Raw genomic sequence first — 57671 nt, forward strand, 5'->3', positions numbered from 1 at the left:
CGAGGATTTCTGGGGAGGTCAGCGGATTCCGTTTCTGGTGATTGACAGCCCGGATGTATTAAAGAAAAGAGAGATGTTTTCTGCCAGGGGTGCCGGGATTTTGGGATTTTCCATTTTTTCATCCAGAATATGTTATGCACTGGACCGTGAGATGCGGCTGGACATAGATGGGGTGGAGGCATTTCTGGAACAGTATAAGGGAAAGAAGATTCTTGTTTTTGGTTTTACTTACATGATATGGAAGTATTTGTATGAGGTTCTGGCCTCCCAGGGGAAAAAACTGGATCTTACTAATGGGATTCTTGTTCATGGAGGAGGATGGAAAAAACTGGAGAACAAGTCTGTCTCCTCAGAGGAGTTTAAAGACAGGATCAGTCAGGTAACAGGTATCAGCCGGATCCATAATTATTATGGAATGGCTGAACAGACCGGATGTATCTATATGGAATGCTCCTGCGGCAATCTTCATGCCAGTGTCTACTCGGACATCATAACAAGAAGGCCGGATGATTTCAGTCCCTGCAGCTATGGAGAAAAAGGTATCATCCAGGTTCTGTCCCCATTGGCACGTTCATATCCCGGACATTCAATTTTGACTGAGGATGAGGGAATCCTGCTGGGGGAAGATGATTGTCCATGCGGGCGCCTGGGAAAATATTTTAGGGTGACAGGGAGAATCCGTCAGGCACAGGTCAGGGGGTGCAGTGATACATATGAAGGATGAAGTGATCGTTCTGGCCGGTACAGGGCAGCCCGAGGCAAAACCATGGGAGCCCTTTGCCGAACCGGTCATGGAGTTTCTTGGGCAGCTGTCCTGTGAGATACGCCGCAGCAGGCAGCAGTATGAGGAGATGGCGGCTTTTGGATTCTGGTGCCGCAGATACCATATGGAGGAGTTCAGGAAACGGTATAAGGACGGCCGGGTCCGTTTGGGCCGGGGAGTTATTTTACATATCCCTGCCTCCAATGTCCCGCTGCTGTTTGCCTATAGTATGGTAATGGGGCTGCTGGCAGGCAACAGCTGTGCGGTCCGCATTTCTTCCAGAAGTCATGAGCAGGACCGGATTATGTGCATCATCATGGAAGGACTGTTAAAACATCCTGATCATACGGAATTGAGAAAACGGATATCTGTTTTTACCTGTGCTCGCGATTCCTCTGCGATCGCCGGGCTGCTTGCGCAGTGCGCGGGCTGTGTTGTATGGGGAGGAGACCGGACTATAAAGGAGATCAGGGCCCTGCCCATGAGACCTGACGCGGTTCAGATGGGGTTCCCCGACCGGTATTCCATCTGTATACTGGATACGGCTCATGTGTGCAGTCTGACGGATGATGAGCTGAAACACCTGGTCCACCGATTTTACAATGACACATATGTACTGGACCAGAATGCATGTTCAAGTCCGGTGGCTGTCATATGGAATCAGAAGTCCGGCTCAGAGACAGCGGAGCACATACGGACACGATGGTGGAACATGGTAGCGGAGGAGGCCGGGGATTATCACATGACGGCCCATAAGGCAACGGTCAAATATGAGCAATTGTGCAGATACGCTATGGAATCCCAGGAGACAGTGAAAGTCACGCGCTATGGCAACCGGCTTTATACCATCAGGCTGTCATGTGTTCCTGAGCATCCGGATCAGCTTAAGGGAAGCTTTGGACTGTTTTTTGAGTACACAGGGGATTGGAGGGAGGCGGTGGGACGCATGGCCACAAGCCGGCTTCAGACCATTACATACCATGGAATAAAAGCACAGGAAATAGAGGAGCATGTGGTAGCGAATCACCTTTTTGGAGTTCACCGCATCGTCCCGGTGGGGCAGGCTGCGGATATGGATCTCATATGGGATGGGCAGGATTTTATCACTGTGCTGTCCAGGCAGATTGGCAGGGGGGTGCAAGATGGGTCTATTTGATAATGAACTACGGTATGGGGAACGGCCATTGGCTATTGATGATCAGGGCAGGACCGCGTCCAGTCAGGAGCTGGATGCTTTTTCAGGTGAATTATATGAGAAAACAGGGGGTAAAAAGCTGATCTTTATTCTCTGTGAGAACACGCTGGAGTCGTTGTTTGGTTATCTGGGCAGCTTAAAGACGGGCATTGTCCCGCTGATGCTGGAGAGCCATATTCATCCGGAACTGCTTGAAGGGCTTATAAAGGAGTACCACCCGTCTTTCTTATATGTACCTGATACATGGGCGGACAGGATAAAAGACTGTGAGGTTGTATGGAAGTACGGCGGATACTGCCTTTGCAGCAGGAATGAAAAGCAGCCTCCATCCCTTTACAGTGAATTGGCATTACTCCTGACAACGTCAGGAAGTACGGGCAGCCCCAAGCTGGTCAGGCAGAGTAAGGCGAATATTGTATCCAATGCTGGATCGATTGCCTGCTATCTGGAGATTGACCGGGATGAACGGCCGGTAACAACGTTACCCATGAATTATACATACGGTCTGTCAATTATCAACAGTCATGTATTAAAGGGTGCCACGCTTCTGCTTACATCCTATGGAGTAATAGAACGTCCCTTTTGGGATTTTGCAAAGGAGATGAGAGCCACCTCCATTGCCGGAGTCCCCTATACATATCAGATCTTAAAACGGATCGGCATGATGGATATGGAATTGCCGGATCTTAAAACCATGACACAGGCGGGCGGCAAACTGCCCTTAAATTTGCACAGAGAATTTGCATTATATGCAGAACAGACAGGAAAGAAATTTGTTGTCATGTATGGACAGACGGAAGCCACGGCCCGTATGGGATATCTTCCGGCGTCCAGGTCATTGGAAAAATGCGGAAGTATGGGGATTGCCATACCGGGCGGAAGTTTTTGGCTGGAGGATGACCAGGGAAATAGGATCATGGAGCCGGATACCCAGGGAGAACTGGTTTACCAGGGAGAAAATGTTGCTTTGGGTTATGCCTGCGGCAGGGATGACCTTATAAAGGAGGACGAATGGAAGGGAGTCCTGCATACCGGTGACATGGCCAGGAGGGACAGTGATGGGTATTACTATATTACGGGAAGAAAAAAGCGATTTATTAAAATCTTCGGCAACCGAATCAATCTGGATGAAGTGGAGCGGCTTTTAAAGGAACGGTATGAGGGAACTGATTTTGCATGTGTGGGGATAGATGATTGTCTTAGGATCTTTACGGATTTCAGACAGCCGGATGCAGGGGAACAGGTTTTAGATTACCTGTATCAGGTAACCGGAATTGGCGCCAGGGCAGTGCGGGTACGTTGCCTGGATCAGATACCCAAGAATGAATCAGGAAAAACCCTTTATAAAGAATTGGAAGCCAAAGCAGAGGACGGGTCATACACAGGTGAAAAGGGCAGTTTATGTGGGGAATTTTGACCCTGTAACATTAGGTCATGTGGATATCATACAGCGGTCTGTGCGCATAGCAGATCAGTTGGTGATAGGGGTCAAAAGCCAAAGGCCGGGCGGATTCATGTTCAGCCTGGAACAAAGAATGGGATATCTAAGGATGGCGCTGCATAATTTACAGCATGTGATAATACGGGAATGCGGACAGGATATTGTGAATTTTGCCAGAACCAACGGCGCCGAAGTTATTATCCGGGGAGTGCGCAATATTGCAGATTTTGAACATGAGCTGCACCAGTCCCAGATAAACCAGAAAATGAATCCGGGAATCAACACTGTTTTATTTATGGCTGACACCCAATATTCATTTTTAAGCTCAGGGATTGTCAGGGAGCTTCTTAGCTTTGATAAGGATATTTCCTGTTTTGTTCCTAAGAGGGCCGCGGATTTGGTGAAAGCAGATAAATAAGGGCATGTGTGCCTGATTGTTAAAGGAGGATAAGTAATGGCTAAAAAGATTGTACTGGCAGGAGCCTGCCGTACCGCAATCGGAACCATGGGAGGAGCGCTCAGCACAACTTCATCCCAGGAATTGGGGGCTGCTGTCATAAGAGACGCCCTGAGAAGGACCGGCATAAAACCGGAACAGGTTGACTTTGTATACATGGGATGTGTCCTACAGGCCGGTCTGGGCCAGAATGTAGCGAGGCAGGCTTCCTTAAAAGCCGGACTTCCGGTTGAAACACCGGCTGTTACCATCAATGTGGTATGCGGTTCCGGCCTGGACAGTGTGAACCTGGCGGCGCAGATGATCCAATGTGGGGATGCGGACATTGTGGTGGCCGGAGGAACAGAGAATATGTCCATGGCACCGTATCTGTTAAAAAATGCTAGATATGGTTACCGGATGAATAATGGGCAGCTCATTGACAGCATGGTGAATGACGCCCTGTGGGATGCCTTTTATGATTACCATATGGGTATCACTGCTGAGAATGTGGCGGAAAGATGGGGGCTGACCAGGGAAGAGCTGGACCGGTTTGCGGCTGACAGCCAGCAAAAAGCCTGCGCAGCCATGGAATCAGGACGCTTTAAGAATGAGATCGTCCCGGTGGAGATTAAGAAAAAGAAGGAAACCATTGTCTTTGATGTGGATGAGGGTCCCCGTCCCGGAACAACGGCTGAAGGAATTGCAAGACTTCGCCCTGCTTTTAAGCCGGACGGTATGGTAACAGCGGCCAATGCTTCCAGTATTAATGACGGTGCGGCAGCGGTTATTGTGATGAGTGAGGAAAAGGCGAAGGAGCTGGGGGTAAAGCCTATGGCAGTCTGGGTGGCAGGAGCCCTGGCCGGTGTCGCACCGGAGATCATGGGGGTTGGCCCTGTGGCCGCAACTAAAAAGGTGATGGAAAAAACAGGTCTGTCTATGGATTCCTTTGATCTAATTGAAGCAAATGAAGCCTTTGCAGCCCAGTCCCTGGCCGTGGCCCGTGAGCTTAGCTTTGACATGACAAAGGTAAATGTAAATGGAGGCGCCATTGCACTGGGGCATCCGGTGGGAGCTTCCGGATGCCGTATCCTTGTAACCCTGCTTCATGAGATGGAAAAGAGAGGGGTAAAGAGGGGGCTAGCAACCTTATGTATTGGCGGCGGCATGGGCTGCGCAACGGTTGTGGAGAGGGAATAAAATTCTGAAATTGGAGAAAAAGCGAAATCGAGGTGGTATGGTATGGAGTTTGTTATATATGAAGCGGAAGGGCAGATCGGAATTATTACAATTAACCGTCCCAAGGCTTTAAATGCACTCAACAGCCAGGTGTTAAGAGAACTTGATAAAGTCCTCGGCCAGGTGGACACGGATACGGTCCGGGTATTGATCCTTACAGGTGCAGGGGATAGGGCCTTTGTAGCAGGGGCTGATATTTCTGAGATGAGCACCTTTACAAAGGAGGAAGGAGAAGCCTTTGGAAGAGAGGGTAATAATATATTCAGACGCCTTGAGACATTTCCCATTCCGGTTATAGCAGCGGTGAATGGTTTTGCTTTGGGGGGAGGCTGTGAACTGGCTCTAAGCTGTGATATACGTATCTGCTCGGAACAGGCTGTTTTTGGACAGCCGGAAGCCGGCCTTGGCATCACTCCCGGATTTGGCGGTACCCAGAGGCTGGCAAGGACTGTCGGCACGGGAATGGCAAAGCAAATGATCTATATGGCCAAAAATATAAAGGCGGAGGAAGCATACAGGATTGGACTGGTGAATGCCGTATATCCCCAGGAGGAACTGATGGGAGCTGCCAGAAAAATGGCGGAGGGCATTGCCGGAAATGCTCCCATTGCGGTGAGAAACTGTAAAAAGGCAATCAACGAAGGCTTGCAGGTGGATATGGATCAAGCCCTTGTGATCGAGGAGCATCTGTTTGGAACCTGTTTTGAAACCCATGACCAGAAGGAGGGAATGGGGGCATTTCTTGAGAAAAGGAAAGAGAAGCATTTCATTAACAGATGACATCAAAGTGATCGATCTGATTTATTTATAATATAAGGAGGCGTGCACGATGAAAGTTGGAATTATTGGCGCAGGAACCATGGGTTCAGGGATTGCCCAGGCATTTGCCCAGGCTGCAGGATATGAGATATGCCTGTGCGACATCAATGAAGAGTTCGCTGCAAACGGGAAGAAAAGGATCGCAAAAGGGTTTGAAAAAAGGATTGCCAAGGGTAAGATGACGCAGGAATCCGCAGATGAGATTCTGTCTCATATTACCACAGGCGTCAAGGATATCTGCACGGACTGTGATCTGGTTGTGGAGGCAGCTGTGGAAAACATGGAGATAAAGAAGCAGACCTTTCGGGAACTTCAGGATATTTGTAAAAAAGAATGCCTCTTTGCAACGAATACATCTTCGCTGTCAATCACGGAAATCGGAGCAGGACTTGTCCGTCCGGTAGCGGGAATGCATTTCTTTAATCCTGCACCGGTCATGAAGCTGGTGGAAGTGATCGCCGGACTGAATACACCGGCAGAGATGATCGCTACGATTAAAAAGATTGCGGAAGATATAGGTAAGGTTCCGGTACAGGTGGAGGAAGCTGCGGGATTTGTTGTAAACAGGATCCTGATCCCCATGGTAAACGAAGGGATCGGAATATATGCAGAGGGAGTTGCCAGCGCAGAGGGGATTGACAATGCAATGAAGCTGGGAGCAAATCATCCCATGGGGCCTCTGGCTTTAGGTGATCTGATCGGACTGGATGTGGTTCTGGCCATAATGGAAGTGCTTCAGGCGGAGACAGGAGATCCGAAATACCGTCCCCATCCTCTGTTAAGGAAGATGGTGCGCGGCGGCAAGCTGGGACAGAAGACGGGCATTGGTTTTTATGATTACAGGAAATAAGTGACAGAAAATAAAAAGACAAAGAAAAGTTGGAGGAGCAGGACATGGATTTTAGTTTATCAAAAAAACATCTTCTCGCGCAGTCTCTGTACAGGAGTTTTGCTGAAAATGAGGTAAAACCATTGGCGCAGGAAGTTGATGAGAGGGAAGAATTCCCCAGGGAAACAGTTAAAAAAATGGCAAAGTACGGCTTTATGGGCATACCGGTTCCAAAGGAATACGGAGGACAGGGCTGTGATCCATTATCATATGTGATGTGTGTGGAGGAATTGGCAAAGGTATGCGCAACCACTTCCGTAATTTTGTCGGCCCATACATCTCTCTGCATTGACCCGATCCTTACCTATGGTACGGAAGCGCAAAAACAGAAGTACGTTCCTGATCTGGCAGGCGGCCGGAAACTGGGAGCGTTTGGCCTGACAGAGCCGGGAGCAGGAACAGACGCACAGGGGCAGCAGACAAAAGCGGTCCTGGATGGAGAAGAGTGGGTACTTAACGGTTCCAAATGTTTCATAACAAATGGCAGGGAAGCGGATGTATTTATCATTATTGCAGTGACGGGATTCGTTGAGAAGAGGGGAAGAAAGTCAAAGGAGATATCTGCATTTATTGTGGAAAAGGGGACACCGGGATTCAGCTTTGGCACTAAGGAAAAGAAAATGGGAATCCGCGGCTCTGCTACCTATGAACTGATCTTCGATGACTGCCGCATCCCCAAGGAAAACCTGCTGGGATTAAAGGGAAAAGGCTTTGGCATCGCCATGCATACACTGGACGGCGGACGTATCGGGATTGCTGCACAGGCTCTTGGAATCGCAGAGGGAGCCTTTGATGCAACGGTAAAGTATGTCAAAGAGAGGAAACAGTTTGGCCGCACCATAGGCCAGTTCCAGAATACACAATTCCAGCTGTCTGATATGGCAACCAAAATTGAAGCTGCAAAAATGCTTGTATATAAGGCCGCTATGGCAAAAGCAACCCAGAATTCCTACAGTGTGGAGGCAGCCATGGCGAAACTGTATGCAGCAAGAACCGCCATGGAAGTAACTGAGAAAGCAGTCCAGCTTCACGGCGGTTATGGATATATACGCGAATATGATGTGGAGAGGATGATGCGCGATGCCAAGATTACCGAAATATATGAGGGTACATCAGAGGTGCAGCTGATGGTGATTTCCGGAAATATTTTAAAATAAGGAGGATTTGCAGTGAAGATTGTAGTTTGTATAAAACAGGTGCCTGATACAAAAGGCGGTGTGAAATTTAATCCGGATGGTACGCTGGATCGGAGCGCGATGATGGCTATCATGAATCCGGATGATAAGGCCGGATTGGAGGCGGCTCTTCGGTTAAAGGACCAGTATGGGGCAGATGTAACTGTTATTACCATGGGGCTTCCAAAGGCAGATGAGGTTTTGCGCGAGGCGCTGGCAATGGGGGCGGACCATGCCGTGCTGGTTACAGACAGGGTGCTGGGCGGCGCTGATACGTGGGCTACTTCATCAACTCTGGCAGGGGCTCTGCGCTTGCTGGAGTATGATCTGATTATCACAGGACGCCAGGCCATTGACGGAGATACGGCTCAGGTAGGACCGCAGATTTCAGAGCATCTGGATATACCGGTTGTGTCCTATGTTCAGAATATGAAGATAGAAGGGGAATATGTGATCGCGGAGCGTCAGTTTGAGGACAGATACCACGTGCTCAAGGTAAAGATGCCATGCCTTATTACAGCGCTGTCTGAATTGAATCCGCCCCGCTATATGACTCCGGGAGGTATATTTGACGCATATGATGCAGAGGTTACCGTATGGGGAAGAGCGGATTTAAAAGATGTGGATGACTGCAATATCGGACTGAAGGGTTCACCTACCCAGATTGCCAAGGCCTCTGATAAGGTGAGAAAAGGCGAGGGAGAGGTTGTGAACCTGGATGCTTCAGAAGCGGTTGATTATATCATGGATCATTTATCAGAAAAACATATTATTTAATATAGGGAAAAGTGGTGAAAAAAATGTGTTTAGAAGAATATAAGGGTGTATATGTTTTTGCCCAGCAGGTGGATCATCAGCTTGGCAGGATTTCATTTGAATTATTGGGAAAAGCAAGGGAACTGGCCAGTGACCTGGGAACGGATGTAACCGCGGTCCTGATCGGTTCCGGTGTCAGACAGATGGCGGATGAATTGGCTGAATATGGGGCGGACCGGGTGATCGTAGTTGATAATCCGGTACTGAAAGAGTATATGACAGAGCCATATGCCCATGCCCTTTCCAGCGTGATTAACAAATATAAACCGGAGATCGTTTTGGTAGGAGCAACTGCCATTGGACGTGATCTTGGACCGAGAGTATCCGCAAGGGTTGCAACCGGTCTTACGGCAGACTGTACAAAGCTGGAAATTGGAGATTTTCCGTTAAAGGCTGTGGAAGGCAAGGAACAGAAACATAATCAGCTGTTGATGACACGTCCGGCCTTTGGCGGCAATACCATTGCCACCATCGCATGCCCTAACCACCGTCCGCAGATGGCTACGGTCCGACCCGGTGTTATGCAGGCAATTGAACGTAAGCCGGGGGCCAGGGCTGTGGTAGAGGAATATGATCCTGGTTTTACACCAAACCACAAATATGTTGAAATACTGGATATCGTCAAGTCCGTGGCAGAAAGTGCAGATATTATGGATGCCAGGATCCTGGTATCAGGAGGCCGGGGGATTGGCTGTCCGGAGAATTTTACCATGCTGGAGGAACTGGCTCACGCACTGGGCGGGCAGGTCAGCTGCTCACGGGCAGTGGTGGATGCAGGCTGGAAACCAAAGGATATGCAGGTGGGACAGACCGGTAAGACGGTCCGGCCAACTGTATATTTTGCCATCGGTATCTCCGGTGCGATCCAGCACGTGGCCGGAATGGAGGAGTCAGATATCATAATAGCTATCAATAAGGATGAAAGCGCTCCTATTTTTGAAGTTGCGGATTATGGCATTGTGGGTGATTGGAAGAAGATCGTGCCTGATCTGACAAAGAAGATATTGAACGCGAAGAAGGGGTGCCGCACTCCGGGCATCTGAGCGGATCACCCCAAACCCCTCATGAGTGAGGTGGCAGAGTATCAGCGGAGAGCAGTCGCTTGACTGTCTTTCCGCTGTTGTTTTTTGGAAGGTTTTCATGGAATATAATATCCCTGGGAATTTCCCAGGATTCCAGATAATCATTCAGCGCCCTCTTTATGATGCGGCGCAGGGCAGCTGCATCCTGGCCTGAAGGATTTGGCACCGAGAGGACAACGTGGGCCCGCAGAGCATTGTTTTGAAAGATGACAGCGGCCTCCTGTACCTTGGGTAGGGAGTTCAGGGCATTTTCTATTTTTACGGCTGAGACTTTTCGTCCGTGAATATTGTATACATTGTCTTTGCGGCCATTAAAGTACAGATAACCGTCCCGGTCCATATAGCCCGTATCGCCAACGCTGTAAGGCCCTGTGATTCCTATGGCGCAATAGGGAGTATCAACATAGATTTCACCGTTACAAAGGGTTACGTCTACGCCTGGAAAGGGTTTGCCGATACAGGCCGGATTATCATTCATTTCCTGGTCCGTCAGCCAGGTGACATAGCTCAATTCACTGGCCCCATAATAGAGGAAACAGCAGCTGTCAGGATAGGCTGCTTTCAGAAGAACCATATCCCCGCGGCCAAGGCTTTGGGAACCAGCCAGGATGGTCTTGATTTTAGAGCAGGGATGGGAGGTGTATTTTGCCAGGAGCCGGAGCTTGGAGGGGATGAGATAGAGGGCATCCGCATCGTGAAGCTCTATTTCCCTGCACCAGACAGAAGGATTTACAGGGGAGGCAGTGATGATGGATGCCCCTAGTGACAGAAGGGACAGATACAGATTCAGATTGCCGGTGAATGCCAGGCTGCCCTGAGCAAAGAGCCGTGTTTTGGCAGTCATTCCAAAGATTGTATTCTGGATAGGAAAGAAGGAGGCCCAGCTATCCAGGGTACGGAACCATAGTTTGGGCTGGCCTGTTGAACCGGAGGTAAGCACTCCCATACAGGCCCCGGCAGGAATTTCCTCTGTTATAAGGGATTCAGGAACAGATTTCATGTCGGCAGGCACAATAACGGGAACACGGGATGTACCGCTTAATGCCAGAAACTGTACCAGCTGATCGTGCACAGAGGCATCCCTGATCCATACCACGGAAGGCGCCTCTGGTTCCGGGGCCAGGGAACGGATACGGCAGGCCTCCCTGGTAAGCGTGCCGTATGTATAAAACTGGCCGTCCTCAATCAGGGCTGTCCTGTGAGCCTGAATTGACTGAATCATAGAGAGATAATCCATAGAATGTTTCATGGGAGACTCCTTTTGGCGTATGACATTTGGGGAGATGATGCTGTTGACTGTTCCAGAAGAATGGCGCTTCCAATTCCGCCTGCGGCAGCTGCGCAGCAGATGCCCCGTTTGCTTTCTGACAGTTCCATGGATCTCATCAGATGGAGAAGGATAATGGCGCCGGAAGCTCCATAGGGATGTCCATAGGCCAGGGCGCCGCCCAGCTGATTGTAACGGGAAGCCTTATCCGGATAAGCCCGGTTGATGAGAACATCAATGGCAGCAAATGCCTCGTTGCATTCAATGGCTCCTATGTCATCCATGGAGAGTCCGCTGCGTTCCAAAAGACTCCTGACAGCAGGAAGCACTGAGGCAGGACTCATAAGCGGGTCAGCCCCAACCGTACAGGCATTTGCAAGGTGGAAACGGGGGGAGAATTTGTGCTTTTTCAGATACTGTTCCGAACAGAGAAGAAGAAAGGCAGCCCCGTCATTCATGGTGCAGGCATTGGCTGCGTTGAGATACCGGCCATCCTTCAGGACACAGGGCAGCCGGTCCAGCAGGCGCTGGCTCAGGCGGGGCCGGATTCCCTCATCATGGTCAAGGCCGTATACAGGGACAGTTATGCCGTCAAGAAGGCCTTCCCGGACCGCTCTATATGCCCGTCTGTGGCTTTCCAGCACCCAGTCATCCATTTCGCCGGGGCTTATATGGTAATGGCATATAGTCTTTTCCGCACCCTGCAGCATCACGTCCTCACGGTGTGGGCCGGGGATGAATTTGGCAGTGCTGTAGGTCAGGGAAAGGTCCGTCCTGCGGGCATCGTAATTGGCAGCAGGATTGCCGTCATGAATGTCAGCAGGATTGGCAGAAAGATTATCAGCATGGGAGGCGGCAGCATATGGATGGTTAGGGTTATAGCTGCGCAGGGGCTGGGTAGAACTGCTTTCAAAACCTCCGGCAATTACCAGCTCAGCCAGACCGCTCTGTATCCTGGCTGCGGCTGTTATGACGGCCTCCAGGGAGGAAGCGCACTGAAGGTCCACTGTAAAGGAAGGAATGGATTCTGAAAGTCCTGCTTCCAGCGCCATGAGACGGGTAATGTTGCCGCCCCCTCCGACGCAGTTGCCGCAGATAATCATATCAATCTTTGATGGCTGATACCGGGCGGTCAGTTCCTTTAACACGGCGGCACCCAGATGCTCGGCGGGAACATGGCGGTATGCGCTGTTTCTTACGCCGATATAGCTGCGCAGTCCGCCCAGTATGAATACCTTGTCCATAGGGCCTCCTAGCGTGCCCGCTGGGTGTTTGACAGACTTATCTGCACCGGCTTTGCAATCAGGGCGGCAGCAAAGCATTTAAAAATGTCAAGGGGAATGAAGGGGATTACGGCCGCTGTGAAGGTTGCTGCCCAGTCCATTCCGGTTATGAATTTCATATAGACACTTCCCCCCAGATAAATCACAGGCATTCCGACCAGAATAGTCACCAGACAATACCGTTTAAAGCTGTAATGTTCTCCCTTTAACCGTGACATGAGGATGACAGCTGGAATCCATGACATGATATAGCCCCCTGTTGGGCCGAACAGCTTTCCGGGACCGCCCATGGCGCCGGAGAATACAGGCAGACCAGTCAAGCCCAAAAGGATATATGCGACCATGGTAAATGCCGCCTGCCTGGGAGTGAGGAGCAGTGCAATGAGGTTGACAACCAGGGTTTGGGCCGTAAGGCTGGCCGGTGTGAAGGGAAGAGGGATGGCAATGTAAGCGGAAACGCATATCAATGCTGTCAGCAGTGCCATTTTGGTGAGTTCCACGGTGTTAAATTTCTGATTCATGATTACCTCCGTTTTTGGGTTTGGTCTGGTGTGTAATGGTCATGGCAAAACAGGTAATACTGCCCATGGCTCCTGTTACCAAGTTGTTTTTATGTATCAGGCGGACAGAACTGCCTGCATGTACGGGACGCAGGAACCTTATGGATAAGGTTTGGCCAGGGCTGTGGGAGCCGTACAATTCCTCCAGCCGGCTGAGTATCCACAGGCCGGGAATGACTGCATTTGGCCCGAAGTGAATCGGGTTGGTATCCCCGCAGGCAGACAGGAAACGCTCAAGGCATTCCGGGGGGAAGGTCATTGTCAGTTGGCCTGGCATACACCCAGGTGCGGGAGTGGCAGCAGCCTGATTGTCAGGAAAAATGGGGGCTTTGGAACACCCGGAATCCTTAGCGTCCACCAGGCAGATTTCAAGGGATTGGCAGGGCAGGCGGCCTGCATCATATGCAGTAGTTTCCAACAGGACATATCCAGGAGTAGTCTTTCTTGGGATGGATTCATATGATACGGGTTCCGACCGGCTGTGGAGACAGTACCGGGCCTTTCCAATCACCCACCCGCCAAAATCCTTCTGTCCCCATTGGCAGGCAGCTCGTATGAGTTTTATCATATTGGGTACCTCTCTGAAATTTGCCATTATATTTTACTTATTATAGATAGTCGGCGGCTAATTGTCAACATAAAATTAAAATATGGTTAACAATTAAAGGGCTCAACTGGAAGGTATAGGTTCTCCGCCAGTTGCATGAGGGGAGCAATAGAGCGAAGGAAACAGTTACAGGATTGGTAATACTGGGAATCAATGACATTGAAAGCCCCTTTCCATATCCTTTCCGATATGATAAGATAGGTAAGTAAATTGAGATTGTATAGTGACAGGATGAAGAGATGAATTACATTGTTTTTGATTTGGAATGGAACCAGAGTCCCAATGGAAAGGAAGATTCGGTGGAGCATCTTCCTTTTGAGATCATAGAAATCGGAGCAGTGAAGCTGAACGGGAATTTTGAAGAGACAGGAACGTTTCACAAGCTGATCCGGCCCATGGTTTATAAAAGGATGCATTTTAAGATATCGGAAGTGACACACATGGATATGGCGGAGCTGCGTCAGGAGGGAGAGCCGTTTGATGTGGTTATGAACCGTTTCCTTGCATGGTGCGGTCAGGAGGAGTACTGCTTCTGCACCTGGGGTTCCATGGATTTGACTGAGCTTCAGAGGAATATGGCATATCATAAGCTTCCAAACCCATTTCCCAGGCCGCTTCTTTATCTGGATATCCAGAAGCTTTACTGCCTTCAGTACGGGGATGGAAAAAACAAGGTATCTCTTGATATGGCGGTACAGCTTCAGGGAATGGGGGAGGAGAGGCCCTTTCACCGGGCGCTGGATGATGCCTATTATACCGGCCGCATCCTTTCCGCGCTGGACATGGAGACCTTTGGAACCTATGTGTCGGTGGATTATTACGGACTTCCCGGGAATAAGGCTGAGGAATACCGGCTGTATTTTCCTGAATACTCCAAGTATGTGTCCAGAGAATTTGACTCCAGGGAAGATATCCTTAAAGATAAGGATATAACAGATATGAAATGCGTGAAATGCAGCAGGATGCTGCGCAAGAAGCTCAGATGGTTTCCCTATGGACAGAAATTTTATTTCTGCCTGGCCGTATGCCCGGAGCATGGGTTTGTGAAAGGGAAAATCAGGGTAAAAAAGTCAGAGGATGACCGCTTTTATGCTGTGAAGACGGCAAAGATGGCGGATGCCCAGGATGTGGAGCTTCTGGTCCAGAAGAAGGAAGACGGCCGGAAAAAGCGCAGTGCCAAGGCCCATCACAAGGCTGCCTCCAAGCCCCTGAAGGGGAGAAGCAAACAGAAACAATCGGATAAGGTAAAACGCTCATGAAGGCGGGAATGAAAATGGCCGGTCTGGTTCCGTCCACCATGGGGACTCTGATGTCCAGCGGAATCATGGAAGGCGCAAAGGCCATTGGCAAAAAGGAGAGATGGGGCCCGGGGAGCTGGCGGATTTCCCCGCTGGTTTTGCCAGGGGGATTGCACACCGCGGAAAATGCCGGCTGGGGGACCGTACCATCCTGGACGCGGTGGATGCCGGGGCAAAGAAGGCCCAGGAAGCCTGTGCAGAGGGCGCTGATATGGGGGCCATGCTCCGCCGGGCCGCAGAGGGCGCGAAGGAAGGCGTTAAAGCAACCGAGGATATGCTTCCGAAGTATGGAAAGGCAGCTGTGTTTTCAGCCAAAGCCAAGGGCGTTCCGGATCAGGGCGCCGTGGCAAGACAGTATTTTTTGGAAGGACTGGGAAGATATTTTCTATAAAAACAGGACCGCTCTGTCCGGGCGGTCCTGTTTTTATCGTCTTTTTATTCTATTCCTCGCGCATCCGGTAGCCGACGCCGATTTCCGTAAATATGTACTGGGGCTCAGCCGGATTTTCCTCCAGCTTCCTTCTGATATGGGCCATGTTTACCCGCAGAATCTGGTTGTCGCTGTCTGCGAAGGGACCCCATATTTTGGAAATGATGCTTTCATAGGTCATGACCTTGCCGGCGTTCTGGGCCAGCAGGGAAACCAGCTTATATTCAATCTGGGTCAAATGGACATCCTGACCCTTTACCTTTACCAGACGGCGTTCAAAGTCAATGAGAAGATCCCCTACTTCATATTTAAGGCTCTGTGTGCCGGCCGCTCTCTGGCTGTGGCGCAGCGCTGTGCGGATGCGGGCCAGCAGCTCAGCCGTGCCAAAGGGTTTGGTGAGGTAGTCATCTGCTCCCAGGTCCAGGGCAGCCACCTTGCTGCGCTCCAGGGTCCTGGCGGAAATCACGATGATGGGCAGGGTACTGGTGGACCTGACCTCCTGTATGAGTTCCAGACCGTCCATGTCCGGCAGCCCCAGATCCAGGAGTACCACATCGGGCTTAAGGGACTCGATGAGCTTCAGTCCGTCTGTTCCGGTATGGGCGCTGGTGACCTGGTAGCCCTGGGGGGACAGGACGGTCTCTATGAAGTTGCAGATGTTCTTCTCGTCTTCAATGATGATGATGTTGGCTTTGGTATTCATGATTTAGTATTCCCTCCAATCTGGTAAGGTAAATGTAAACTGGGCGCCCCGCAGGTGATTGCCGGCGTGGATTTCGCCGCCATGGGCATTGATGATGGTTTTGCAGATGCTCAGACCGATTCCCATTCCTTTGTGTCCGTCTCCGGTATGGTTTTCCGATGCGCCTCCGCCATCAAAAATCGTATCCAGCAGCTCAGGGTCAATACCCTTGCCGTAATCTTTGATGGAGACAGAGAGTCCGCTTTTTTCTGCGGCGGCTACCAGGTCAATGGGCCCATTGGTGCCGGAATGGAACAGGGCGTTTTCCAGAAGGTTATTGATTACCTGTTCTATCAGGGTCGCATCCATGGGTATTATGATGACGGAGTCGGGAATGCTGACCCGCACCTGGACATCCGGGAACCGTTTTCTGAACCGCTGGACGGATTCTGATATGACTTCTTCCAGGGATTCGTCTGCCTTGGCCACTGAGGCTACGCCCTTTTCGTCCTGGATTCTGGTGACTGAAAGCAGGTTCTCCACCATGTTGAGAAGCCACTGGGCATCTTCTTCTATGTTCCTGACCAGCTTCCGTTTTTCCTCAGGGGACATATATTCCTCCTGGCTCAGGTACGTGGAGCTGGAACCGATGATGCTGGTCAGGGGAGTGCGCAGGTCGTGGGACATGGCCCGCATCAGGTTGGCCCTCATAGTTTCCTTTTCCGCATTGAGCAGCATGCGGTCTTTTTCCTGAAGCTGGACATTCTGCTTGGTAATCATGATGCAGATGCTGCTGGACAGGCTGGATATGAGGGCCATGCCCAGGAATGTGATGGGATAACCGGACATGGTGAAATTCAGTGTCAGGTAAGGGTATGTAAAGGCAAAATTCACCCAGAACACGCCAAAAAGAGAGGCCAGGATGCCGGCGCCGTAGCAGCTGGTAGCACGGGCAATCATGATGATGGCCAGGGTGTATATGATGGATATATTTGTCACATTGTTGCTGAAGTGAAAAAATATGGTGGATACTAAAGTGGCTGCAGCCATATATTCAATGGTAATGGGCAGATTCCTTACCAGATTTATGGCAGCAGCCTTAAGGTCGGTTTTATTTATATGGAATGATTTCATTACATATTCCCCTGTTGGCATTGGTTGCATTCCGGCTGCATAGATGAATTAACAATTTTCATTATAGCGTATGCCGGGGGGAAGTTCAACGGAAAAAGGATTTTTTGCGCCTCCGTGCTCTGCCTTTTTTTCCTTTTTCTCCCAGAGGAGAGGAGGAGACGCGGCGCTGGGCCACCAGCTTTTCAAAATCGGTGGAGGAAAATCCGATGTCTTCCAGGCGTTCCAGCCTTCGCTGGCGTCTGAGGTATAAGTCTTCTTCTTCCTTCCTGCGAACGTGAATCTTCACAGCCGCCACAATAGCAATGATGACAGCCAGGGAAAACGCAATCCCCAGGATGGCCAGGGTGTTGGCCGGAATCCGGATGCTGGCGGCGGTTCCTTCCTTTGAAATAATGTCCTGGCGGGGGGCAGGGCTTGGGGCAGGTGTCTGCCCGTGGGGAGTTTCTGCATGAGACGGTGCTTCCGGTGCATCCTGGAGTTCGGAGGAGTCCCCATGGCCTGAGGAATCCAAAGGGGCAGGAACATCTGTCTCTCCGTTCTGGTCCATGGAAGCGGCAGAGGCCGTGTCCTGGGACGTTGGGGAGACAGCGCTTCCCTCCAAACCCGGAGAACACAGGTACACGGAACCCACCGGCCTGTCATTGTACGTATAGCGGATACAGGCAATGGCTCCCTGGGGATGGCTGCCGTCCAAATCATAGGTAAGGGCGGACTGGGTGTCGGTGAAGTCGGCGTCCCTGGGTATCACCACGCGGCCGCCCCGGTCCAGCTCCAGGGATATGCTGTCGCCTGAGGTCATGCCGGCAATGGTCATGTCATTTTCCAGTGACTTGTACCTGGTTTCGTAATCAACAGTCCGCAGGGACTGAAAATTGCGGAAACCAAAATCGAAAAGAGCCTTGGTATCCGAATAATGGGACTGGTGGCCGTTGAGCACCACTGCAATCAGGGTCATGTCATTTTTCCTGGCACAGGTCACCAGGGTGTTTCCTGCCAGGGAGGTGTAGCCTGTCTTGCCTGCAAAGGCACCGGGATAGTATACGGATTCGTTTTTATTTAACATCTTGTGGTGGTTGGCCACATAGCCGCCTTCCGGAGTGCGTTTGGTGGGAGCCAGCTGGTAGCTGCGGGTGCCGTTGATGGTGAGAAATTCCGGGTTCTGGATGGCTGCCCTGGCAATCAGGGCCATGTCATGGGCCGTGGTGTAGTGGTTCTCGTCATTCAGACCGCTGGGGTTGTTAAAACGGCTTCCCGTACAGCCCAGGCTGCGCGCCTTCTCGTTCATCAGCTGGGCAAATGCCTCCCTGGAGCCGCTTACATGGCATGCCAGGGCATTGGCGCTCTCATTGGCAGAGGCCAGCAGCAGGGCGTAGAGGCAGTCCCGCACTGTCAGAACATCCCCTTCGTCAATGCCGGCGCTGCTGCTTCCGGCCTCCACATTGTATACATCGTCATGGGAAAATGTGACCATCTCATTCAGATCACACTGTTCCAGCACAATCAGGGCTGTCAGTATCTTGGTGATACTGGCAGGATAATAGGGCTGGTCCATGTTCTTACCATAGAGCACTGTCCCGGTGTCGGAGTCCATGACAATGCCTGCGTCAGCCTGGATGGACACATCGGAGGGCCATTCGGGGGCTGCCGTTGCTGTCATAGAGAAAAGCCCTGCGCACAGGCAGAGGCATATAAACAACATAGGGAATCGCTTCATCCAAATATTCTCCATTCACTTCTTTGCTAAGATACAGTATAAAGGATTTACGACTTCAAGTAAAGGCTGGAGAGGGGAGTTATTTTTTTATCTGTGTCCATTCAGCCTTCTTTTCTGCGGTTTCTTATGGTGAGGAACAGGCAGACTCCAAAGAGGATTAGGGACAGGGAGCCAAACAGCAGGGCAATGCGGGCGGCCGTATCCATGAAGAAGCCTTCCGGCACAATGTTTATGAGCATGTCCGTGGCAGGGTCCAGAATCCACAGGTCGTTGGTGAAGAAGATGTGATGGAACATGATGAAGTATTTGGTGAAATCAGTGGATATGATGAGTCCAAGGACTGTAATCAGCGCAAAGAACAGTCCGGTCCCCATGCACAGGAAAGGCGGAAGGACCCGCCCCATCCTGGCTTTGGTGGCAGCCATGAGGATGAGGAGACCGGCTCCAAGGACCAGGCATATCCTGCGGATGGACAGGGCCTTCAGGAAGAGGCTCCGCACATCCTCCATGTGGGCAATCTCCCGTTCATTGAAGAATTCCCTCTGTTCCCCGCCCATGGTTGTGGTCACGTGAAGGTCATCCCTGTCCCCTCTGAGATAATCCATCATCTCATCCGTCACATGGAGAAGGTCGTCCATGGTCATGGACGGCAGGCTGTCCAGCACGTTGTATTTGGCGTATTCCTTTTCAAAATAACCGGGCGTCCAGTATACCACTGCCTCCACGGAAGTGATGAAAAGAATAATCATCAGGCAAAATGCGGTTATGATTCCGGCGGTTCGGTGTATATATTTCATGATTCCTCCTGTATGATGGTGTGAGATGAGTTTTATATAACAAAGAAAAGCCCGACCCCGCAGCTTTCCGTATCTGCAAAGTCAGACCTTTTAGTGCGCCTTCAGGGACTCGAACCCTGGACAAATAGATTAAGAGTCTACTGCTCTACCAACTGAGCTAAAGGCGCATTTCCTTATTTTACTGTGTGACTGTCTCAACAACACGTTCGCCATTATATCGCCTAAAAAGCAAAATGTCAACACTTTTCGAGAAAAATTTTTTCCGCCTGGGTTTCCTGGATTCTCGGTGGGATTCAGCTGAATTTTCAGCGGGATTCCCAATAGGATTTCAGCAGAACAGCGGAATTTTCCGCCGCCCGGAGACGCCTGTTCCCGTGGGGAGCATGCGGCCGGACGGCTGCAGCCTCTTACCGGAGGCTATTTTTTGTCCTTTTTATTCTTGGCTGAACCTGAGCCCAGGAGTTTGCCCACTTCCTTAAAGGAACGGTTGAACCGGAGGGCCTGTTTGTTTAAGTCCGTCTTATCGCTGGTGGCCTGGAGAAGCTTTTTGGTGATTCCCGGAGGGAGTGCCATGTTGTCCGCCTCCTGATGGTATCCTTTACCTGTATTCTATGCAGGGTCCTGGCCGCAGGTGCCTGTCCGCCGGGCAATGAGCTTGCAGATAGGCTTGCCCTCGGAGGCGAACTTCATCTCATACTCTGTCATCACATTGCCTTCTGCCATGGGGCTGTTGTGAAGATCAAAGGTATGCTCTGTAATCTCCCATCCGGCAGAGGGAATGGATTCCAGGGAATATTCAAAAAGTCCGCGGTTATCGGTCTTGAATTCAACGACTCCCCGGGGAGCCAGAATTTTGTCGTATACAGACATAAAGACAGGAGATGTAAGCCTGCGCTTGGCATGGCGGTCCTTTGGCCATGGGTCTGAAAAGTTCAGATAAATCCGGTCCACCTCGCCGGGGGCAAAAATTTCCGCCATGTCCTTGGCATCAATGCACATAAAGTAAATGTTTTCAAGGTCCATTTCGCTGCGTTTCTGGAGTCCCCGCAGCAGGACGCTGGAATAGCGTTCGATTCCTATATAGTTGATATCCGGGTTGGCGGATGCTTTTTCCATGATGAAACGGCCTTTACCCATTCCCACCTCGATTTCAAGGGGGCTGCTGCTGCCGAATACCTGGTTCCATGTGCCGCGGTGCTGTTCCGGTTCCTGAATGACAAATGGGCTGGAGGCAATGGTTTCCTCGGCACCCTGGATGTGGCGTAATCGCATATGTTTCATCCTTTCGTGATGTAGTTGCTGCAGGCCTTATTTTATCATTCAAAAGATGCATTTGCAACAAAATTTACTTTTTTCTTATTTTTCTGATTTTTTATAATTAATAGTGCAAAATTAGCAAAAATCTAGTATACTATACATAATAGGCGGATATCTGCGATACTAAGGAGGAAGGCTTATGTCGAATGTGGAGCGGACGACCAGCTGGCAGCAGATTCAGCAGGGCGTTAAGGAAGCAGAGCGATTGATTGCGCGCAAGGAATATAATCTTGTGATGGTCAGGGCCAGACAGGTCCTGGAATATATGGTAAGGTGCATGGCTGAGAGAGCGTGTGTGGTGGAAGGGGATTTGTCCGATACCATAGACCAGCTGTACGAAGGCCAGTGGATTAACAAGGCCACCAAGGATAATTACCATACCATCCGTATACTGGGAAATAAGGCGGTTCATGAGGGGGATGATACGGCATATGATGCCAATCAGGCCTTCCAGCTGCTGACCCAGGAAGTGTATGTGTTTGCCAACGAATTTGCAGGAGGTTCAGGGGGCCGTACGGCCAGGACGTCCTCAGCTGCAAGGAATACATCAGGACGCCCGGCGTCCAGGCAGGGTACCGGCGGGGGCAGGAGCGCTTCCGGCAGAAACAGCCAGAGGGTACCTGCCAGGAATACCCGCAGCGGCCCGTCCCGCCAGGGCGGTCCCAGGAAGAAGCGCAGACGGGTATCACCGGCAGCATATATACTGAGACTGTTGATTCCGGTGCTGCTTGTTATACTTCTGATTGTGGTTATCCGTGTTTTCATGCCGGGCAAGGACAAGGATGCAGATAAGACCACCACGGCGCCTACCGTGACCACCGCGCCTGTGGAGCCTGCACCCACGCCGCCTCCGGAACCCGAGACAGAGCCGGAGACAGAGCCGCCGGCAGAGACCTACAGGATTAAGGGCAGCAGCGTCAATGTCCGCAGCGAGCCTTCCACCAGCGGCCGGATTCTGGTGCAGCTGGGCAACGGCACTGAGGTGGTGTATGTGAAGCGATATGACAACGACTGGGCAGTCATTAACTACGACGGCCAGGAGGCGTATGTTTCCAGCAAGTTTATCGAAAAGGTAGAACCCGTGGCGTCAACCGAGGGGGAGACTGAGGGAAGCGAGGCCCAGACAGCCAATTAGTCTGTGATTTGTGAAAATTGTATAGAAAAAATTGGTAATTTTGGATGCAAAAAGAGGAAGAATTTAAATAGTTCTTCCTCTTTTTGGCGTTTTGCTGTGGGGAAATTGTTAAAAATTAATTTTAAAACTAAAATACCTCTGGTTTTTTTCTAAAAAAGTAGTATCATGAAATGATATGAAAATATATAAGGAGGAGAGCTATGGATACTGTGATTAACCGGTTATCGGAAATCGAAGCAGCGGCCGGAGCCATTGTGGAAGAAGCGAATGTGCGCAAGAAGGCATTTGCTGAGGAGATGGATGCAAAGACGGCTGCGTTTGATAAGAGCATGGAACAGGAAACGGCGCGCAGGATTGCAGAGATTCAGGAGAAAATGGAGGCGGAAATGAACGGGCTCCTTGCAAAGCAGAAGGCGGAATCAGAGGCCCTGCTTAAGGAACTGGAAGATAATTATATCCGGCACCATGAAGAATATGCAGAGGCTCTGTTCCAGAAGATGATAAAGGGGTGAGATTATGGGCAGCCTGATTGCTTACAGCGGCATTGCCACCAAGGTGAAGGCAATGGAACGCTGGCGTATAAAAGATGAGCAGTTCCTTGAGATGGCGGCCCTGGAAACCGTACCGGATGCAGTGCAGTATCTGCGTGCCTTCCTGCCTTACCGCGAGATATTCGGCCAGGTGGAGGATAAGGATCTGCACAGGGGAAACATTGAGCAGCATCTGAATCTGTCACAGTACAGGGATTTTGCGAAGCTTTACCAGTTCGCCAATATAAAGCAGAGACGTTTCCTTGACCTGTACTTCATGCACTATGAGATAACCATTCTAAAGACCTGTCTGAGAAACGCGGCAGGCCACAGGGAACAGAGGCAGGACCTGTCCATGTTCCGTGATTTCTTTGAGAGGCATTCTGCCCTTGACCTAATCACACTTTCCCAGTCCCAAAGCATGGAAGAGTTCATAGGGAACCTGAAGGGGTCCGCGTATTACGGGCCCTTGTATCAGATGCTGCAAAACGGCAGGGTAACCCTTCCAGCCTGTGAGACAGCGCTGGATATGCTGTATTTCAGGACCATGTGGAAGATTAAGGATAAGTACCTGTCAAAGAACGAGCAGAAGATAATCGCCCAGTGCTTCGGCACCAGGATGGATATGCTGAACCTCCAGTGGATTTGCCGTTCCAAAAAGTTTTACCGGCTGGAGCCGGGGGAGATATACGCCATGCTGATTCCCATACAGCTCCATCTGACCAGGAAAGAGATTAACCGGATGGTGGAGGCGGAGAACCTGGATATACTGTACGGACTCATAAGGGCAAGCTGGTACGGCAGGACGGGGCTGGTCCATCTGGACGAGGATCAGGACCTGGACCATCTGGCTCACGATATAATAGACAGGATTTACCTGAAGACAGGCAGAAAAGACCCATACTCCATCGCCATACTGAATTCCTATCTCTACTTCAAGGAGAGGGAAGTCGAGCGTATCATCACTACCATTGAGAAGATACGTTATGGACTGGGAGCAAGTTGACTAAAGGGGGTTAAGACGTGATTGAGAAGATGAAGTTCTTAAGTATTACCGGCCCTAAGGAGGATATTGACCGGGTGGTGGACACTTATCTGTCCAGATATGAGATCCACCTGGAAAATGCCCTGTCGGAGCTTAAGACAGTAAAAGACCTGAGGCCTTATATTGAAACGAATCCATATAAGGATGTGCTGGAAAAGGCCTCGGAGCTGCTGGAAAGCTATCATGACCTGATAACGGACCAGACGGACCGAAAGATGAAGCTGGAAGAAGCCGTTGAGGCCATTAACAGCCTTGACACCCAGCTTAAGGAACTGACGGACCTTAAGAACGCCCTGGTGCACCAGCGGGACGAGTTAAAGGCGTCCAGGGACAGGGTGGTACCCTTTGTGGGGCTTAACTACAACGTGAAGGAGATACTTAAGTTCCGGTTTATGAAGTTCCGGTTCGGCCGTATTTCCAGGGAATATTACGAGAAATTCTCATCCTATGTGTATGAGACCATAGACACGGTCATGTTCAAATGCGAGGAGGAGGGGGACTATGTATGGGTGGTCTACTTCGTGCCGGAGAGCCTGGCGGACAAGATTGACGCCATCTATGCATCCATGCATTTTGAGCGGTGTTTCCTTCCGGATGAGTACGAGGGCACTCCTGTGGAGGCCGGACATGTACTGGACGACAGGATAGGAAGCCTTCAGAAGGAGATAGACGAGGCGGACAGGAAAATCGTGGAGGCCATGAGCAGCAGGAAGGAGGAGTTTGCCGCTGCCTTAAGGCGCATCAGGACATTTTCCACCAACTTCGATGTGAGGAAGATGGCTGCCGTCACCAAGCATGACACCCATAACTTCTACATCCTGTGCGGATGGATGACGGAGAAGGACGCGGAAAAGTTCCAGAAGGAAATCGAACGTGACAGCGATACCTTCTGCATCATCGAGGACGACCACAACAACATCATGAGCACGCCTCCCACCAAGATGAAGAATCCGGGACTGTTCAAACCCTTTGAGATGTATGTGGAGATGTACGGGCTGCCGTCCTATAATGAGCTGGACCCCACCATACTGATTGGTATTACGTATTCCATACTGTTTGGATTCATGTTCGGGGACGCCGGGCAGGGGCTGTGCCTGCTGATTGGAGGATTTCTGCTGTACCGGTTTAAGAAGATACGTCTGGCCGGAATCATTTCCTGCTGCGGGATATTCTCCATCATATTCGGACTGCTCTTCGGAAGCGTCTTTGGATTTGAGGATATCTTGGAGGCAGTGTGGCTCAGGCCCCAGGAGGCCATGACAAATCTGCCCTTCATCGGAAGGCTGAACACGGTATTTGTGGTGGCGGTTGCCATAGGAATGGGAATCATCCTTTTATGCATGATTCTTAACATCATCAACAGCCTGCGCTCCCATGATGTGGAGAAGGCGTATTTTGACACAAACGGCGTGGCCGGGCTGGTATTCTACTTCGCCCTGGCATCCGTGATTGTACTGTATATGACCGGCAAACCCCTTCCCGCCACCGTGATTCTGGTAATCATGTTCCTGATTCCGCTTCTGGTGATATTCTTTAAGGAGCCGCTGGCAGCCATAGTGGAGAAAAAGGCGGAGCGCATGGAGACCGGCCTGGGAATGTTCATTATCCAGGGTATATTTGAACTCTTTGAAGTGCTTTTGAGCTATTTTTCCAACACCCTTTCCTTTGTCCGTGTGGGCGCGTTTGCGGTGAGCCACGCGGCCATGATGCAGGTGGTCCTGATGCTGGCAGGAGCAGAGGCAGGAGGAAATACCAACTGGGCCGTGGTTGTTGGCGGTAACCTGTTTGTATGCGGTATGGAGGGCCTGATTGTGGGCATCCAGGTACTGCGTCTGGAATATTATGAGCTGTTCAGCCGTTTCTACCGCGGCAGCGGCAGGGCATTTGAACCGTATGGAAAGGCTGCCGGAGAGCAGTAAACATATATATTACAAAAAGGAGATATGAGATATGAGTTTATTAGTTAAGATTACACTGAGCGCAGCACTTATTTTAAGCATTGCAGTACCTTTCGGAGCGTTTGCAGCAGGGGAAAAGACAAAGGGACGCTATAAGACAGCCCTGGCAGCCAATGTGTTCCTGTTTTTTGGCACCATGGTATTTGCAGCAGTGGTCATGTTCTCCGGCAACGCAGTGGCAGCCGAGGCAGGAGCCCGGTCAGCGGGTTCATCAGCGGCAGGCATGGGGTATCTGTCAGCGGCCCTGGCCACAGGACTTTCCTGTCTGGGCGGCGGCATCGCTGTTTCCGCAGCAGCCAGCGCAGCACTGGGAGCTATCAGCGAGGACAGCTCCATCCTGGGTAAATCATTAATCTTCGTAGGTCTTGCCGAAGGTGTGTGTCTCTATGGTCTGATCATATCCTTTATGATCTTAGGAAAGCTGTAATCCTATGAAGATGTACCTTATCAGCGACAACATCGACACCATGACCGGTATGCGCCTGGCAGGGGTCGAGGGGGCTGTGGTCCATAAGAGGGAAGAACTGAAGGAAGAACTGGATAAGGCCCTGGCCGACAAATCCATCGGAATCATCCTGCTGACAGAAAAGTTTGGCAGGGAATTTCCGGAAATCATCGACAACGTAAAGCTGGAGCGCAGGCTTCCGCTGATTGTGGAGATTCCGGACCGCCATGGAACCGGCCGCAAGCCGGACTTTATCACCTCTTATGTGAACGAGGCAATCGGACTGAAACTGTAGTAATGATAGAAAGAGGGTGAATCAGCTTGACAACAGAGGAAAAGCTAAAGCATTTCCAGGATATCTGCATGACGGACGCCAGAGAGCGCAGCGCCAGGATGCTGGATGACTATATGAACGCCCTGGAGGCTGCCTTTGAGGAGCATGCGTCTGACGCCAGAAGGCGGGCCGACATGCAGGTGGAGGCAGAGACAGAGAAGCTGGGACGTGAGATCAATAAAAGGCTGTCCATCGGCCAGCTGGATTTAAAGAGGGAGGCCAGCCACAAGCAGGAGGAGCTTAAGGATAAGCTGTTCGTGGAACTGCGCGACAAACTGGCCAACTTCATGGAGACACAGGATTACCAGCAGCTTCTGGACCGCCAGGTAAAGGCTGCCAAGGAATTTGCAGGGGACGAGGATCTGATTATCTACATGGACCCATCGGATGTGGATAAGCTGCAGCGCATTGCCATGCATCACAACGCCACCATCAAGGTCAGCGAATATTCCTTTAACGGAGGCACCAGGGCTGTGCTTCCGGGCAAGCATATACTCATAGACAACTCATTCCAGACTAAGTTAGACGAGGCCCGCCATGAGTTTAAATTTGACTTGACAGGAGGTAGGAAAAGTGGCTAAGACAGGTGTGATTTACGGTATAAATGGTCCTGTCGTTTCCCTGCTGGGCGACTCAGGGTTCCAGATGAATGAGATGGTGTATGTGGGCCGGGAGAAGCTGGTGGGCGAGGTCATCGGACTTACTTCAGAAAAGACCACCATCCAGGTTTATGAGGAGACCAGCGGCATTAAGCCGGGAGAAATCGTGACAGGTACAGGAGCTCCTGTGTCCGTTACACTGGCACCGGGAATCCTGAGCAGTATATTTGACGGAATCGAGCGTCCCTTAAGCGAGATTGCCAAGGGAAGCGGATATTATATCAGCCGCGGCATATCCGTGAACAGTCTGGACACGGATAAAAAGTGGGATACCCGCATGGTGGTGAAGGAAGGGGACAGAATCATGCCCGGAACCATCATCGCGGAGGTGCCGGAGACAAGGGCCATCACCCATAAGGTCATGGCGCCGCCGGATGCGGAAGGCTATGTCCTTACGGTGGTGCCGGACGGCCAGTACACCATAGAGGAGCCGCTTCTGACCCTTCAGCTCATGGACGGCACTGAGAGGACTCTGACCATGACCCAGAAATGGCCCATCCGTGTGGCCAGGCCGTCTGCCAGGCGTTTCCCGGCAGTAAAGCCCCTGATCACAGGACAGCGTATCCTGGATACCATGTTCCCGCTGGCAAAGGGCGGCACGGCTGCCATTCCCGGCGGTTTCGGAACAGGCAAGACCATGACCCAGCATCAGGTTGCCAAGTGGTCGGATGCGGATGTCATCATCTACATTGGCTGCGGCGAGCGCGGCAACGAGATGACCCAGGTTCTGGAGGAGTTCTCAGAGCTGATAGACCCAAAGACAGGGAATCCGCTGATGGACAGGACGACCCTGATTGCCAATACATCCAACATGCCGGTGGCTGCCCGTGAGGCCAGCCTGTATTCCGGTCTTACCCTGGCAGAGTATTACAGGGATATGGGCTACCATGTGGCTATCATGGCTGATTCCACCTCCAGATGGGCAGAGGCCCTAAGGGAGCTGTCGGGCCGTCTGGAGGAAATGCCTGCCGAGGAAGGTTTCCCGGCTTACCTGGCATCCCGCCTTTGCGCCTTCTACGAGAGGGCAGGCATGATGCAGAACCTCAATGGAACCGAAGGCTCCGTGACCATCATCGGCGCAGTGTCGCCTCAGGGAGGCGATTTCTCCGAGCCTGTGACCATGAATACCAAGCGATTCGTGCGCTGCTTCTGGGGACTGGATAAATCCCTGGCTTACGCCAGGCACTTCCCGGCCATCCATTGGCTTACCAGCTATTCGGAATATATAAACGACCTGTCCTCCTGGTACATGGACAATGTGGATAAGCGGTTTGTGGACGACCGAAACCGTCTGATGGCGCTTCTGGTACAGGAGAGCAGCCTGATGGAAATTGTGAAGCTGATTGGAGCTGACGTACTGCCGGACGACCAGAAGCTGGTGCTTGAAATCGCAAAGGTTATCCGTCTGGGTTTCCTGCAGCAGAATGCATTCCATAAGGACGATACGTCCGTGCCTTTGATTAAGCAGTTTAAGATGATGGAAGTCATTCTCTACCTGTATAAAAAATCACGTTCCCTCGTGTCCATGGGCATGCCTGTGTCCGTGCTGAAGGAGGAGAACATATTCGACAAAATCATTTCCATCAAATACGATGTGCCCAATGACCGCCTGGATATGTTTGATGATTATATGAAGATGATTGACGATTTCTACGACAGGGTCGTGGAACAAAACGCGTAAAGGAAGGAGGTCCATATGGCAATTGAATATTTAGGTTTAAGTGAAGTGAGTGGCCCTCTGGTGGTCCTGGAGGGCGTTCAGAATGCGGCTTACGATGAAATCGTGGAAATGACCGTGGCTGGGAATCTCCACAAAATAGGACGCATCATTGAGATATACGGGGACAAGGCCATCATACAGGTGTTTGAGGGCACGGACGGCATGGCCCTGCGCAATACCCACACAAGGCTTACGGGCCATCCCATGGAGATTGAGGTTTCCGAGGAGATGCTGGGACGTACCTTTAACGGTATCGGCCAGCCCATCGACGGGCTGGGCGACATCATATCCGATGTGAAGCTGGATATCAACGGAAAACCCTTAAATCCCGTGACCCGTGAGTACCCGAGAAACTATATCCGTACGGGAATTTCAGCCATTGACGGGCTGACCACCCTGATTCGCGGACAGAAGCTTCCCATCTTTTCGGGAAACGGTCTTCCACATGACCAGCTGGCTGCCCAGATTGTGCAGCAGGCATCCCTGGGAGAGAATTCGGATGAGGAATTTGCCATTGTGTTCGGCGCCATGGGCGTCAAATACGATGTGGCTGATTTCTTCCGCCGCACCTTTGAGGAGAGCGGCGTATCCGAGCATGTGGCCATGTTCATTAACCTGGCCAATGACCCTGTGGTGGAAAGGCTTATCACCCCTAAAATCGCCCTTACCCTGGCCGAGTACCTTGCCTTTGAAAAGGGAATGCACATACTGGTTATACTGACGGACATGACCTCCTATGCCGAGGCCATGCGTGAAGTCTCCTCATCCAAGGGCGAGATACCGTCCAGAAAGGGATTCCCGGGCTATCTCTACAGCGACCTGGCTTCCCTCTATGAGAGAGCCGGCATCGTGGCGGGACGGCCTGGTTCCGTGACCCAGATACCGATTCTCACCATGCCCAACGATGATATCACCCATCCCATCCCTGACCTGACAGGCTACATCACAGAGGGGCAGATTGTTCTGGACCGGCAGCTGAACGGGCAGAATATCTATCCGCCCATCAATGTGCTGCCCTCCTTATCCAGGCTTATGAAGGACGGCATCGGCGAGGGCTACACCAGGGTCGATCATCAGGATGTGGCCAATCAGCTTTTCTCATGCTATGCAAAGGTGGGCGATGCCAGGGCACTGGCATCGGTTATCGGCGAGGATGAACTTTCACCCATTGACAAGAAATATCTGGAGTTCGGCAAGGCGTTTGAGGAGCATTTCATAGGCCAGGCCCCCCATGAGAACCGCACCATCCTGAACACCCTGGATATAGGCTGGAAGCTTCTGGGAATGCTGCCCAGGGAGGAACTGGACCGTATCGACACCAAAGTTCTTGACCAGTATTATAAACCTGTGGACACCATGAAGGAGTGATGTAAATGGATCCAAATACATTTCCCACCAAAGGCAACCTTATAGCTGCAAAGAATTCACTGGGCCTGGCCTATATGGGCTACGGACTCATGGATAAGAAGCGGAATATACTGATTCGGGAGCTGATGGAGCTGATTGACGAGGCAAAGGGAATCCAGTCTGAGATCGACAGCACCTTCCGGGAGGCGTATGCGGCCCTCCAGAAGGCCAATATCGAGCTGGGCATCAACTATGTCCAGGAGATAGGCGCGTCTGTGCCCATGGATGACCGGGTGAAGATTAAGGCCAGAAGCATCATGGGTACGGAAATTCCGCTGGTCCAGCATGAATCACGGCCTTTGGCCCTGACCTATGGTTTTTATAACACCACGGAGTCCCTGGATGAGGCCAGATACCATTTTGAGAAGGTAAAGGAGCTGACCATCAAGCTTTCCATGGTGGAGAACTCCGCCTACCGGCTGGCTAACTCCATTAAGAAGACCCAGAAACGGGCCAATGCCCTTAAGAACATCACCATACCTCATTATGAGGACCTGAGCAAGTCCATTTCCAACGCGCTGGAGGAAAAGGAGAGGGAGGAATTTACCCGCCTGAAGGTAATCAAGCGCAATAAAGAAAAGGTGTAGGAGGTTTTTATGTATACATTTGATGACCTTGTGGGAATAATAGCAAAGCTGCGGTCGCCTGAGGGCTGTCCCTGGGACAGGGAGCAGACCTTTGAGAGCCTGAAAAAATGTCTGGCCGACGAGACCGAGGAGGTATTCCGGGCCATAGACAACAAGGATATGGAAAACCTGTGCGAGGAACTGGGGGACGTGCTGCTCCAGGTTATCCTGAACAGCCAGATTGCAAAGGAAGAAGGCAGGTTTACCATTGACGATGTAATTGACGGTTTATGCCGGAAAATGGTCCGAAGGCACCCCCACGTATTTGGCGGTGTAAAGGTGAATTCCGTGGAGGAAGGGACCGCCCTCTGGAATCAGATAAAAATGCAGGAAAAAGCCAAAAAACCTTGACAAATCATAGTAAAACAGATATAAATGATTAAGTACACTATGACTTCAAAAAGTAACGATTCCGGGGCCTTTCCCGGACAATATCTAGGAGGAAAAACTGATGAACAAGACAGAATTAATTGCAGCAGTTGCCGAGAAGGCGGAGCTTTCTAAGAAAGACGCAGAGAAGGCAGTTAAGGCTTTCACTGACGCTGTATCTGAGGAGCTGGTAAAAGGCGGAAAAGTACAGTTAGTAGGCTTCGGAACCTTTGAAGTATCTGAGAGAGCTGCAAGAGAGGGAAGAAATCCAAAGACTGGTAAGACTATGACCATCGAGGCTTCCAAGACTCCAAAGTTCAAAGCTGGCAAGGCATTAAAGGATGAGGTTAATAAATAATCCATGAGATTGGACAAGTTTCTGAAGGTTTCCCGCCTTATCAAGCGCAGAACCGTTGCCAATGAGGCATGCGACGCCGGACGTGTGCTGGTGAATGATAAGCCGGCAAAGGCGTCCGTCAGTGTGAAAACAGGTGATATCATCGAGATACAGTTCGGAGCCAAGGCTGTTAAGGTGGAGGTTCTGGACGTACAGGAAACTGTGAAGAAGGATGAGGCTAAGGAACTTTACCGATATATTTAGTGACAGTTCACATCGGATGACTTTTACAATATTTAAGATAAGTGGCATAGAATGGCCAACCTCCCCATATATTTAACATAGGTTAGATATACGGGGAGGTTTTTTGCATGGAAGAAAAGATTGGAAGCAATCGTCAGCATAAGCTTATATTGCAGAACCGGAGCAAGGGAAACATCACCGGCATATGCGATGTGGTGTCATTTGATGAAAATGCAGTTGTCCTGGATACGGATATGGGGCTGCTTACCATTAAGGGAAAGGAGCTTCATGTAAGCCGCCTTACCCTGGAAAAGGGAGAGGTGGACATAGAGGGAACCATAGACAGCATGGTCTACAGTTCCAATGAAGCCCTCAGAAAGTCGGGAGAATCCCTGTTCACCCGGCTGTTTAAGTAGGGGGCATCATGAGCAGCAGAATTCAGTATGAAGCCTGGCTGATGGTGCTCAGCCTGGTCACGGGCGGTTGGCTCATGCTGGCCTATGACACCCTCAGGGTGTTCCGCCTGGTCATCCGGCACGGGACCTTCTGGACAGGGGTGGAGGATTTTTTGTATTGGCTTTATGCGGGGCTTGTGACCTTTATTCTGCTTTATGAGCAGAATGACGGCGTATTCAGGGCCTATGTCATAGGAGGGGTATTTGCGGGGATGATTCTGTATGACAGGTTTATCAGCAGAATTTTCTTTAAGTGCTTGAAAAAGGCCGGCAAATGTCTTAGAATGATTATTGGCAGGCACAGACAGAAAGCTGTCTGCAGCCCGGAAAAAGACGGAGCTGGTGATTGAGCAGATGAAAACCTACGGCAAATCAAGACGTGTAAGGCGCGACAAATGGACCAACCGCATGGCCATCATGGGTATTACCCTGGTAGTCATGTTTTTGGCTGTGGCAATCAATATAAAGGGTGCCGACCTTAAGAAATCGGACCTGGAATACAGTATCCGCGAACAGAACCTGGAACAGCAGAAAGAAGAGGAAGAAAAGCGGACCGCTGGGCTGCAGGAATACAAGATTTACGTCAAGACCAAGCAGTATGCGGAGGAAGTGGCCAAGGAAAAGCTGGGGCTTGTGAATCCGGATGAGATTCTGCTGAAGCCTACTGAGTGATGAGAGGGCCGTTAGATGACCCAGGGCCCGTCTGGCAGGATAAGGCCGGCCGGGTGATGCCAAAGGCTGCCGGGTGATGGCGAAAACGGGCGAACGATTTTTAAAAATCCATGCATGATACGACATATATTTCCCTCCTGGTTGCGTATACTGAAAGTTACGCGGATTAGGAGGGATTTTTGTGTTTATCAGAGAGCGGGACGTAAAGGGAAGAACAGATGTAAATTATTATACGGCCAGGAGACTGGGGGATATGGCAGAGTCCTTAAACCAGCTGGCCAAGGCGTTTGACGACGGTATAGAGAAGAACGGACAGCTGACAAAGGACGATGGTCTGGCCGCCATGCAGGCCAGCGCTGCCCTGGTGTGCGAGAACTGCAGCAGGTGTAATCTGTATGCGGACAGCGAGAAGGAGGACAGCTATTACCTCTATTATCTTCTGCGGGCATTTGAGCAGAAGGGCCATATTGATTTTGAGGACATGCCCCAGATGTTCCAGAGCGGCTGCCGGAAAAAGGAGGATTATCTTGCCCAGCTGAACCGGAGCCTGGGAAGGGCTACCATGAATCTGTCCTGGAAGAACCGTTTCCTGGAGAGCAGGGACGCGGTCATATCCCAGTTCAGGGAGCTGTCGGTGATACTGGAGGAATTTTCCCGCCAGATTGACCGTGCCAGGGATATTACGGATGAGTATGAATACATACTGAAAAAATATTTTAAGCGTTATCATGTTGCCCTGGGCAACCTGCTGTTACTGGAGTACGAGAACGGACAGAAGGAAGCCTTCCTCACGGTCAGGACCACCAACGGCCGCTGCATCACCTCCAAGGATGCGGCGCTAATCATGGGGGAGGTAATGAATGGGACAAGGTGGAGCCCTGCCAAGGACAGCCGCAGCATTATCACCAAACAGTATGAAACCGTGCGTTTCCTGGAGGAGGGAGGGTACCGTATGCTCTATGGCGCCTCCAGGATTCCAAAAAAGGGAGAGAAGTATTCCGGGGATAATTATACCTTCTGCGAGAGTCCCGGAAACCAGGTGGTCATGAGCCTTTCCGACGGAATGGGAAGCGGGGAGGCAGCAGCCAGGGAGAGTAAGCAGGTGGTGGAACTGACGGAGCAGCTGCTGGAAACCGGATTTTCCCCAAGGGCCGCCCTTAAGCTGGTGAACACAGTGCTTTTGCTGGCAGGACCGGAACAGCATCCGGCCACCCTGGACCTTAGCTGCATCGACCTGCATACCGGTGTACTGGAGGCCATGAAGCTGGGAGCGGTGCCAACCTTCATCATAGGGGAAGAGGGAGTGGAAATCATGGAAGCCGGGGAAGTGCCCATTGGAATACTGAGTGGGGTGGAACCAGTGCTCATGTCCAGGAAGCTGTGGGAAGGGGACCGGATTGTCATGGTCAGCGACGGGGTGCTGGATGCGCTGCCGGGAGATGATAAGGAGAAGGCCATGCAGCAGTATCTGGAGAGCGTGGAGGAGATGGGACCCCAGGAACTGGCGGACCAGGTGCTGGATTTTGCGGTGTCCTTTATTCCGGCTCCAAGGGATGATATGACAGTCCTGGCAGCCGGAATCTGGAAAAGACGTTCATAATTTACAATGACAGGCTTGCAAGGAGGGACGTTTGCGGGTATATTATAAGAAATAGACAGAGATAAACAATATTGGACACAGGAGAGACAGGTGGAAGGGCTGGAGCACAGGGTCAGGGAGACCATGGAACAATATCATATGCTGGAGCCGGGTGACCGGGTCATTGCAGCAGTTTCAGGAGGGGCAGATTCCGTCTGCCTCTTAGCGTTGTTATGTGCGCTGAGGGAACCGCTAGAAATCAGGATCAGGGCACTCCATGTCCATCACGGGCTTAGGGGCGAGGAAGCTGACCGGGATGCGGATTTTGTCAGGTCATTGTGTGAAGGGCTTCATGTCCCCTGTCATATCCTAAAGGTAGATGTGCGCGGCTTGGCGGCTGAAAAGGGCATGTCTGAGGAGGAGGCGGGGCGTTTCCTGCGCTATGAGGCCTTGGAGAAGGAGGCTTCGGATTGGGAAAGTGAGGACAGGAGCGGACAGGATGGAGGTTCGGCTGACAGCAGCTTTCGCCCCGTGAAAATCGCGGTGGCCCACCACAGCGGGGACCAGGTGGAGACCATTCTCCACAATCTGTTCCGGGGAAGCGGTCTTTCCGGAATGAAGGGTATCGTCTACCGGAGAGGCAGGATTATCCGGCCGCTGCTGGACGTGGACCGGGATTGCATCCTTAAGTGGCTGGCAGACCACGGCCTGTCCTATGTGCAGGATTCCACCAACGATACCCTTCACTACACGCGGAACAGGATACGCAATCAGCTGCTGCCGGAGATTGAGCAGTATGTAAACAGGGGAGCTGCCGGCAATATCCTGCGCCTGGGGCGTCTGGCAGCACAGGCAGATGAGTATCTTGATAACCGGGCAGCTGCCTGGATTAAGGCCCATGTAAGGAAAAACTCCGGGGCATACATCCCGGCTGAGGCGTTTCTGGGGGAACCCGAGATACTGCGGTCCTATGTGGTGATGTCGCTTCTTAAGGAGCTGGGGGGAGCCTCCAGGGACCTGGGGCTGGTTCATGTGAGCCAGGTCATGGAACTGGCCGGGCGGGCCGTTGGAAAAAAGGTGGATTTGCCCTACGGACTGGCAGCCATAAGGGAGTACGGGGGAATCTGGATGGGCAGGGGAGACCCGGCGGCAGAGGAAGAATGGGGCGGCCTGCCTATGGTGGACATGAAGGTTTTTTCTCGGAAAAAAGGGATGGAATTTCCTAAAAATGTGTATACGAAATGGTTTGACTGTGATAAAATAAAGGGTACGCCCGTGGTAAGAACCCGGCGTCCGGGGGATTATATCGTCCTGGCGGACAATAGCCACAAGGCGCTTAATCGTTTTATGATTGATGAGAAGATTCCCAGACAGATGCGGGATAAGATACCCCTTTTGGCAGATGGCAGCCATGTGATGTGGATTATAGGCTACCGCATCAGCGAGTATTACAAGATAGGACCGGATACGGTCCGGGTGCTGCAGGCAGAGGCAGGCCAGACTGGAGAGAGAAAAGAATAGGTGAAACGGAGGATAAGGTAATGGCTGACAGAATTCGTGTTTTATTGACGGAAGAGGAAGTTGATAAAAGAATTAACGAAGTAGCGGCAAAAATCAGCGAGGATTATGCAGGAAAGCAGGTCCACATGATATGCATATTAAAGGGCGGAGTATTCTTTACCTGCGAACTGGCAAAGAGGATGACGGTTCCGGTATCCCTGGACTTCATGTCCGTGTCCAGCTACGGCGGCGGCACTGTGTCCAGCGGCGTGGTCAGGATTGTGAAGGATCTGGATGAGTCTCTGGAAGGAAAGGACGTACTGATTGTGGAGGACATCATAGACTCTGGCCGTACGCTGGCATATCTGATTGAGGTGTTGAAGCAGAGAGGTCCAAAGAGCATCCATCTGTGCACGCTTCTTGATAAGCCGGAGCGCAGGGTGAAGAAGCAGGTGAAGGTGGACTATACCTGCTTTACGATACCGGATGAATTTGTAGTGGGATATGGACTGGATTATGACCAGAAATACCGTAACCTGCCTTACATCGGAGTAGTAGAATTGGATGCAGAATAAGAAGGTCTAAGGAGGCAATTCGGTGAGACAGCAGCAGACATTTAGAGGATTTATATTCATACTCCTGATGCTGATCTTAATCGCCACCGCAGTGAGATTCCCTTACGCAAGGCAGGCGGATAAGGTCACAAATCAGGATTTTATCAAGATACTGGAGGATGGCCAGGCAGCAGACGTGAGCATCCACCAGAATCCGCAGACTCCCACCGGAGAGGTGGTACTGACCCTTTTGGACGGTCAGGTGAAGCGGCTTTATGTTTCGGATGTTAAGGACGCCCAAAAGCTTCTGGAAGCCCATGACATGGCTTATACGACCATGGATGTGCCCCAGGAGAACTATCTGGTGACCATCATCCTGCCCTTCATGCTGTCCATTGTGGTGGTGGTTATCATCATCATGGTCATGAACCGGAGTGCTGGCGGCGGAGGTGCCAACGCCAGGATGATGAATTTTGGCAAGAGCCGGGCCAGGATGAGCCGGGACAGCAAGGTTAATTTTTCTAATGTAGCCGGCCTTGTGGAAGAAAAGGAAGAACTGGAAGAGGTGGTAGATTTCCTTAAGAATCCGCAGAAGTATACCAACGTGGGGGCCAGGATACCAAAGGGCCTTCTTCTGGTGGGCCCTCCAGGAACGGGTAAGACCCTGCTTGCCAAGGCAGTGGCCGGCGAGGCAGGAGTTCCGTTTTTCTCCATCTCAGGTTCTGATTTCGTGGAGATGTTCGTGGGCGTGGGCGCTTCACGTGTCCGGGATTTGTTCGAGGAGGCCAAGAAGAACTCTCCCTGTATCGTGTTTATCGATGAGATTGACGCGGTTGCCCGCCGCAGAGGTACAGGTATGGGCGGCGGCCACGATGAGAGGGAGCAGACATTGAACCAGCTGTTAGTTGAAATGGACGGCTTTGGCATCAATGAAGGCATTATCGTCATGGCTGCCACCAATCGTGTGGATATCCTGGACCCGGCCATTCTTCGTCCGGGACGTTTCGACAGGAAGGTGGCAGTGGGACGTCCCGATGTGAAGGGACGCGAGGAAATCCTTAAGGTCCATTCCAAGGAAAAGCCCCTCAGCGAGGATGTGGATTTGCACAGGGTAGCACAGACTACGTCAGGCTTCACGGGAGCTGACCTGGAGAACCTGATGAATGAGGCGGCCATCATATCCGCCAGGGATAACCGCAGGTTCATCAAGCAGAGCGATATCGACCGGGCCTTCGTAAAGGTGGGAATCGGCGCGGAGAAGAGAAGCAAGGTAATATCCGAGAAGGATAAGAAGATAACGGCTTACCATGAGGCAGGCCACGCCATCCTGTTCCATGTGCTTCCGGATGTGGGACCGGTGCACACCGTGTCCATCATCCCAACGGGAATCGGGGCAGCCGGCTACACCATGCCCCTGCCTGAAAAGGATGAGATGTTCAACACCAAGGGCCGCATGATGCAGAATATCATGGTGGATTTGGGCGGCCGGATTGCGGAAGAGCTGATATTTGACGATATCACCACCGGCGCTTCCCAGGATATCAAGCAGGCCACCCAGATTGCCAGGGCCATGGTGACCCAGTACGGCATGTCTGAGAAGGTGGGAATGATTCAGTACGGCGGTGACGAGAACGAGGTATTCATCGGACGGGACCTGGCCCATACCAAGTCCTACGGCAATGAGGTGGCTGACACCATTGACAGCGAGGTTAAGAGAATCATTGACGAGTGCTATCAGAAGGCAAAGGACATCATCAAACAATATGACTACGTCCTCCATGCCTGCGCCGATTTGCTGATTGAGAAAGAGAAAATCAGCCAGACTGAGTTTGAGGCGCTGTTTACACCGGCACAGTAGTATAATCAGTCCCTGTTTTTAGGGCTGTAATGAAGGAGAATAGCATCAGGCATGGGAGGGAGCTGCAAAAGCCCCCTCCCATACCTATATTGCTCATAAAAGACCCGGTGCAAGTCCGGGAGAAAGACTAATAAACAGTGGCTTATGTTATCAAGATTTTTCTGATATTATTTTTCTTGTATATTTGAGAAAATTCAGATACAATAAAGGAACAGGATTATAAGTATGAGCAAATTAGGAAAAGGATATAAAACGTGGAAGATAATATAAAGGGACGTATTAACAGGGATGCCCTTTTTTCCTCTGAAACAGAGGATTACCGCATGCCAATGGAACCGGACGAAGATGACGATGTGCTGCTTCGCATGCGGACAGCTAAGGGAAATGTGGAACATGTATATTATGTGGAGGATAAATCCGAGGTGGAAATGACCAAGGCTATGTCCGATGATTTGTTTGATTATTATGAATATGAAATCACAGTAGGCACCGACCAGGTGCTTTATCACTTCAAGGTGGTATCCGAACAGGATGTCTGTCTTTATAACCGCCTGGGACCCACACAGGACGGACAGCCATGTTTTGATTTTAAGATTACACCGGGATTTCATACGCCGGAGTGGGCAAAGGGAGCGGTCATGTACCAGATTTTCGTGGACCGTTTCTGCAATGGAGATGAGACTAACGATGTGGAATCATATGAGTATGTCTATATCGGCCGCCCGGTACAGAAGGTAACGGAATGGGACCGGTACCCGGCCGCCATGGATGTGGGTTACTTCTACGGAGGCGACCTTCAGGGAATATGGGATAAGCTGGACTACATCAGGAGGCTTGGCGTGGAGGCCATATATCTGAATCCGATATTTGTATCTCCCTCCAACCATAAGTATGACTGCCAGGATTATGAGCACATTGACCCACATTTTACAAAAATTGTAAAGGATGGGGGAGACCTGGTCAGGCCGGATGCCGTGGATAACAAGGAGGCTGACCGGTATGTGCTGCGCAGCGCGGGCAAGGAGAACCTGGATGCCAGCGATGCATTCTTTGCCTTGTTTGTGGAAGAAGTCCATAAACGGGGAATGCGGGTGATTCTGGACGGGGTGTTTAATCACTGCGGTTCCTTTAACAAGTGGCTGGATGCTGAGGGAATCTATGAGCATTCCGGGGATTATGAGGCAGGCGCCTATGAGAGCAAGGCCAGTCCGTATCACAGCTTTTTCCAGTTCCATGACGACAGCGATGAGGCCTGGCCTTATAACCGGACATACGACGGCTGGTGGGGACACGATACCCTGCCCAAGTTAAATTATGAGAATTCCGAAAAACTGGTGGAATATATACTGAATGTGGCCAGAAAATGGGTTTCACCGCCCTATTCCATTGACGGCTGGCGCCTGGACGTGGCTGCCGATTTAGGACACACGGCAGAGTATAATCATGAATTCTGGCGCAGGTTCCGTCAGGCTGTGAAAGAGGCGAATCCGGAGACGCTGATTCTGGCGGAGCACTACGGGGACCCGGCTTCCTGGCTGGAGGGCGACCAGTGGGATTCCATCATGAATTACGACGCCTTCATGGAACCGGTCACATGGTTTCTGACCGGCATGGAGAAGCACAGCGACAGTTATAACGGAGGCATATGGGGAGATGGGGAGGCTTTCTTTAACACCATGGGATACCATATGAGCCGTATGCAGACCAACACGGTGCTGACGGCCATGAACCAGTTGTCCAACCATGACCATTCCCGTTTCCTAACCAGGACCAACCAGATGGTAGGCCGTATCCAGACAGCAGGTCCGGAAAAGGCAGGACAGAACATAAAAACCTGTGTGTTTAGGGAAGCAGTGGTGATTCAGATGACCTGGCCGGGAGCCCCCACGCTTTATTATGGCGATGAGGCCGGAGTCTGCGGATGGACGGATCCGGACAGCAGGCGTACCTATCCATGGGGGAAAGAGGACCTGGAGCTCATAGAGTTCCACCGCTATATGACCGGTATACACCGCAATATACCCGTATTCAGAAAGGGCGCGGTTAAGCCCCTCCTGGCCGGATACCAGAAGATTGCATACGGGCGCATGTATGGGAAGTATCAGGCTGTCGTGGTCATATCCAACAGCCCGGACAGCCAGACCATGGATATTCCGGTATGGCAGCTGGGCGTCACCGACGATATGGTGTTAGGCAGGCCCATCCTGACCACCGAGACAGGATATAATGCAGGCGTTATGCTCTACCGTGTAAAGGACGGGACTCTGAAGCTGAACATGCCGCCTTACAGCGCAGCCGTGTTCGTATCACAGCCCGATGAATTTTATCCTGTGGTGGGGTCCAGGTTTGCGGATGACGCAGCGGCGGCTGTGGAGAAGTAGGCAGGAAGCGTACAGACAGATGATGTAAGACAGATGGATTTTGAATAGGAAAGAGCACCTTCCGGAGGCGGGGATTTGTTCCGCGGGCGGGGAGGTGCTCTTTTTTTGTGGCGGTAAGCCAAGAACGTTTCATAAAAATGTAAGCATGCAAAAATAGAGTCCTGTAAAAACACTAAGAATTGTCAAATGCTTTTACAACACTCTATTTATAATGCGGGTGGCCGGACTTGAACCGGCACGGTATCGCTACCGAGGGATTTTAAGTCCCTTGTGTCTGCCTATTCCACCACACCCGCATAAGCACCCGCAGGTACCCTTTAACACGTGCCACTAGCACGCTAGTGGGCGAAGGTGGATTCGAACCACCGAAGCTATTAGCAGCAGATTTACAGTCTGTCCCCTTTGGCCACTCGGGAATTCGCCCGGATATTGCTTTGATAAGCAGTGATTATAATACCACAGACTCTGAAAAAAATCAAGTATTTTGTGAACATTTATCAGCCGTATTTGTCACGGGATTTGTTGGGCTTATTCTGCCTTGGGCTCAAGGGAAATTGCTGGCACATTGCTGGCAAAATCTCATTTTTATGGACGAATGAAGCCGGATATGTTATACTAACTAAGATAGGCGTATTCTGATTTTCGGATACGAATGGAGGCAGACTATGAAAGATAAAAGAAGGACGCGGGGGATTTTCAAGGTCTACCTGCAGTGGCCGCTCTTTTTGTCGGTCCTTTTAATCGTACTGACTGCTGTGGTGGCAGCGGTATCCATTAAAGCCGGCATTATAGTATCGGTCTTTACCATTGTATATATAGGGATTGCCCTTTGGCTGTATTTTTCAAGAAAAAGAGGCATACTTGCCGGGCTTATTGCATTTTCTTCTGCCTATGACCAGAGCAGGCAGAACCTGCTGGAAGAGATGCTGATGCCCTATGCGGTGGCAGACGGCGCCGGACATCTGTTGTGGATGAACCGGGAGTTTTCGGCAATCCTGGAAGAAGATAAGAATTCATATAAGAATATCACGGCCATGTTTCCTGAGATTACAAAGGAAATGCTGGCTACCGGCGGGGAGGTTGTGAGTCTTCACAGCTGCCTGGGAGACAGAAAGTTCCGGATTGATTTAAAGCAGGTCATGGTGGACAGCCTGGATGCGGCAGTGGCTGCAGGAGGGCTGGAAGGCCAGGGCGCATCCGTCACGGCCATCTACCTGCTGGACGAGACTCAGACTCTTAAGTACATGCAGCAGATTAATGACCAGAAGCTGGTGGCGGGACTGATTTACCTGGATAACTATGACGAGGCCCTGGAAAGCGTGGAGGAGGTCCGGCGCTCCCTTTTGACCGCCCTCATAGACCGTAAGATAAGCAAATATATCTCCGGAATGAACGGTATTGTAAAAAAGATTGAGAAGGATAAATATTTCTTTGCCATCAAGCAGCAGTACATGGCCAGGATACAGGAAGAACGTTTTTCCATCCTGGAGGATGTAAAGACAGTGAACATAGGCAATGATATGGCTGTGACCTTAAGTATCGGCATCGGTATGAACGGCGACAGCTACAGCCAGAATTACGAATATGCCAGGACCTCCATTGATATGGCCCTGGGACGGGGCGGCGACCAGGCAGTGGTCAAGGACTCTGATAAGATTCAGTATTATGGCGGCAAGGCCCAGCAGATGGAGAAGACCACCAGGGTGAAGGCCAGGGTAAAGGCTCATGCCCTCAGGGAGCTGATGGAGAACAAGGACCGGCTCCTTATTATGGGACACCGTCTGGCGGACATTGATTCCTTTGGCGCGGCGGTGGGTATATACCGCATTGCCATGTCCATGAACAAGAAAGCCAACATCGTGGTCAATGAGGTGACCTCGTCGGTGCGCCCCATGATGGAGCGCTTTATGGGAAATGCGGAATATCCTGAGGACATGCTGCTCACAGGCCCCAGGGCAGCCGAGCTGGTGGACCAGGGAACCATGCTGGTCATCGTGGATGTGAACCGGCCCAGCATTACGGATGAACCGGCCCTTCTGGAGATGGTGAAGACCATTGTGGTCTTAGACCATCACAGGACCAGCAGTGAAATCATAGATAACGCAGTGCTTTCCTATGTGGAGCCATATGCCTCGTCTACCTGCGAAATGGTGGCAGAGGTATTGCAATATATTGCGGACGGTATTAAAATCAAATCTGCTGAGGCAGACGCCATGTATGCCGGCATTGTCATTGACACCCAGAACTTTACCAATCAGACCGGTGTCAGGACATTTGAGGCAGCGGCATTTCTGAGGAGAAGCGGCGCCGACATAACCAGGGTGCGCAAACTTTTCAGGGAGAATATGAAGGACTATCAGGCAAAGGCGGACGCGGTCAGGAAGGCCGAGGTGTTTATGGATGCCTTTGCTATCAGCGAATGCTCGGCCGAAGGGCTGGAGAGTCCCACCATCATCGGGGCCCAGGCAGCCAACGAGCTTCTGGAAATCCGCGGCATGAAGGCTTCGGTAGTGCTTACGGATTATAACGGAACCATTTATTTCAGCGCCAGGTCCATTGACGAGGTCAACGTCCAGGTCATGATGGAGAAGCTGGGAGGCGGAGGACACCGCACCATAGCAGGAGCCCAGATGAAGGGCGTAACCGTGGAAGAGGCAAAGGAGCGGCTGAGGGACGTTATCCGCCAGATGCTGGAGGAAGGCGAGGTATCCTGATAAGGGATGCGGACAGACACAGAAACAGAAAGGAAGTATGAGACATGCAGGTAGTATTACTGGAAGACGTAAAGTCATTAGGAAAAAAAGGTCAGATTGTGAATGTGAATGACGGCTATGCCAGGAACTTCATCCTGCCCAAGAAGCTTGGGGTGGAAGCCAATTCTAAGAATCTGAATGATTTAAAGCTTAAAAAGGCCAACGACGACAGGATTGCAGCAGAGCAGCTGGCAGCAGCCAGGGAGCTGGGAGCAAAGCTGGATGAGTCCTCCGTTACCCTGACCATCAAGGCGGGAGAGGGAGGAAGGGCCTTTGGCTCCGTATCCTCCAAGGAAATCGGCAAGGCCATTGGGGACCAGCTGGGAATTGACATTGACAAGAAAAAGATTGTGCTGAACGACCCCATCAAGTCCATTGGCAGCTTCGAGGTGCCTATTAAGCTTCATAAGGATGTGACAGCCAGACTGGCTGTCAAGGTAGTGGAAGCATAAAATCATAGTGCAGACAGAGGACCCGCCTAATCAGGCGGGTCTCATAATACAGGAGACGAGTAATATGGAAGAAGCCCTGATTAAGCGGGTGCTGCCCCACAGTCTGGAGGCGGAACAGTCAGTCATCGGTTCCATGCTCATGGACAGGGAGGCAGTGATTGCCGCATCTGAGATTGTTACGGGAAGTGATTTTTACCAGCAGCAGTACGGCATTATGTTCGATGCCATGGTGGAGCTGTTCAATGAAGGCAAGCCCGTGGACCTGGTAACGCTTCAGGACCGTCTGAAGGAAAAGGATGTGCCTCCTGAGGTGAGCAGCCTGGATTTTGTCCGGGATATCGTGACCATGGTGCCTACGTCCGCCAATGTAAGGTCCTATGCCGCCATTGTAGGCGAGAAGGCAGTGCTGCGCAGGCTGATTAAGACCACGGAGGAGATTGCCAATACCTGTTACGCTGGAAAGGAGCCCCTGGAGAACATACTGGCAGACACGGAGAAATCCGTCTTTAACCTGCTGCAGAACCGTGGGGGACAGGATTTCGTGCCCATCAAGCAGGTGGCCATCAACGTGCTGGAGAAGATTGAGGATGCCTATAAGAACCAGGGAACCGTTACAGGTATACCATCCGGCTTCATTGACCTGGATTACAAGCTTTCCGGTTTCCAGCCTTCGGATTTCATTCTGATAGCAGCCCGTCCTTCCATGGGTAAGACGGCCTTTGTTTTGAACGTGGTGGACTATGTGGCGGTGCGAAAGAGCCTGCCCTGCATGGTGTTCAGCCTGGAGATGTCCAAGGAGCAGCTGGTGAACCGTATGCTTTCCATGGAGTCCAATGTGGATTCCCAGAAGCTGCGTACCGGCTCCCTGACGGATTCTGACTGGGACGCAGTGGTGGAGGGTATCGGCGTCATAGGAAATTCCAAGCTGATAATCGATGATACCCCGGGTATATCCATATCAGAGCTGCGCTCCAAGTGCAGGAAGATGAAGCTGGAGTATGGACTCAGCATTGTAATCATCGACTACCTGCAGCTCATGAGCGGCAGCAAGAAAGGCGGAGGCGATAACCGCCAGCAGGAGATTTCCGATATCTCCCGTTCCCTGAAGGCGCTTGCCAGAGAACTTCATGCCCCTGTCATTGCCCTGTCACAGCTGTCCCGCGCCTGTGAGACCAGGCAGGACCACAGGCCCATGCTCTCCGACCTTCGTGAGTCAGGAGCCATTGAGCAGGATGCCGACGTGGTTATGTTCCTGTACCGTGATGATTATTATAATAAGGATACGGAGCATCCCAACGAGGCAGAGGTAATCATAGCAAAACAGCGTAACGGCCCCATCGGAACCGTTACATTGATATGGAAACCGGAGTACACCAAGTTTGTGAACGCTGCCAGACCTCAGGGCGGCGGACATGACGCATAAAAATTTTTCTAGGATGTCATAATATCCATTCTCAATGCATACACTAATAGTAAGGCAGGACATGCCTGTTAACTTGTGAAGGAGAGAATGGCTATGGATGAAGTACATTATCTGATATCGGATGCGTCCAAAAAGGTCGATGTGGAGGCCCATGTATTAAGGTACTGGGAAGAGGAGCTGGAACTTGATATTCCCCGTAACGAGATGGGGCACCGGTACTATACGGATTTACATATCCGCCTGTTCAAGCAGGTCAAGAACCTGAAGGAGAAGGGGTATCAGCTGAAGGCAATCAAGCATGCGCTGAACCAGGTCCTGAAAAAGGACGGCAAGGTTCAGGGAGAGCTGTCCGACGAAATCCTGGAGCGTGACATGAACGCAGCACTTAAGGAATTCAAAGAGGAAGACAGCGGAACGTCCCTCAGCACTGTGAAGAGCGATGGCGTGTCCGTGGTGGCTATGGAAGAGAAGATGGAACAGTTCCAGCAGATCATGAACCTGATTATTGGACGTGCCCTTGAAGTGAATAATGAGAAGCTGAGCCAGGATATCAGCTGTCTGGTCAATGAGAAGATGGGCAAGGAACTGGAGTTTTTGTTCCAGGCTTCGGACCAGAAGGAGGAGGAACGGTTCCGCCAGCTGGACGAGACACTCAGAAGCTGCCAGAAGGGCGGACAGGCAGAGGCGGCAGCGGCCAAGGTTCCCTTTTTTAAGCGGCGCAGATTCGGGCGAAGCGGAAAAAAGCTCAGGGACGGAAAGTAAATGCAGATACAGCAGGAGAAGGCGTCTGCACCAAGGGGCGGGTACCGTGGTGCAGGCGTCTTTTTCTGCTGTTTTGCCTTTTTTTATAAACTGGGAATGGTAATTTTATAGTACTTTCAATTTTCTTACGACCTTATTTTTTGTATCGCTATTCCTTAAAAAATGTGTTAGAATGAATTTGATTAGCTTTTTGACATAAGAAGAAGCAGGAAGGATATGTTCTTCATGAATTCAAAATACAGAAAATATGTTACATATACAGCGGCCGTGGGCATGCTGACCCTCAGCGCCATACTGGGGGGCTGCGCCAAGGAATCATCATCAGAGGTGGGGGATGCCACGCCCTCGGAGGTCAATGTCATACAGGCCGTACCTGAGACCATTGCCCAGCTGGGTCTGGACGGACAGGTGCTGCCGGGACTGAACGACATCAACCTGCCGGACGCGGAGCCGGCCCCTGAGTACCTGAGGATTGGGGTGCGCCATGAAATCATTAAGAGGCTGCAGCAGCGCCTCATGGACCTGGGATTCATGGACAATGATGAGCCTACGGACTATTTCGGTGAGATGACCCAGCAGGCAGTAAAGCATTTTCAGAGACAGAACGAGCTGCCCACGGACGGTATCGTTGGCAATGTGACCTGGGATGCCATCATGTCCCCGGATGCCAAGTACTATGCGGTGTCCAAGGGAACCCAGGGCGATGACATTGAACGCATCCAGCAGCGTCTCTATGAGCTGGGATACCTGGCAACCGCTGATATGGTTACAGGCAACTTCGGTGATTCCACAGAAGCAGCTGTGTTAAAGCTCCAGGAGATCAACGGACTGGAGCAGGATGGAAAGGTGGGGCAGAGGACCATCAACCTGCTGTACAGCGATGAGATTAAACCTAACTTCCTTTCTTACGGTGAGAAGAGCGATGTGGTTCTGGCCTGCCAGGAGCGTCTTAAGGAATTGGGATATCTGACCACCACCCCGGACGGGGCTTACGGTGAGGATACGGTAGTGGCTGTGAAGCAGTTCCAGGCCAGGAATGACCAGGTGGTGGACGGCTATCTAGGGCCATCCACCAGGATTGCTTTAAACAGCCCTGATGCCAGGGCCAACGGCCTGATGCTGGGCGAGCGCGGCGATGCGGTCACCAAGGTACAGCAGCTTCTTAACAAGCACGGATATCTTGTTTCCGGCAATGTGACCGGATATTACGGCGAAGCCACGGAGAATGCGGTCAGGAGCTTCCAGTCCCGCAACGGACTGACATCAGACGGTCTGGTGGGCGTACAGACCATGGCCAAGCTGACCAGCGACAATGTAAGGCGTCCGGCGGCTAATTCCGGAGGTTCCGGCACCACTACAAGGCCTAATAATTCAGGAAACAGCGGCAATGCAGGAAACAACGGCGGTTCCGGCAATGCGGGCAAGCCTTCCGGCAATACCACGCCGCCTGTGAGCATACCGGCAAGCGGAGGCGCATCCGCCCTTATATCCGTTGCCTCATCGAAACTGGGGTCGCCGTATGTATGGGGAGCTAAGGGACCCAACGCTTTTGACTGTTCCGGCTTCGTATACTGGTGTCTCAACCAGGTGGGCGTGAACCAGAGCTACCTGACTTCTTCCGGCTGGAGGAATGTGGGCCGCTACACGAAGATTACAAACTTTAATGACATCCAGGCCGGCGATATTGTGGTGGTAAGGGGCCATGTAGGTATCGCGGCAGGAGGAGGCACTGTCATTGACGCTTCTTCCAGTAACGGACGGGTGGTGCACAGAAGCCTGAGCCAGTGGTGGGCCAACAACTTCATCTGTGCATGGAGGATTTTCTAACAAACATAATGGCAGTGGAATATAAAAAGGAGGGCGTTTGGTGATGCAGACCATACTGGTATGTGATGATGACAAGCAGATTGTGGAGGCCATTGATATCTATCTGACAGGGGAGGGGTTTAAGGTAATCAAAGCTTATGACGGCTATGAGGCCCTGGAGTATCTGGATAATAATGAAGTGGATTTATTGATTGTGGATGTGATGATGCCGGGACTGGACGGCATCCGCACCACCCTGAAGGTCAGGGAGAACAGCAGTATACCCATTATCATCCTCTCCGCAAAGTCTGAGGATGCAGATAAGATTCTGGGACTTAACATCGGGGCTGACGATTACATCACAAAGCCCTTTAATCCCCTGGAGCTGGTGGCCAGGGTCAAGTCCCAGATGCGCCGTTATACCCAGCTGGGGAACCTGAACCAGCAGACTGACGGACAGATTTATAAGTGCGGCGGCCTTCAGATCAATGATGACAACAAAGAGGTGACCGTGGACGGCGATGCCATCAAGCTGACGCCCATCGAGTACAATATCCTGCTGCTTCTGGTGAAGAATGCGGGAAAGGTGTTTTCCATTGATGAAATTTATGAGCAGATATGGAATGAGGAGGCCATCGGCGCGGACAACACAGTGGCCGTGCACATACGCCATATCCGGGAGAAAATAGAGATTAACCCAAGGGAGCCAAAGTACCTGAAGGTGGTATGGGGTGTAGGCTATAAGATAGAAAAGCAGTAGGTGGTTGTATGACAGATGAGAAGAGGAGATTCAGACGAAGGAAACTGATCCTGACCCTGTTCCACATTATCTTTGTGGCCATGTCCGTATTCGGGATCAGCGCCATGTACCTTAATTCCAATTACGGAAAAGGTGTAAAGTGGATATACGAGGATGCATACGAGGATTCTCCCCAGTTTGACAAACAGCTGACAGAGGATATCGACCGCATATTTACCTATGTGGGTTATAAGGATATGTTTGAGACCAACGGAAAGCTGGATATGCATAAGGTCATTGTAAGGGTCAGCAATGGACCGGGGGAGCAGGGAACGGAGTGGACTCTGGACCGGATTGTGCGCTATATCAAGACCAGGGGCTACTATCTGGATGAGAATTTCCAATTGGCCGGATCGCCCATTTCCATGGACGATGACGAGGAAGAGATAACCGTGGATTTCCAGAGCTATAATCCGGATTTTGTGGATGCGGATGCAGGAGAGGCTCCAAGGATGACCATGGAGGACCTGGCCCTTGATATACTGGTCCATCTGAGTGAATATTACACCATATATTATAATTACATAGAAAACGATACGAACCTGAACTTCCGTATCGAATACAAGAGCGACAAGGGTGATATAAAGGTATCCACCAATGTGCCGGATAAGACCATGGAGGAGATAGTGGGTACGGGGAAGTATCTTTACGTGCCGGGAAATACCATCCGCATGGATACCAACATGGCAACGGTTCCTGCCAATGCAGCCACACTCCTGGAGATATGGAATCCCTATAAGAACGATAAGAACTATATGGTCCTGTCCGTGGATACCAGCTATCCCAACACGGATGCATACTCCATAGAAGCCAAGGCATATAAGGAGGCCAGGAACGAGTTCATCATGGGCATGGGCAGCGTCATACTGGGCGGCCTGGGATGTGTGGTCACACTGGCCATGCTGATGCTTATGTCAGGCCATACCACGGACGGAAGCGCGGAGATACGCCTGTTCCCCATTGATGAGATTCACACGGAGCTCTGTCTGATTCTGTGGGCGGCGGCAACAGCGGTGTTCATCCATATAGGAAGATATGTGGGAATCCGTCTGTTCAGCCTGTTTGCTCCCAATGAACAATGGAATTACTGGAATAAGATGATTAAACTGGTCATTGTGTACGGGAGCGTTGTATTGTGCGGTTTTGATTTGCTGCGCAGGTATAAGGCCAGGACCTTATGGAGCAACAGCCTTGCAAAAAGGGCACTGGAGGCTTCCAGGGACTATGTGGGAAGGGTCAGCTACGCAGTGGGGACCGGGTTCTGCTACCTGCTGTTTCTGGGATTCAACGCAGGTATGCTGTGGGGATTGATTTTCCTCTTTTTCTATAAGGGAAATAAGCTGAGCTACCAGATTATGTTTTACGTATTCGTGGTGCTGTATCTGGGATTGGATGGGTGGATATACCACCTGTTATTTAAGAAGTCAGTGCAGAGGGATGTTCTGGACATGGCGGTCAGCAGCATCTCCCAGGGGGACACCAGCTATCAGATTGATACTGCCCGCCTGTCCGGCAAGGAACGGCAGATGGCAGAGCATCTCAACAACATCAGCAGCGGTCTGGATTCAGCCATCCAGGAGCAGGTTAAGAGCGAGCGGCTGAAGGCAAGCCTGATAACCAATGTGTCCCATGATATCAAGACCCCTCTTACGTCCATTATCAATTACGTGGACCTGCTGAAGCGGGAGAAAATACAGGACCCCAAGATTGCCGCATATCTGGAAGTGCTGGACCAGAAGTCCCAGCGGCTGAAGACTCTGACAGAGGACCTGGTGGAGGCATCCAAGGCCAGTTCGGGCAATATGAAGCTGGATATATCAGATATTGACCTGGTAGAGCTGGTACAGCAGACCAACGGTGAATTTGAGGAACGGTTTGCCCTGCGCAGGCTGGAACTGATTTCCAACATACCGGATGAGGTGCTTATCATCCAGGCTGACGGACGCCGCCTGTGGCGTGTCCTGGAAAATCTCTATACCAATGCAGTGAAATATGCCATGGAACACAGCCGGGTCTATGTGGATGTGCTGGACGAGGGCGGCAAGGCCATATTTACCATTAAGAATGTTTCTGAGTCATCGCTGAACATCAGCCCGGATGAGCTGACAGAGCGTTTTGTCAGGGGGGATGTGTCCAGGGCCACTGAGGGAAGCGGCCTGGGATTGTCCATATCCAAGGATTTGACCCGGCTTCAGGGAGGCGAGTTCCAGGTTGTCATAGACGGGGATCTGTTTAAGGCTGTTGTGGCATTCCCGGTAAAGCGAGCTGAGTTTAAGGCGGAGAAGATGGTTGGGGAACCAGGAGACATATCTCAGGATTTTGGTTTTGAAGAAGATATTGTGGTATAAGTCCTGTTTATCGGCATTATGACCATGAGGATTTTTGGGAAAAAGGCGCCGGAAGATATCTTCCGGCGCCTCAGGTCTCACAGGCGGTCCCATTAGCCGTAGTAACAACGAACTGTGAGAAGTCAGCAGAAGCCATAGTAGGCGAAAGCCGTCGCCCTGGATATGCAAGCGAATCCTTGATGATGGCACACCATCGCTGCCCTATAAGCGTCCCATGGCGAAGGAAGGGTAGTCTATGGCTGTCAATTTTTTTATGGGCTTTAGCCTGTTGAGTATGTCGGAGTTTTTCGTGTTCCGAAAAATGGAGACATGCGAAACTAAAAACCACCCGCTTTGCGGGTGCGAGTCAAGATGTTATACAAAATCACCTTTCCGATTTATGATAGAGGTGTCCAAGCCGCTATCAAAGAAAGGAAAGGTGATTTATATGGCGAAGAAAGCCAATGATTTAGCACACCAAGTGGATGTGCAAATACCATATCGTCTTCACACCTAAGTATAGAAGAAAAATCATTTATAATCAATATAAAGAGGATTTGCGAGATATATTAAAGCAACTATGTAGCTATAAAGGGGTAGAAATATTGGAGGGAAAATTAATGCCGGATCATGTACATATGCTGGTGGCAATCCCGCCTAAGTATAGTGTATCCAGTTTTATGGGCTATTTAAAGGGGAAAAGCGCATTCATGATGTTCGACCGTCATGCAAATCTAAAGTATAAGTTCGGAAACAGACACTTTTGGTCAGAAGGATATTACGTAAGCACAGTAGGTCTAAATGAAGACACCATACGTAAGTATATCCAAGAACAAGAAAGATACGATCAAATGGTGGATAAATTAAGTGTAAAAGAATACGAGGACCCTTTTAAGGGTTAGTCGGTATTACGAAGGCCCCTTCAGGGGCGGCAACGAGTCAAACGCATAGGGGCTTGGAACAAGCCAGCGCCTTGAGACGCTGGCTTAGCAACAAAGGGTTTTACCCGTCCACCGAGCCACCCGTTTTACGGGTGGCGGCGACTCAGAAAGAAGCCGTCGTATGGCAATCTCAAGATTAACAGTATCTATAAAAACCTCATGTCTGAAAATTAATTTGCAAATAGCCGGGATGCAGAAGCGTCATCAATAAACAGCTGCCAGTCCGGATGAGTTTTTAAGATGGTGGCTGGCACGGTTGGATCGACCGTTTTTGTGATAGTATTACAAATTGCTTCCGCCTTTACATCATGTGGTGCGGCTGTGATAATATGGCGGCAGGACATAATCTGTTTTACGCACATGGTGATGGCCTGCTTCGGCACGGACCCTACGTTTTCAAACCATCCTTCACCTACCTGCTGCTTCCGGCAGCGTTCATCCAGTGTGACAATTTTGTAGGCTGTGTCTGTTTCAAAATCTGCAGGCGGATCGTTAAAAGCAATATGGCCATTTTCGCCGATTCCGATTACGCCTACATCAATCGGATTTTCTCTCAGTTTCGTGGTCAGTTCGGCAATATTTTTTTCCACATTGCCCTCACCATTTACGAAATAAGCTGCTTTTAGCGGTACCCTGCTGACAAAACGTTCTTTTAAATATTTTCGGAAGCTTGCAATGTGGCATTCCGGAAGAGCTACATACTCATCAAGATGGAACATTTCTATTTTTTCCCATTCGACTTGTTCTTTTACGAGTGCGTCGAGCGTTTCAAACTGGGAAGCGCCGGTAGAAAGAACCAGGCGGGCATAGCCCTGGGCTTTGATGGCATCATTTAATAATTTTGCAATCGCTGCGGCAGCATGTCTGCCTAGTTCCTGCGGGGTGGATGATACGTTTACAGTAATATTCATGCTAAGATCTCCTTTTACAATGCTATTGTCTGATTCCTGCAACATAAACAGATGAAATGCGGATGTCATCATCGAAAATCAACAGATCGGCATACTTACCTGGTGCAATGCTTCCGTATTGATCTTGCTTGCCCAAAAAAACAGCCGGGTTTAGAGAGGCCATGCGAACGGCATCCCAAACAGGTAAACCGGCTTTTTGAGTCATGACACGTACCAAGCGATCCGTAGTAGCCACACTGCCGGCAAATCCGTCAAAGGCTGGCATATTGGCGATTCCATCTTTGATAATGACGGGAGTTCCATGTGCTTTTGAACCCAGAAGCGAAGGACCATCCGGCATATTCGCACCACGCATGCTATCTGTAACAAGACAGATGTGGGAGTGATCCTTACATTTGACAATCAGTTTTAAGAGTTCTGGTGGAAGATGAATCCCATCAGCAATAATTTCTACGTTTAACTGGTCATATAAGTATCCGGCTTCGACCAGGCCAAGTTTCCTGTGCCCATTCTCCCGTGTGATTGTGGACATGGCGGAATAGAAATGAGTCAGTTGTGTGTATCCGTGCTGAACAGCCAGTTTAACAGTATCAAATTTGGCATTACTGTGGCCCATTAAGGCCAGGATACCACGGGAAGCTAATTCATCTCCCAATTCAAGAGCGCCAGGAAGTTCAGGAGCAATGGACCACTTTACGAGGTTGCCGCTCCCTCGTTTGAGGATTTCCATATAGTGTTCCCGCTTGGGACAAACCAGATATTCCGGAGGTTGGGCTCCTGCCTGAGCAGGAGAAAAATAGGGACCTTCCAGATGGATTCCAAGCAGATGTGGCATATGTTCGGAAACGACCTTCGCTGCTTCGTAGGATTTAAAAAAACGGAATAGCTCCTGATCTGAGCAGGTAAGTGTTGTGGGACATAAGGCAGTAGTACCGTGTTTTAAATGTGCCCGAGCAGCAATGAGAATATCTTGTACGGTTCCGTCCATAAAATCGGCACCACCACCTCCATGGCAGTGTGTATCGATAAAACCGGGAGAAAGATAATTGCCTTGGCAGTTGATAATTTCGGTTTCCCTGGTTAGATTTTCTGGAACAGGTTCTTGATCTATGGATTTGATCAAACCGTCTCTGACATAAACATAGTGATCTTTCAACACAGCATCCGGCATAATGACACGAGCATTTTTGAAAATGATATGCTTCATGGATATTCATCTCCTTTGATTGAATTGTTTTCAGAATAGTAGAAAAAGAGAAAAAAGTCAAGATGTAATTGTTAAAAAGCACAATAAATTTAAGTGTTTTGCTTAAAAATTAGAGAAAATTTTTTTCGTATTGACAGGGCGCGTAAATATATTCTATAATCAGATTATAGAAAACGTTTTCGAAAACAATAAAATTTAGACATTATGTACTTTTTATACTCTTTTAGTGCTTAGTGAAAAGAAGTATGATGCCGGAATCAGACGGGAGATGATGTATTATAGAAGTGAAGAAAATAACTCTAAAGGATATTGCACAGGCCAGTGGATATTCTCTTGTTTCTGTCCATAGGGCGATGAACAACAAAGAGGGGGTCAGCAAAGCAGTCAGGCAGGAAATTCTGAATGTGGCCAGTGAACTTGGGTACACAACAAACTATGTGGCATCGGCACTGAAACGTCGTCAAGTGAATTTGGCCGTGGTGCTCCCGGAAGCAGAAGATGGAGGAAAATACTATTTTCGCTATGTTTGGAAAGGATGCAGAGCTGCTGAGAGCGAGGTATCGGGCTATAATCTGAATGTGATGGATTTTACGTTCCCGGTGAGTGATTCGAAAGGAAGCGAAGAACAGGTTAGTATTCTGAAGCAGTTATACGATGAGTGGGGAGATCGATTGGATGGTCTTTTGACTACGCCAAATATTAATAGTCCTCAGATGCAGTGCCTGTTGAGTCAATTTTCCGGAAGAGGAGTGTCGGTGGCTCTGATTGACAATGATTTTAAAGATTGTGGGCGACTGTGTTGTATAGCTCCTAATGATACCTATACAGGACGTCTTGCAGCCGAATTGATGAATCTGGTACTGCAGGGAAAAAAAGGAACCATTCTTATAGCGGAGGGAGATGAACGTTCGTTGTCTCATAAATTGAATTCAGAAGGCTTTCGAACATATTTTCAAGAAAAAAATCTGGATATTTCGGTGATTAGCGTGCCGAATTTGAATAATACCGAGGCAAACCGCATTCAGATGCTGAAGTATTTGAGAGAAAATACGGATGTCATCGGAACTTATTCCACGAGAGCTAGAAATACAATTCCGATGTGCGAGGCCTTAATCCAGTCCGAACGATTTAACGATATATTTGCGGTTGGAAGTGATTTGTTTCCGGAAAGTGCGCAGATGCTGTATGACGGTGTTTTAAAGGCGATCGTTTATAAGAATCCCTATCAGAAAGGATATCTTGGTTTCAAAACGCTTTTTGAGTATCTGATCAAGGGTGAGAAGCCGAAAAATGAGGCGATCAGTGTTCAAATTTCAATTATTCTGCAGAATAACATTCAATTTTTCAAAGAATTTATTTAAGGAGGAAAAATAAATGAAAAAAACTTTAGCAGCATTACTTTCATGTGCAATGGTGGTGTCAATGACCGCATGTGACGGTTCTAAGCCGGCCGGGACAACGGCAGCTTCCGCTACACCAGAAACAACAGCCGCAGAAAGGGTGGAAGAAACAACGGCAGCGGAAGCAGCAAGTGGAGATATGGGGGATGAACTTCACTTCAAGCTGGCAGAAAATCAGGCGGATGGAAATCCGATTACAGAAGGTATGAAAATGTTTGCAGATCTGGCAAACAAGTACACAGATGGCACGGTAAACATTGATGTATATCCGAATGCAGCTCTTTGTGATGAGGCATCTTCCATCGATCAGGTAATGGCGGGAACCCTTGATTTTTCACGTGTTAATACGAATTCCATGGCACCTGTAGTAGATTTGTTCGGCGCATTTAGTATGCCGTATCTGTTCTCCAATACAGAAGCAAAATATAAGGCGCTGGATGGAGCTGCAGGAGAGATGGCCTTTAAGGAACTGGAAAATTATAATATGGTAGGTCTTGATTTTTATGAGGCTGGTTCCAGAAATTTCTATACAACGGATAAGCCGATTACATGCGTGGCCGATCTGAAGGGCATGAAGATTCGTGTGCAGCAGACGGAGGTAGCCATTTCCATGGTACAGGCATTAGGTGCAGAGGCAACTCCAATGGATTACGGTGAAGTGTTCCAGGGACTGCAGACGGGCATTGTAGATGGAGCGGAAAATGACTTCGTAAGTTATTATACCTCTGGTCATTATGAAGTAGCAAAGAACTTTACACTGGATGGCCACATGGCACCTCCGGCACTTGTTATCTGCAGTAAGAAGACATGGGATCAGATGTCCGATGCACAGAAAGAGGGAGTAAAGAAGGCATCCAGAGAAGCTGCTGAATGGCAGAGACAGGCAATGCAGGATTATCAGGAAGAATCCAGAGCAAAATGTGAGGAATCAGGATGTAAGATTATTGATGTGGATGTGAAAGAATTCCAGGATACTGTACAGTCTGTATATGACAAGTATCCGCAGTATAAGGAACTGGTAGATCTGATTCGCTCCGCTGAATAACAGGAAATCAGATTTTAAGAAAGAAAGGGGAAGCGTTCCATGTCGAAGGTAAAGGGGTCTTTAAGATATCTTGTAAAGTTGGAGCAATGGATTTGCTGTGTGTTTCTTGTAATCATGTTAGCGGTATGTTTTGGTGCGGTTGTGATGCGTTACGTTTTCAGCAAACCTCTGGTGTGGTCTGAAGAAATTATCCTTACCATATTGATCTGGTTCGGTTTTCTGTGTATTTCCATCGGGGCATACGGAGACACACATATTGCGATAGAAGGTGTATACAACTTGTTTCCGTCTGCAGTGAGAAGAGCCTGTGATATTTTACGTAATTTACTGTTGACTGTATTTGGATGTCTGATGGTATATTTTGGCTGGCAGGTTTTTAAAATTAATCTGATGAAGCGTTTGCCGGCTACTCATCTGTCTCAAGGAGTGCAGTATTTCCCAATTGTTTTTGGAGGAATTCTGACAGCTTTGTACAGTGCGGTTAATTTATTGGAATATCTGATTGGAAACCAGGAAAAGAATGAGGAGGAAAGACATGAATGAGATAGCAATAGGCACCATTATGTTATTTGCAACATTAGCAATTCTGATGGTCATCAGAATACCGATTGCCTTCTCTCTTGCCATTTCTGCATTGGTGACGGCAACATACCTTGGGATTCCGTATTTTAATTTATTTCAAAAAATGTCAGTCAGCTTGCTGAGCTTTACTTTTATTGCAGTACCCTTTTTTATCATGATGGCGCAGGTTATGACAGATGGTGAGATTACATCAAAACTTATGTCCTTTTGTAATATTATCGTAGGGAGAATCCGTGGCGGTACGGCGATTGTCAACATTTTGGTGAGTATGCTGTTTGGTGGAATATCCGGTTCTTCGGCGGCAGACGTATCCTCCATTGGGGCTATGTTGATTCCGGCGATGGTGAAAGAAGGATATGATGAAGATTACAGTGTGGCAGTAACTGTAACTTCATCAGTGGAAGGTGTAATTATTCCGCCAAGCCAGAATATGCTGTTTTATGCGTTGGCTTCTGCAAGCGGAATTTCAATCAGCACACTGTTGGCATGCGGATATATTCCTGGCGTAATGT

The 57671-nt window shown here is 50.3% G+C and carries 54 protein-coding genes, 3 tRNA genes and 3 pseudogenes (2 of these 60 cut by a window edge); 45 read left to right on the forward strand and 15 right to left on the reverse strand.

What is annotated here, in order from left to right; genetic code table 11:
* The 10 genes in view from G614_RS0106170 to G614_RS0106215 are tightly spaced (at most 49 nt apart) and all read left to right on the forward strand, a layout consistent with a single transcriptional unit that may run on beyond the window.
* A protein-coding gene (locus tag G614_RS0106170; RefSeq protein WP_027641253.1) for an acyl-protein synthetase crosses the window boundary here: on the forward strand, nucleotides 1-724 show its 3' portion. Its footprint begins 350 nt before the window's first position; 724 of the gene's 1074 nt are visible here — the last part of the coding sequence; the start codon falls outside the window, past its left edge; it ends in the stop codon at nucleotides 722-724.
* Complete coding sequence (locus G614_RS0106175; protein WP_027641254.1) at nucleotides 714-1919, forward strand: acyl-CoA reductase; 1206 nt, start codon at nucleotides 714-716, stop codon at nucleotides 1917-1919. The genes G614_RS0106170 and G614_RS0106175 overlap by 11 nt, the downstream gene beginning before the upstream one ends.
* Nucleotides 1906-3375 (forward strand): AMP-binding protein, encoded by a 1470-nt coding sequence (locus G614_RS26920; protein ID WP_044917457.1) that lies wholly within the window; start codon nucleotides 1906-1908, stop codon nucleotides 3373-3375. Before G614_RS0106175 ends, G614_RS26920 begins: the two co-directional genes overlap by 14 nt.
* Nucleotides 3344-3817: a pantetheine-phosphate adenylyltransferase gene (gene coaD / locus G614_RS0106185; protein ID WP_027641255.1), complete on the forward strand. Its 474-nt coding sequence runs from the start codon at nucleotides 3344-3346 to the stop codon at nucleotides 3815-3817. Before G614_RS26920 ends, coaD begins: the two co-directional genes overlap by 32 nt.
* Nucleotides 3818-3853: 36 nt before the next feature.
* Entirely contained in the window at nucleotides 3854-5035 is a 1182-nt protein-coding gene (locus G614_RS0106190; protein ID WP_027641256.1) for an acetyl-CoA C-acetyltransferase, read from the forward strand.
* A gap of 42 nt (nucleotides 5036-5077) precedes the next feature.
* Nucleotides 5078-5854 carry an enoyl-CoA hydratase-related protein gene (locus G614_RS0106195; protein WP_027641257.1) on the forward strand — a complete coding sequence of 259 codons (777 nt, stop codon included), beginning with the start codon at nucleotides 5078-5080 and terminating at the stop codon, nucleotides 5852-5854.
* 49 nt (nucleotides 5855-5903) lie between these two features.
* On the forward strand, nucleotides 5904-6743 hold the full coding sequence (locus G614_RS0106200) for a 3-hydroxyacyl-CoA dehydrogenase NAD-binding domain-containing protein (protein WP_027641258.1): 840 nt from the start codon (nucleotides 5904-5906) through the stop codon (nucleotides 6741-6743).
* A 44-nt stretch (nucleotides 6744-6787) separates the two neighbouring features.
* Entirely contained in the window at nucleotides 6788-7939 is a 1152-nt protein-coding gene (locus tag G614_RS0106205) for an acyl-CoA dehydrogenase (RefSeq protein ID WP_027641259.1), read from the forward strand.
* Between the two features lie 12 nt (nucleotides 7940-7951).
* Entirely contained in the window at nucleotides 7952-8734 is a 783-nt protein-coding gene (locus tag G614_RS0106210; RefSeq protein WP_027641260.1) for an electron transfer flavoprotein subunit beta/FixA family protein, read from the forward strand.
* 23 nt (nucleotides 8735-8757) lie between these two features.
* Entirely contained in the window at nucleotides 8758-9816 is a 1059-nt protein-coding gene (locus G614_RS0106215) for an electron transfer flavoprotein subunit alpha/FixB family protein (protein WP_027641261.1), read from the forward strand.
* 19 nt (nucleotides 9817-9835) lie between these two features.
* Here G614_RS0106215 and G614_RS0106220 read toward each other — a convergent pair whose 3' ends face one another.
* The 4 genes and pseudogenes from G614_RS0106220 to G614_RS26930 form a co-directional block, all read right to left on the reverse strand.
* A complete protein-coding gene (locus G614_RS0106220) occupies nucleotides 9836-11104 on the reverse strand; it encodes an AMP-binding protein (protein ID WP_027641262.1) in 1269 nt (422 codons plus the stop codon).
* Nucleotides 11101-12366 (reverse strand): acetyl-CoA C-acyltransferase, encoded by a 1266-nt coding sequence (locus tag G614_RS26925; protein ID WP_044917458.1) that lies wholly within the window; start codon nucleotides 12364-12366, stop codon nucleotides 11101-11103. Before G614_RS26925 ends, G614_RS0106220 begins: the two co-directional genes overlap by 4 nt.
* Nucleotides 12367-12374: 8 nt before the next feature.
* On the reverse strand, nucleotides 12375-12926 hold the full coding sequence (locus G614_RS0106230; RefSeq protein WP_027641263.1) for a biotin transporter BioY: 552 nt from the start codon (nucleotides 12924-12926) through the stop codon (nucleotides 12375-12377).
* A 2-nt stretch (nucleotides 12927-12928) separates the two neighbouring features.
* Nucleotides 12929-13533 (reverse strand): annotated as a pseudogene (locus tag G614_RS26930) (hypothetical protein).
* 278 nt (nucleotides 13534-13811) lie between these two features.
* Here G614_RS26930 and G614_RS0106240 point away from each other — a divergent pair.
* Nucleotides 13812-14831: a 3'-5' exonuclease gene (locus tag G614_RS0106240; RefSeq protein WP_027641264.1), complete on the forward strand. Its 1020-nt coding sequence runs from the start codon at nucleotides 13812-13814 to the stop codon at nucleotides 14829-14831.
* Nucleotides 14816-15261, forward strand: a pseudogene (locus G614_RS26935) (dihydroxyacetone kinase subunit L); the annotation flags it as partial. The gene G614_RS0106240 and the pseudogene G614_RS26935, both read left to right, overlap by 16 nt.
* Nucleotides 15262-15310: 49 nt before the next feature.
* Here G614_RS26935 and G614_RS0106250 read toward each other — a convergent pair.
* The 7 genes from G614_RS0106250 to trmB all read right to left on the reverse strand — a co-directional run bounded on the left by G614_RS0106250 (nucleotide 15311) and on the right by trmB (nucleotide 20899).
* Nucleotides 15311-16003 carry a response regulator gene (locus G614_RS0106250; protein ID WP_027641265.1) on the reverse strand — a complete coding sequence of 231 codons (693 nt, stop codon included), beginning with the start codon at nucleotides 16001-16003 and terminating at the stop codon, nucleotides 15311-15313.
* Nucleotides 16004-16006: 3 nt separating this feature from the next.
* Complete coding sequence (locus G614_RS0106255; RefSeq protein ID WP_027641266.1) at nucleotides 16007-17116, reverse strand: sensor histidine kinase; 1110 nt, start codon at nucleotides 17114-17116, stop codon at nucleotides 16007-16009.
* Between the two features lie 85 nt (nucleotides 17117-17201).
* Nucleotides 17202-18830: a D-alanyl-D-alanine carboxypeptidase family protein gene (locus G614_RS0106260; protein WP_027641267.1), complete on the reverse strand. Its 1629-nt coding sequence runs from the start codon at nucleotides 18828-18830 to the stop codon at nucleotides 17202-17204.
* 101 nt (nucleotides 18831-18931) lie between these two features.
* Nucleotides 18932-19627: a TIGR01906 family membrane protein gene (locus G614_RS0106265; protein ID WP_027641268.1), complete on the reverse strand. Its 696-nt coding sequence runs from the start codon at nucleotides 19625-19627 to the stop codon at nucleotides 18932-18934.
* Nucleotides 19628-19721: 94 nt separating this feature from the next.
* Nucleotides 19722-19794 (reverse strand) — tRNA-Lys (locus tag G614_RS0106270).
* 250 nt (nucleotides 19795-20044) lie between these two features.
* Entirely contained in the window at nucleotides 20045-20200 is a 156-nt protein-coding gene (locus G614_RS31910; RefSeq protein WP_166430218.1) for a hypothetical protein, read from the reverse strand.
* A 36-nt stretch (nucleotides 20201-20236) separates the two neighbouring features.
* Nucleotides 20237-20899, reverse strand: coding sequence for a tRNA (guanosine(46)-N7)-methyltransferase TrmB (trmB, locus tag G614_RS0106280; RefSeq protein WP_027641269.1), 663 nt, complete (start codon nucleotides 20897-20899; stop codon nucleotides 20237-20239).
* 184 nt (nucleotides 20900-21083) lie between these two features.
* Here trmB and G614_RS0106285 point away from each other — a divergent pair, with 184 nt between their 5' ends.
* The 21 genes from G614_RS0106285 to G614_RS0106385 all read left to right on the forward strand — a co-directional run bounded on the left by G614_RS0106285 (nucleotide 21084) and on the right by G614_RS0106385 (nucleotide 40751).
* Complete coding sequence (locus G614_RS0106285; RefSeq protein WP_027641270.1) at nucleotides 21084-22079, forward strand: SH3 domain-containing protein; 996 nt, start codon at nucleotides 21084-21086, stop codon at nucleotides 22077-22079.
* A 200-nt stretch (nucleotides 22080-22279) separates the two neighbouring features.
* Nucleotides 22280-22591 (forward strand): ATPase, encoded by a 312-nt coding sequence (locus G614_RS0106290; RefSeq protein WP_027641271.1) that lies wholly within the window; start codon nucleotides 22280-22282, stop codon nucleotides 22589-22591.
* A gap of 4 nt (nucleotides 22592-22595) precedes the next feature.
* Complete coding sequence (locus tag G614_RS0106295) at nucleotides 22596-23615, forward strand: V0D/AC39 family V-type ATPase subunit (RefSeq protein WP_027641272.1); 1020 nt, start codon at nucleotides 22596-22598, stop codon at nucleotides 23613-23615.
* 17 nt (nucleotides 23616-23632) lie between these two features.
* Nucleotides 23633-25573, forward strand: coding sequence for a V-type ATP synthase subunit I (locus G614_RS0106300; RefSeq protein ID WP_027641273.1), 1941 nt, complete (start codon nucleotides 23633-23635; stop codon nucleotides 25571-25573).
* Between the two features lie 31 nt (nucleotides 25574-25604).
* Complete coding sequence (locus G614_RS0106305) at nucleotides 25605-26039, forward strand: ATP synthase subunit C (protein ID WP_027641274.1); 435 nt, start codon at nucleotides 25605-25607, stop codon at nucleotides 26037-26039.
* A 4-nt stretch (nucleotides 26040-26043) separates the two neighbouring features.
* The gene (locus G614_RS0106310) at nucleotides 26044-26352 is read left to right on the forward strand and encodes a V-type ATP synthase subunit F (protein ID WP_027641275.1); all 309 of its coding nucleotides are present in this window, start codon (nucleotides 26044-26046) and stop codon (nucleotides 26350-26352) included.
* 26 nt (nucleotides 26353-26378) lie between these two features.
* Nucleotides 26379-26972 (forward strand): V-type ATP synthase subunit E, encoded by a 594-nt coding sequence (locus G614_RS0106315; RefSeq protein ID WP_027641276.1) that lies wholly within the window; start codon nucleotides 26379-26381, stop codon nucleotides 26970-26972.
* A complete protein-coding gene (locus G614_RS0106320; protein WP_027641277.1) occupies nucleotides 26965-28731 on the forward strand; it encodes a V-type ATP synthase subunit A in 1767 nt (588 codons plus the stop codon). The genes G614_RS0106315 and G614_RS0106320 overlap by 8 nt, the downstream gene beginning before the upstream one ends.
* A 15-nt stretch (nucleotides 28732-28746) precedes the next feature.
* Nucleotides 28747-30138 carry a V-type ATP synthase subunit B gene (locus tag G614_RS0106325; RefSeq protein ID WP_027641278.1) on the forward strand — a complete coding sequence of 464 codons (1392 nt, stop codon included), beginning with the start codon at nucleotides 28747-28749 and terminating at the stop codon, nucleotides 30136-30138.
* A gap of 5 nt (nucleotides 30139-30143) precedes the next feature.
* Nucleotides 30144-30764 carry a V-type ATP synthase subunit D gene (locus G614_RS0106330; RefSeq protein WP_027641279.1) on the forward strand — a complete coding sequence of 207 codons (621 nt, stop codon included), beginning with the start codon at nucleotides 30144-30146 and terminating at the stop codon, nucleotides 30762-30764.
* Between the two features lie 9 nt (nucleotides 30765-30773).
* Entirely contained in the window at nucleotides 30774-31154 is a 381-nt protein-coding gene (locus G614_RS0106335; protein ID WP_027641280.1) for a MazG family protein, read from the forward strand.
* Nucleotides 31155-31254: 100 nt separating this feature from the next.
* Nucleotides 31255-31530 (forward strand): HU family DNA-binding protein, encoded by a 276-nt coding sequence (locus G614_RS0106340; protein ID WP_002566401.1) that lies wholly within the window; start codon nucleotides 31255-31257, stop codon nucleotides 31528-31530.
* Between the two features lie 3 nt (nucleotides 31531-31533).
* Nucleotides 31534-31773 carry an RNA-binding S4 domain-containing protein gene (locus tag G614_RS0106345; RefSeq protein ID WP_002566400.1) on the forward strand — a complete coding sequence of 80 codons (240 nt, stop codon included), beginning with the start codon at nucleotides 31534-31536 and terminating at the stop codon, nucleotides 31771-31773.
* A gap of 107 nt (nucleotides 31774-31880) precedes the next feature.
* Nucleotides 31881-32168 (forward strand): sporulation protein YabP, encoded by a 288-nt coding sequence (yabP, locus tag G614_RS0106350; RefSeq protein ID WP_002585412.1) that lies wholly within the window; start codon nucleotides 31881-31883, stop codon nucleotides 32166-32168.
* Between the two features lie 8 nt (nucleotides 32169-32176).
* Nucleotides 32177-32557, forward strand: a complete 381-nt coding sequence (gene yabQ / locus G614_RS0106355) for a spore cortex biosynthesis protein YabQ (RefSeq protein ID WP_027641281.1) — start codon at nucleotides 32177-32179, stop codon at nucleotides 32555-32557.
* A 4-nt stretch (nucleotides 32558-32561) separates the two neighbouring features.
* The gene (locus tag G614_RS0106360; protein WP_027641282.1) at nucleotides 32562-32879 is read left to right on the forward strand and encodes a septum formation initiator; all 318 of its coding nucleotides are present in this window, start codon (nucleotides 32562-32564) and stop codon (nucleotides 32877-32879) included.
* 181 nt (nucleotides 32880-33060) lie between these two features.
* Nucleotides 33061-34479 carry a SpoIIE family protein phosphatase gene (locus G614_RS0106365; RefSeq protein ID WP_027641283.1) on the forward strand — a complete coding sequence of 473 codons (1419 nt, stop codon included), beginning with the start codon at nucleotides 33061-33063 and terminating at the stop codon, nucleotides 34477-34479.
* Between the two features lie 90 nt (nucleotides 34480-34569).
* Entirely contained in the window at nucleotides 34570-35979 is a 1410-nt protein-coding gene (gene tilS / locus G614_RS0106370; RefSeq protein ID WP_027641284.1) for a tRNA lysidine(34) synthetase TilS, read from the forward strand.
* A 20-nt stretch (nucleotides 35980-35999) separates the two neighbouring features.
* The gene (gene hpt, locus G614_RS0106375) at nucleotides 36000-36533 is read left to right on the forward strand and encodes a hypoxanthine phosphoribosyltransferase (RefSeq protein ID WP_002566394.1); all 534 of its coding nucleotides are present in this window, start codon (nucleotides 36000-36002) and stop codon (nucleotides 36531-36533) included.
* Nucleotides 36534-36555: 22 nt separating this feature from the next.
* A complete protein-coding gene (gene ftsH / locus G614_RS0106380) occupies nucleotides 36556-38370 on the forward strand; it encodes an ATP-dependent zinc metalloprotease FtsH (RefSeq protein ID WP_027641285.1) in 1815 nt (604 codons plus the stop codon).
* A 254-nt stretch (nucleotides 38371-38624) separates the two neighbouring features.
* The gene (locus tag G614_RS0106385; RefSeq protein ID WP_027641286.1) at nucleotides 38625-40751 is read left to right on the forward strand and encodes a glycoside hydrolase family 13 protein; all 2127 of its coding nucleotides are present in this window, start codon (nucleotides 38625-38627) and stop codon (nucleotides 40749-40751) included.
* Between the two features lie 212 nt (nucleotides 40752-40963).
* Here the strand turns inward: G614_RS0106385 and G614_RS0106390 are convergent.
* Nucleotides 40964-41047 (reverse strand) — tRNA-Leu (locus G614_RS0106390).
* Between the two features lie 46 nt (nucleotides 41048-41093).
* Nucleotides 41094-41175 (reverse strand) — tRNA-Tyr (locus G614_RS0106395).
* 241 nt (nucleotides 41176-41416) lie between these two features.
* Here G614_RS0106395 and G614_RS0106400 point away from each other — a divergent pair.
* The 8 genes and pseudogenes from G614_RS0106400 (at nucleotide 41417) to tnpA (ending at nucleotide 51975) form a co-directional block, all read left to right on the forward strand.
* Nucleotides 41417-43465: a DHH family phosphoesterase gene (locus tag G614_RS0106400; RefSeq protein ID WP_027641287.1), complete on the forward strand. Its 2049-nt coding sequence runs from the start codon at nucleotides 41417-41419 to the stop codon at nucleotides 43463-43465.
* Nucleotides 43466-43509: 44 nt separating this feature from the next.
* Nucleotides 43510-43956 (forward strand): 50S ribosomal protein L9, encoded by a 447-nt coding sequence (gene rplI, locus G614_RS0106405; protein WP_027641288.1) that lies wholly within the window; start codon nucleotides 43510-43512, stop codon nucleotides 43954-43956.
* Nucleotides 43957-44020: 64 nt separating this feature from the next.
* Complete coding sequence (dnaB, locus tag G614_RS0106410) at nucleotides 44021-45379, forward strand: replicative DNA helicase (protein ID WP_027641289.1); 1359 nt, start codon at nucleotides 44021-44023, stop codon at nucleotides 45377-45379.
* A 93-nt stretch (nucleotides 45380-45472) separates the two neighbouring features.
* Nucleotides 45473-46141: a MerR family transcriptional regulator gene (locus tag G614_RS0106415; RefSeq protein WP_027641290.1), complete on the forward strand. Its 669-nt coding sequence runs from the start codon at nucleotides 45473-45475 to the stop codon at nucleotides 46139-46141.
* Nucleotides 46142-46366: 225 nt separating this feature from the next.
* On the forward strand, nucleotides 46367-47968 hold the full coding sequence (locus G614_RS0106425; RefSeq protein WP_027641291.1) for a peptidoglycan-binding protein: 1602 nt from the start codon (nucleotides 46367-46369) through the stop codon (nucleotides 47966-47968).
* Between the two features lie 43 nt (nucleotides 47969-48011).
* A complete protein-coding gene (locus G614_RS0106430) occupies nucleotides 48012-48707 on the forward strand; it encodes a response regulator transcription factor (RefSeq protein ID WP_027641292.1) in 696 nt (231 codons plus the stop codon).
* An 8-nt stretch (nucleotides 48708-48715) separates the two neighbouring features.
* Nucleotides 48716-51094, forward strand: coding sequence for a sensor histidine kinase (locus G614_RS0106435; RefSeq protein ID WP_027641293.1), 2379 nt, complete (start codon nucleotides 48716-48718; stop codon nucleotides 51092-51094).
* A gap of 427 nt (nucleotides 51095-51521) precedes the next feature.
* Nucleotides 51522-51975, forward strand: a pseudogene (gene tnpA, locus G614_RS26940) (IS200/IS605 family transposase).
* Between the two features lie 209 nt (nucleotides 51976-52184).
* On the opposite strand, the gene G614_RS0106445 reads toward tnpA, so the two are convergent.
* Together G614_RS0106445 and nagA are read right to left on the reverse strand one after the other, a co-directional pair.
* Nucleotides 52185-52925, reverse strand: coding sequence for a glucosamine-6-phosphate deaminase (locus G614_RS0106445; protein WP_044917461.1), 741 nt, complete (start codon nucleotides 52923-52925; stop codon nucleotides 52185-52187).
* A gap of 22 nt (nucleotides 52926-52947) precedes the next feature.
* On the reverse strand, nucleotides 52948-54132 hold the full coding sequence (gene nagA, locus G614_RS0106450; protein ID WP_027641295.1) for an N-acetylglucosamine-6-phosphate deacetylase: 1185 nt from the start codon (nucleotides 54130-54132) through the stop codon (nucleotides 52948-52950).
* Nucleotides 54133-54416: 284 nt separating this feature from the next.
* On the opposite strand from nagA, the gene G614_RS0106455 reads away from it, so the two are divergent.
* The 4 genes in view from G614_RS0106455 to G614_RS0106470 are tightly spaced (at most 39 nt apart) and all read left to right on the forward strand, a layout consistent with a single transcriptional unit that may run on beyond the window.
* Complete coding sequence (locus G614_RS0106455; RefSeq protein WP_027641296.1) at nucleotides 54417-55493, forward strand: substrate-binding domain-containing protein; 1077 nt, start codon at nucleotides 54417-54419, stop codon at nucleotides 55491-55493.
* Between the two features lie 13 nt (nucleotides 55494-55506).
* Nucleotides 55507-56577, forward strand: a complete 1071-nt coding sequence (locus G614_RS0106460; protein ID WP_027641297.1) for a TRAP transporter substrate-binding protein — start codon at nucleotides 55507-55509, stop codon at nucleotides 56575-56577.
* 39 nt (nucleotides 56578-56616) lie between these two features.
* Nucleotides 56617-57120 (forward strand): TRAP transporter small permease, encoded by a 504-nt coding sequence (locus G614_RS0106465; protein WP_027641298.1) that lies wholly within the window; start codon nucleotides 56617-56619, stop codon nucleotides 57118-57120.
* Nucleotides 57113-57671 carry the beginning of a TRAP transporter large permease gene (locus tag G614_RS0106470; RefSeq protein ID WP_027641299.1) on the forward strand. The gene runs 746 nt beyond the window's last position, so only the first 559 of its 1305 coding nucleotides appear in the window; it begins with the start codon at nucleotides 57113-57115; its stop codon lies off the right edge, out of view. Before G614_RS0106465 ends, G614_RS0106470 begins: the two co-directional genes overlap by 8 nt.

It is taken from the genome of [Clostridium] clostridioforme AGR2157 (assembly GCF_000424325.1).
In the GTDB taxonomy this organism is placed as follows: Bacteria; Bacillota; Clostridia; order Lachnospirales; family Lachnospiraceae; genus Enterocloster; species Enterocloster clostridioformis_A.

What these genes read in the sequence shown, in the direction of transcription:
- G614_RS0106460 (WP_027641297.1), top strand. Translation starts at nt 55,507, where the DNA reads ATGAAAAAAACTTTAGCAGCATTACTTTCATGTGCAATGGTGGTGTCA.
- yabQ (WP_027641281.1), top strand. Translation starts at nt 32,177, where the DNA reads ATGAGCAGCAGAATTCAGTATGAAGCCTGGCTGATGGTGCTCAGCCTG.
- G614_RS0106445 (WP_044917461.1), bottom strand. Translation starts at nt 52,925, where the DNA reads ATGAATATTACTGTAAACGTATCATCCACCCCGCAGGAACTAGGCAGA.
- G614_RS0106430 (WP_027641292.1), top strand. Translation starts at nt 48,012, where the DNA reads ATGCAGACCATACTGGTATGTGATGATGACAAGCAGATTGTGGAGGCC.
- rplI (WP_027641288.1), top strand. Translation starts at nt 43,510, where the DNA reads ATGCAGGTAGTATTACTGGAAGACGTAAAGTCATTAGGAAAAAAAGGT.
- G614_RS0106265 (WP_027641268.1), bottom strand. Translation starts at nt 19,627, where the DNA reads ATGAAATATATACACCGAACCGCCGGAATCATAACCGCATTTTGCCTG.
- G614_RS0106425 (WP_027641291.1), top strand. Translation starts at nt 46,367, where the DNA reads ATGAATTCAAAATACAGAAAATATGTTACATATACAGCGGCCGTGGGC.
- G614_RS0106340 (WP_002566401.1), top strand. Translation starts at nt 31,255, where the DNA reads ATGAACAAGACAGAATTAATTGCAGCAGTTGCCGAGAAGGCGGAGCTT.
- G614_RS0106400 (WP_027641287.1), top strand. Translation starts at nt 41,417, where the DNA reads ATGAAAGATAAAAGAAGGACGCGGGGGATTTTCAAGGTCTACCTGCAG.
- trmB (WP_027641269.1), bottom strand. Translation starts at nt 20,899, where the DNA reads ATGCGATTACGCCACATCCAGGGTGCCGAGGAAACCATTGCCTCCAGC.
- G614_RS0106190 (WP_027641256.1), top strand. Translation starts at nt 3,854, where the DNA reads ATGGCTAAAAAGATTGTACTGGCAGGAGCCTGCCGTACCGCAATCGGA.
- G614_RS0106325 (WP_027641278.1), top strand. Translation starts at nt 28,747, where the DNA reads ATGGCAATTGAATATTTAGGTTTAAGTGAAGTGAGTGGCCCTCTGGTG.
- G614_RS0106335 (WP_027641280.1), top strand. Translation starts at nt 30,774, where the DNA reads ATGTATACATTTGATGACCTTGTGGGAATAATAGCAAAGCTGCGGTCG.
- G614_RS31910 (WP_166430218.1), bottom strand. Translation starts at nt 20,200, where the DNA reads ATGGCACTCCCTCCGGGAATCACCAAAAAGCTTCTCCAGGCCACCAGC.
- G614_RS0106290 (WP_027641271.1), top strand. Translation starts at nt 22,280, where the DNA reads ATGGATACTGTGATTAACCGGTTATCGGAAATCGAAGCAGCGGCCGGA.
- G614_RS0106465 (WP_027641298.1), top strand. Translation starts at nt 56,617, where the DNA reads ATGTCGAAGGTAAAGGGGTCTTTAAGATATCTTGTAAAGTTGGAGCAA.
- G614_RS0106330 (WP_027641279.1), top strand. Translation starts at nt 30,144, where the DNA reads ATGGATCCAAATACATTTCCCACCAAAGGCAACCTTATAGCTGCAAAG.
- G614_RS0106250 (WP_027641265.1), bottom strand. Translation starts at nt 16,003, where the DNA reads ATGAATACCAAAGCCAACATCATCATCATTGAAGACGAGAAGAACATC.
- G614_RS0106195 (WP_027641257.1), top strand. Translation starts at nt 5,078, where the DNA reads ATGGAGTTTGTTATATATGAAGCGGAAGGGCAGATCGGAATTATTACA.
- dnaB (WP_027641289.1), top strand. Translation starts at nt 44,021, where the DNA reads ATGGAAGAAGCCCTGATTAAGCGGGTGCTGCCCCACAGTCTGGAGGCG.
- nagA (WP_027641295.1), bottom strand. Translation starts at nt 54,132, where the DNA reads ATGAAGCATATCATTTTCAAAAATGCTCGTGTCATTATGCCGGATGCT.
- G614_RS0106345 (WP_002566400.1), top strand. Translation starts at nt 31,534, where the DNA reads ATGAGATTGGACAAGTTTCTGAAGGTTTCCCGCCTTATCAAGCGCAGA.
- G614_RS0106360 (WP_027641282.1), top strand. Translation starts at nt 32,562, where the DNA reads ATGAAAACCTACGGCAAATCAAGACGTGTAAGGCGCGACAAATGGACC.
- G614_RS0106415 (WP_027641290.1), top strand. Translation starts at nt 45,473, where the DNA reads ATGGATGAAGTACATTATCTGATATCGGATGCGTCCAAAAAGGTCGAT.
- G614_RS0106220 (WP_027641262.1), bottom strand. Translation starts at nt 11,104, where the DNA reads ATGAAACATTCTATGGATTATCTCTCTATGATTCAGTCAATTCAGGCT.
- G614_RS26920 (WP_044917457.1), top strand. Translation starts at nt 1,906, where the DNA reads ATGGGTCTATTTGATAATGAACTACGGTATGGGGAACGGCCATTGGCT.
- G614_RS26925 (WP_044917458.1), bottom strand. Translation starts at nt 12,366, where the DNA reads ATGGACAAGGTATTCATACTGGGCGGACTGCGCAGCTATATCGGCGTA.
- G614_RS0106260 (WP_027641267.1), bottom strand. Translation starts at nt 18,830, where the DNA reads ATGAAGCGATTCCCTATGTTGTTTATATGCCTCTGCCTGTGCGCAGGG.
- hpt (WP_002566394.1), top strand. Translation starts at nt 36,000, where the DNA reads ATGGCTGACAGAATTCGTGTTTTATTGACGGAAGAGGAAGTTGATAAA.
- G614_RS0106305 (WP_027641274.1), top strand. Translation starts at nt 25,605, where the DNA reads ATGAGTTTATTAGTTAAGATTACACTGAGCGCAGCACTTATTTTAAGC.
- G614_RS0106435 (WP_027641293.1), top strand. Translation starts at nt 48,716, where the DNA reads ATGACAGATGAGAAGAGGAGATTCAGACGAAGGAAACTGATCCTGACC.
- G614_RS0106215 (WP_027641261.1), top strand. Translation starts at nt 8,758, where the DNA reads ATGTGTTTAGAAGAATATAAGGGTGTATATGTTTTTGCCCAGCAGGTG.
- G614_RS0106205 (WP_027641259.1), top strand. Translation starts at nt 6,788, where the DNA reads ATGGATTTTAGTTTATCAAAAAAACATCTTCTCGCGCAGTCTCTGTAC.
- G614_RS0106200 (WP_027641258.1), top strand. Translation starts at nt 5,904, where the DNA reads ATGAAAGTTGGAATTATTGGCGCAGGAACCATGGGTTCAGGGATTGCC.
- yabP (WP_002585412.1), top strand. Translation starts at nt 31,881, where the DNA reads ATGGAAGAAAAGATTGGAAGCAATCGTCAGCATAAGCTTATATTGCAG.
- G614_RS0106295 (WP_027641272.1), top strand. Translation starts at nt 22,596, where the DNA reads ATGGGCAGCCTGATTGCTTACAGCGGCATTGCCACCAAGGTGAAGGCA.
- G614_RS0106175 (WP_027641254.1), top strand. Translation starts at nt 714, where the DNA reads ATGAAGGATGAAGTGATCGTTCTGGCCGGTACAGGGCAGCCCGAGGCA.
- G614_RS0106230 (WP_027641263.1), bottom strand. Translation starts at nt 12,926, where the DNA reads ATGAATCAGAAATTTAACACCGTGGAACTCACCAAAATGGCACTGCTG.
- G614_RS0106255 (WP_027641266.1), bottom strand. Translation starts at nt 17,116, where the DNA reads ATGAAATCATTCCATATAAATAAAACCGACCTTAAGGCTGCTGCCATA.
- G614_RS0106240 (WP_027641264.1), top strand. Translation starts at nt 13,812, where the DNA reads ATGAATTACATTGTTTTTGATTTGGAATGGAACCAGAGTCCCAATGGA.
- G614_RS0106310 (WP_027641275.1), top strand. Translation starts at nt 26,044, where the DNA reads ATGAAGATGTACCTTATCAGCGACAACATCGACACCATGACCGGTATG.
- G614_RS0106285 (WP_027641270.1), top strand. Translation starts at nt 21,084, where the DNA reads ATGTCGAATGTGGAGCGGACGACCAGCTGGCAGCAGATTCAGCAGGGC.